Origin of the sequence: Salinimicrobium marinum, assembly GCF_014651535.1 — a bacterium.
GTDB lineage: Bacteria > Bacteroidota > Bacteroidia > Flavobacteriales > Flavobacteriaceae > Salinimicrobium > Salinimicrobium marinum.
The window spans coordinates 57,456-115,126 of the sequence record NZ_BMXB01000012.1 but is presented as its reverse complement, the minus strand read 5'-3'; the positions used below and the strand labels follow the sequence as shown (position 1 = coordinate 115,126).

Sequence of the window (57,671 nt, the reverse complement as noted above, 5' to 3'; positions counted from 1 at the left end):
TTATTTGTTTGCGATGGCAGCTCCGGATTAAAAATATATGATGCTACCAACACTCCCACCCTTGTTCTTGAAGATCATTTTCCAGACGTTAATGCTTATGATGTAATTCCAACGGAAAACGTCTTGGTACTTATAGGGGAAAATATCCTGCGGCAGTACAGCTATAAAAATAATGAGATCAATTTAATAAGCTCATATGATCTTAATTAAGCGGTACGCCTACCATTAAAAAAATTCCTGCCAGAATAAAACCGAATGATCAGCATGGATTTTATAAAGTGTAAGTTAGTTTCACCAGATTTATTGAAACGGTTCAATCCTATTTTACAATTCCATGTAATGAAAAATAACAAGAATAATTAAAATCAGGTATTTAAAGCGTCTTAGATGAATGTAATCAAAGACATAAAGTCCAACAATGCGCCGACAGTGATAAAACTTTGAGTCACCGAACAGGTCACTGCATATGAATGTTTTTAAATGATTCATATTAAATTTAAGGAATGCCTAAAAATAAAAACCTTGTCAATTATACGATTAACAAGGTTTTGATGCCATATAGTAATGGACTTGGTCGGGGTGGCAGGATTCGAACCTGCGGCCTCCTGCTCCCAAAGCAGGCGCGATAACCGGGCTACGCTACACCCCGCGATAACAGCTTGCGCTGTAAATTTCAATATGTTCAAATTCCAAACCCTTAACTCGTTTAGAACGGCTGCAAAGATAAACATTATGTTAAGTCTACAATGAAAACTTTGAGTTTTTTATATCTTAGTCCATTATTATATCACCTGGATTAATTTTAACCTTATTAATCCTGTCAAAATATATTTTATGAAACGTATTTTATTTGGTTTATCAATAGCATTCTGTTTCTTTGCCTGTGGCGAGAATGGAAAATCTTCTAATAAGGCTGGTAATGAAGAAAATCAGAATGATACTGTCTCTTCAGCGCAGCCCATTGCCTCTGAAACTCTGCCTGCAGATCCTTCAGAAACACAGTATGGCTACGAAGTAGTAGTACCCGACCTGGATATTGCGTGGGGTATGGATTTCCTTCCTGATGGAAGCATGTTGATCACAGAAAAAAGTGGAGAGCTCATACATTTTGAAGATGGTGAAAAACAGCAGGTGCAGGAAGCCCCTGAAGTTTACAATCGGGGCCAGGGAGGATTTCTGGATGTTACTGTACATCCCGAGTATGCTTCTAACGGCTGGATATATTTCACCTATTCCTCTTCAGAAGGGGAAGGAGAAGGCGGCAATACAGCTCTTATGAGAGCCAAGCTTGAGAACGGCCGACTGGTACAAAAAGAGGACTTATATAAAGCAACTCCAAACAGCACCCGTGGACAGCATTTCGGTTCAAGGATTACGTTTAATGATGGATATATGTATTTTTCTATTGGGGATCGTGGTAACCGTGATGAAAATCCACAAGACCTTAGCCGTGATGGTGGAAAAATCTACCGTCTCAATCCAGACGGCAGCATTCCCGAAGACAATCCTTTCGTTGGTGAAGAAAATGCCAAAGAAGCGGTCTATTCTTTTGGCCACAGAAATCCACAGGGAATGACGTTGAATACAGAAACCGGTGAAATCTGGGTACATGAACATGGACCACAGGGCGGGGATGAAATAAATATCATTAAAAAAGGTGAAAATTATGGTTGGCCAGTGGTATCCTACGGAATAAATTATGACAATTCCACTTTTACGGAGGAAACAGCAAGACCTGAATTTGAAGATCCTATTTTTCACTGGACCCCTTCAATTGCTCCAAGCGGACTTCTATATGTAACCTCTGACAAATATCCTGAACTAAAAGGCAACCTTCTAGCCGGATCCCTGAAGTTTCAGTATGTGGAACACCTTGAGCTGGATGGAAAAACCGTTACGAAAAGAGAAAAATTATTAGAAGGAATAGGAAGAGTCAGAGATATCGCACAAAGTCCCGACGGAGATATTTATGTATCTCTTGAAGGAACAGGTATAGTGAGATTAACAACGTCCGAAGAAGAGCAATAGAATGAAAAAATTGTTAAGCATTTTTATCGTTTTAATTCTGGCGGGGTGTAAATCCGACAAAAAAAACGATCAGGAGAATTCTGCTACTGAAAAAACTGCATTACACAACCCGGAAGTTCAAGAGAGTTTTTCAAGAGGGGCAAAAATTTACAATAATTTTTGCGCTACCTGTCATCTGTCCAACGGAGAAGGAATTGAAAATGCCTTCCCTCCTATCGCAGGATCAGACTGGCTTACAGACAAACGCACGGAAACTATTCGCGCTGTGAAACACGGTTTAAAAGGCCCTATAGAAGTCAATGGTATAGAGTATAACAGCTTGATGCCGGCCATGGGACTGTCCGATCAGGAAGTAACAGATGTTTTAAATTATATTTTTTATGCCTGGGATAATAATGTGGAAGATCCCGCTACTTTAGAGGAAGTTAAGTCGGTAAAAGAGTAATATCACATGTATTCAGCCTTTCCAATCTAAAAAAAGGAAAACCAGTTTTTAAAAGGAATACTTACCTTTGCCCGAAAAAATATCCTATGCTCATTATTGGAATTGCCGGGGGAACCGGAAGTGGAAAAACAACCGTAGTAAACCAGATCATTGAAGAGTTAAAAAATGAGGAGGTTGATGTAATTTCACAGGATTCCTACTATCAGGATACCAGCCATTTAAGTTTTGAAGATCGTAAAAAGATCAATTTCGACCACCCAAAATCTATTGATTTCGACCTGCTGGTGGAACATCTTAAAGAACTTAAGGCTGGAAATTCCATTGAAGAGCCCCTCTATTCTTTCAAAGAACACAACCGTACCGGAGAGACTAGGACGATTCACCCAAGAAAAGTTTTGATCGTGGAAGGGATTTTGATCCTCACCCATACCGATGTACGGGATATGTTCGACATCAAAATCTATGTACATGCAGATAGTGATGAGCGGCTCATTAGAAGGTTAAAAAGAGATATTAACGAACGTGGTCGTGATCTGGACGAAGTTTTATGGCGTTACCAAACCACACTTAAGCCTATGCATCAGCAATTTATAGAACCTACTAAAGAATTTGCTGATATTATCATTCCCACCAACCGGTACAATACCGTAGCTGTTGATATTGTTCAGACAATCATTCGACAACGTTTACTCTAATTTCGTATCTTTCGAATTATGAAGCTAAAACAGCTCCGAAATAAAAAATGGTTCAGGATTGCCAGTAACAAGTACTTGCTCGTTATGGTGGCTTTTATATTCTGGATGCTCTTTTTGGACAGTAACTCCTGGCTTGTGCACCGCGAATTAGATATGGAAGTAAACGACCTTAATAAAAATAAGGAGTATTACCTCGACCAGATTGCAAGTGATAAAGCCATTATCGACAAACTTGATGATTCCCTGGAGCTGGAAGAATTTGCACGCCGCGAATATTTCATGAAGCGGGAAAATGAAGAGATCTTTATTATCGAGCACGCAGAAGAGGATAATTAGAACCCGAAACATTTTTCTTTTCACGAGCTCCTACAAAACCAACGAAAACAATGAGTGATAATTTGTTCAGTGAATTTGATGAAGTTTCAGCAAAGCAATGGAAACAAAAGATCCAGTTCGACCTAAAAGGTGCCGATTATAATGAAACCCTGGTTTGGAAATCTAATGACTGCGTAGCTGTAAACCCTTTTTACCATCCCGATGAATCTCCACAGCCTGTTTCTGTAAATGCTCCTTCTGGCTGGGATATTTGCGAAAAAATATATGTGGTTTCTTCTGAAAAAGCCAATAAAAAGGCACTGAATGCACTTGAAAAAGGCGCAGAAAGCCTTTGGTTCATTATTCCTTCGGAAGAAATTGAGCCTGAACGAATATTTTCAGAAGTCAGAGAAAATATTACACTATATATCAGCTTTGAATTCTTTTCTGCGGAATATATTTCTCGCCTAAAAGATTTCTTTTTAGGAAGGGACTTTCAGGTGAATTTACAACTGGACATTATTGGAAATCTTGCCCGAAGCGGCAACTGGTACAAAAACATGAATGATGACTTTTCATCGTTGAATGAAGTTGTTTCAAAAGCGGAAGGTTTTAAATCTGTTGTAAGTGTAAATATGGGGCTTTACCAGAATGCAGGTGCTTCTATTCCGCAGCAACTGGCGTATGCCCTTGCTCACGCAACAGAATACTTAAATCATTTCGAAAATTATCCTTCAGCAGAAAAAAAACCGGCACCGGAAATACTTTTTTCAACTTCAATTGGAACAAATTATTTTTTTGAAATTGCAAAACTTCGGGCCCTTCGTCTCCTGTACGCCACAATAGCAAAGGAATTTGAAGTTTCAGAAAACTGCTACATCCTCACACAACCCTCCAAAAGGAATAAAACTATTTATGATTATAATGTGAACCTGCTTCGTACTACCACCGAATGTATGAGTGCAGCTTTGGGTGGCGCAAACAGCATTTGCAACATGCCATACGATGCCATTTTTCACAAAGACAATGACTTCGGAAGACGTATTGCCAGGAATCAGTTACTGATCCTTAAAAACGAAAGCTACTTTGAAAAGGCTGCCAATCCAGCGGAAGGCAGCTATTACATCGAAACCCTCACCCGGCAGTTTGCCGAAAAAGCACTGGAAATATTTAAGGATATCGAAAATGGTGGCGGATTCCTAAAGCAACTGAAAGAGGGAATTATTCAGAAGAAAATCTCAGAAAGCGCCCGTAAGGAAGAAGAACAGTTCGAAAACGGAAAATTGGTGCTCGTTGGATCAAATAAATATGCCAACAAAGAGGATAAAATGAAGAACGATCTGGAATTATTCCCATTCCTGAAAAAGCATCCCCGAAAAACACTTATCCCGCCGATCCTGGAGAGGAGACTCGCCGAAAAATCTGAACAGCAACGACTGGAGCAAGAAAAATAACCACTCATGCGCGAAATACTTCTCATATGCTCATTTGTTTTTTGCCTTCCGCTATTTGCTCAACAACAGGTTTTGGAGATGAGCAAAACCCGTACAGATAAAGTGCGGACTTTTAAAGAAAACAAAAGGATAAAAGTAAAAACCACAGAAGGAGTAAAATATATTGGCAGACTACATATAGTAGATAACAACACTATTAAAGTTGAGGGGTTCAATATAGAACTACATCGAATTACAAATATTAAAAGCAGGTCCATCGGTGCCGGGATAGCAGGAACAGGACTCATTATTTTTGGGTCATTTCTCACCCTTTCTGGAGGATTGCTGCACATGTGGCCCAATCAACAGCAGACAGGAAATGGTCTTTTGACGGCCGGAGCTATTATTGTTTCTTCCGGAATTTTCTTTAATGAGTTTGCCCGGAATCAGAGGAGCAATAAGTGGACCTATAAAATAATTGAGGAATGAATAGAAAAAACCTTCAGCATATAAGTTTAAATGATAGTGTTGATGCTCCAAAAGAAAACACAGAAAAAGAACCTTCTGAAAACAGGGAGCAAAAAACCTATTCTCAAAAAGATATTGAAGGCCTTAAGCACCTGAAATTTGGTGCAGGCACCCCTCCTTACCTGCGGGGTCCTTACAGCACAATGTATGTAACAAGGCCCTGGACCGTTAGGCAATATGCCGGCTTTTCAACTGCGGAAGAAAGTAATGCTTTTTACAGAAGAAACCTCGCTGCCGGCCAAAAAGGACTGTCGGTGGCGTTTGATCTTCCTACTCATCGGGGCTATGACAGTGACCATGAAAGAGTGGTTGGGGATGTTGGAAAAGCTGGAGTTGCCATAGATTCTGTAGAGGACATGAAAATCCTTTTCGACCAGATTCCGCTGGATAAAATGTCGGTTTCCATGACCATGAATGGAGCGGTATTGCCTATTATGGCCTTTTACATTGTTGCTGCCGAAGAACAGGGTGTGGAACCGGAATTACTTTCAGGAACCATACAAAATGATATTCTGAAGGAGTTCATGGTACGAAACACTTACATCTACCCTCCTACTCCGTCGATGAAGATCATCTCAGATATTTTTGAATATAGTTCTAAAAATATGCCACGGTTCAACAGCATTAGCATCTCAGGATACCACATGCAGGAAGCCGGTGCAACCAGTGAAATCGAGCTGGCATATACTCTCGCCGACGGACTCGAATACATTCGGAAAGGCCTGGATGCGGGAATGGATATTGACACTTTTGCTCCGCGATTGTCCTTTTTCTGGGGAATTGGGCTTGATCACTTCGCAGAAATTGCAAAGATGAGGGCAGCACGGGCTTTATGGGCAAAACTCGTAAAGCAATTCAATCCGAAGAACAAAAAATCCCTCGCCCTAAGAACCCATTGCCAAACCAGTGGATGGAGTTTAACCGAACAGGATCCTTTTAACAACGTGGCGAGAACAACCATAGAAGCCGCAGCCGCAGCTTTTGGCGGAACTCAGAGTTTACACACCAATGCGCTGGATGAAGCCATTGCCCTACCAACAGATTTTTCAGCCAGGATTGCCAGAAATACACAAATCCACCTTCAGAAGGAAACTCAGATTACCAGAACGGTAGATCCGTGGGCGGGTAGTTATTACGTAGAAAGCCTTACCAACGAGATTGCTGAAAAAGCCTGGAAACTGATTGAAGAAGTGGAAGAATTGGGCGGAATGACAAAAGCCATTGAAAAAGGTATTCCGAAGCTCCGCATTGAAGAAGCTGCAGCGGTTAAACAGGCACGCATAGACAGCGGTCAGGACATCATAGTTGGAGTGAACAAATACAGGCTGGAAAAAGAAGACCCCATTGTCACCCTAGAAGTCGATAACCAGACGGTGAGGAGACAACAGATGGAGCTTCTTGAGAAGATCAGACAAGAAAGAAATCAGGAAAAAGTAACCGCCGCACTTAAAAATATAACCGAAGCAGCCCGCACGAAAGAAGGAAATTTACTAGCTTTAGCAGTAGAAGCAGCTCGGGAAAGAGCCACTTTAGGAGAAATAAGCAATGCACTGGAAGAAGTGTACGGCCGATATAAAGCAACCATTCAATCCTTTAGCGGAGTGTATTCAAAACAAATAAAAGAAGATTCCTCTTTTAAAAAGGCTAGAGAACTGGCAGATCATTTTGCTGAAAAAGAAGGAAGAAGGCCCAGGATTATGATCGCAAAAATGGGTCAGGACGGGCATGACCGTGGCGCAAAGGTAGTGGCTACAGGCTATGCCGATGTAGGTTTCGATGTAGATATAGGGCCACTTTTCCAAACCCCAGCAGAAGCTGCCAAACAAGCGGCTGAAAACGACGTGCATATTTTGGGAGTGTCTTCTTTGGCCGCAGGCCATAAAACGCTGGTACCGCAGGTCATCGAAGAACTGAAGAAATATGGTCGGGAAGATATAATGGTCATTGTGGGAGGGGTAATTCCTTCCCAGGATTATCAGTTTCTTTTTGATGCAGGTGCAGTGGCTGTTTTCGGTCCCGGAACTACCATAAGCAAAGCAGCAATACAGTTACTGGAAATTCTCATAGACGAATAGTTTTTTGTCCTAGTTTTTTGTTCCTGTTTCTTGATTCTTTGTTCTTTAATTATTAATTATTCACTTCTGATATCTTTGATCTCAGATCTAAAATCTCATATCTACCATGGATTATACTAAAAAAATGCTTCGTGATGACGCTTTAAAAGGCAAAAACATTGTGGTTACCGGCGGTGGCAGCGGACTCGGAAAAGCAATGACAAAATATTTTCTGGAACTCGGCGCAAATGTTGCCATCACTTCCAGGAACCTTGAAAAATTGCAGAATACAGCGAAAGAGCTGGAAGAAGCAACCGGCGGAACTTGCTTTCCTGTGCAATGCGATGTGCGGCACTACGATCAGGTAGAGGAAATGCTTCAGCAAACGCTGGAAAAATTCGGATCTGTGGACATTCTTCTGAACAATGCTGCAGGCAACTTCATATCCCCCACCGAGAGATTAAGCGCCAACGCATTTGACACTATCATAGATATTGTGCTAAAGGGAAGTAAAAACTGCACCCTTGCCTTCGGAAAACACTGGATCGATAAAGGTGAAAAGAACAAAACCGTTCTGAATATTGTTACCACCTACGCCTGGACTGGTTCGGCTTATGTGGTACCGAGTGCTACTGCAAAAGCAGGAGTGCTGGCGATGACCAGGTCTTTAGCGGTAGAATGGGCAAAGTATGGAATCAGGTTTAACGCCATTGCGCCCGGACCTTTTCCGACCAAAGGAGCCTGGGACAGATTACTGCCGGGGGATTTAAAAGATAAATTCGATCTGGCCAAAAAAGTTCCGCTTAAGAGAGTTGGTGAACATCAGGAACTGGCAAATCTGGCGGCTTACCTGGTATCAGATTTCTCAGCGTATATGAACGGGGAAGTTATTACCATAGATGGTGGGGAGTGGCTAAAAGGTGCCGGCCAGTTCAACCTTCTGGAAGCCATTCCAGAAGAAATGTGGGATCAGCTGGAGGCCATGATCAAAGCGAAAAAAGGGTGACGAGTGATGCAGTGATATTATGAAGATGTGATATAGTTCAACAAACTTCGGAGAGAGCATCGGGATGAGATTTCCGATTTTCGCCTTCGGATTTTTTGTTCTGGTTTGATGCAGGTATTCAGTTTTATGGACAACCAAAGCGAATTTGCCTGTTAAGCAACGAAGGCCAAATCTTCGAAGCTACCTTCAGAAGTAATAATTCCGAGACTTTTTCCAGGTTTACAACTTTACATCGTCACTAGTGTACACCACATATTATCAACCAACTACAACCGTTCACCCCTATTAAAAACCTGTTAACAAAATACCTTTCGTAAACCTATAATAAATTGTATTTTTACCTCTTAAAATCCAAAATACTTAATGGGTAAAATCATTGCCATTGCAAATCAAAAAGGAGGAGTAGGAAAAACTACCACTTCTGTGAACCTGGCAGCATGTCTGGGAGTGCTGGAGAAAAAAGTTTTATTGATTGATGCAGATCCGCAGGCCAATGCCACCTCAGGATTAGGTATTGATGTGGAGACGGTCGAAATTGGAACGTACCAATTACTGGAACATTCCTCTAAAGCTGAAGAAGCCATTATAAAAACGGAGTCCCCAAACCTCGATATCATTCCGGCACATATTGATCTTGTTGCCATAGAAATAGAACTTGTAGACCAGGAAGAGCGGGAATATATGCTCAAAAAAGCGATTGAGCACCTAAAAGATCAATATGACTATGTCCTGATAGATTGTGCACCTTCTTTAGGGTTGCTTACATTGAATGCCTTGACGGCAGCCGACTCGGTCATCATCCCGATACAGTGTGAATATTTCGCCCTGGAAGGTCTTGGCAAACTGCTGAATACGATAAAAAGTGTACAAAAGATACACAATAAAAATTTAGATATTGAAGGCCTTTTATTGACCATGTACGATTCAAGACTGCGCCTGTCCAATCAGGTAGTGGAAGAAGTACAAAAGCATTTTGATGAAATGGTCTTTAAAACAATCATTCAGCGAAATGTGCGTTTAAGTGAAGCCCCCAGTTATGGAGAGAGCATCATAAATTATGATGCCGGTAGTAAGGGAGCCAGTAATTATTTGAGTCTGGCCCACGAAATTATTAAGAAAAACATTTAGGAGAAGATGGCGAAGGCTACCAAGAAACAAGCGTTGGGAAGAGGACTTTCAGCACTGCTGAAGGATCCTCAAAATGATATAAAATCTGCTGAAGATAAAAATGCCGATAAACTCGTTGGTCATATTGTGGAACTTGACCTGGATGCTATTGAAGTCAATCCTTTTCAGCCGAGAACGAGTTTCAATGAAGAATCATTACGGGAACTTGCTTCTTCGATCCGGGAATTAGGGGTGATACAGCCAATTACCGTACGAAAATTAGATTATAACAAATACCAGCTGGTTTCGGGAGAACGACGTTTTCGTGCCTCCAAATTGATTGGGCTGGAAACGATTCCGGCGTATATTCGTATTGCCAACGATCAGGAATCTCTGGAAATGGCTTTGGTAGAGAACATTCAGCGGCAGGACCTTGATCCTATCGAGATCTCCCTTTCCTATCAGCGTTTAATTGATGAGATCAACCTTACGCAAGAACAATTAAGTGAACGTGTTGGAAAAAATCGTTCTACTATTGCAAATTACCTCCGACTTCTAAAACTGGATCCAATAGTACAAACCGGTATGCGGGATGGATTCCTGTCCATGGGTCATGGTAGAGCCTTAATCAATATTGAAGATACCCAGGTGCAACTGGAAATCTATGAAAAGATCCTTGCAAACTCCCTTTCTGTGAGAGAAACAGAAAAACTGGTAAAAAATCTTCAGGAAGGACAGAGTGTGGAAAAAGCAGCACCAAAACCCGTTGCTTTACCTAAAAACCTTCGGAAAAGCGTCAAAGAATTTTCAGAATATTTAGGCGCAAAAGTGGATGTGAAGGTTGCAAAAAAGGGAAATGGAAGATTAATTATTCCTTTTTCTTCTGAAGAAGATTTCAATAGGCTTAAAAAAATCATACAGGGTGAAGATTAAAAATCTCCTTTTTCTACTAATCTCATTTTTTTTTGCCACTCCTTTCTTTGCGCAACAAGACTCCATTTCTGTAAGCACAGAAGAACTTATCGTACCTGAAAAGGAAGAACCCAGTTACAAACCATACGATGCCCTTGCTCCTGCCAGGGCAGCTTTTTACTCGGCTGTTTTGCCCGGCCTGGGCCAGGCCTACAATGATAAATACTGGAAAATCCCGATTGTCTATACAGCTCTTGGCGTAGGTGTTTATTTCTACCTCAACAATGACGATCAATATGACCGGTACAGAAGTGCTTACAAAAGCAGGCTTGCCGGCAGAACCGACGATGAATTTTCTAATGAAAACGGAGAACCCATTCTCTCTACTCCCAGGTTAATTGATGCGCAGGAATTTTATCAAAGAAATAAAGAAATTTCCATTCTGGTTATCGTGGGAATGTATGCTCTGAATATCATTGACGCCAATGTAGATGCTCACTTACAACAATTTAACGTGAGCGAAGATCTAAGCCTGAAGCCCGCTTTTAATTACGACCAGTTTAGCGGAAGGACGGGCTACGGACTCTCATTAAATTTCAATTTCTAAACAATGAAGATTGCACTTATAGGCTACGGAAAAATGGGTAAAACCATTGAAAAAATTGCACAGGAACGTGGCCACACCATCACTCACAGAATATCTGATGATATTGCCAACCACGATCTAAAAACTACCGATATAGCTATAGATTTTAGTATTCCAGATGCGGCTTTCAGAAATATTACCAGCTGCTTTCAACAGGGAGTACCGGTGATTTCGGGGACTACAGGCTGGCTTAAAAAATATGAAGAAGCAGTGAGAGTTTGTAATGAGAACAACTCGGGATTCATTTATGCATCTAATTTTAGCCTTGGAGTAAACCTCTTTTTTGAGCTGAATAAGAATCTGGCGAAAATGATGAGTGGTTTTAAAGATTATTCCGTCTCCATGGAAGAAGTACATCACACCCAAAAACTTGATGCTCCCAGTGGCACTGCTATTACACTGGCTGAACAGATCATCGCAAATAACAACAAAAAAGGCTGGAAATTGGACACTGCGGGTGAGGATGAAATTCCTATTACGGCAAAAAGAATAGAGAATGTGCCGGGAACACATACCATATCCTACGAATCTAAGGTAGACACCATAAAAATTGAACACATTGCGCATTCCCGCGAAGGATTTGCTTTAGGCGCAGTTATTGCTTCGGAATGGCTTAATGGAAAACAGGGTGTTTTTACCATGAAGGATGTTTTATTCCAAAACATGTAACACTTACCTCTTTTTCCACACCAATAAACACAAAGAACACACATGATATTTATAGAATGGATCCTGTTTTTTCTCGTTATCCAGTTGATACATTTCCTGGGAACCTGGAGATTATATCAAAAAGCAGGTAGAAAAGCCTGGGAAGCTGCAATTCCCGTTTACAATGCGGTAGTTTTAATGAAGATCATCCACAGGCCCTGGTGGTGGACCATCCTTCTATTCATTCCGGTAGTAAATTTGATCATGTTTCCGGTGGTATGGGTAGAAACCATAAGGAGCTTCGGAAAAACCTCTACTGCAGATACTATCCTGGTGATCGTTACTCTGGGGCTCTATATATTCTACGTGAATTATATTGCCGATGTGACTTACAAAGAAGAGCGTTCTTTACAACCCGGAAGCGTTGCGGGAGAATGGATAAGCTCCATTCTTTTTGCCATTATAGCAGCAACTATCGTACATACGTACGTGATGCAGCCTTTTACCATTCCTACTTCCTCTTTGGAAAAAACATTACTCGTAGGGGATTATCTTTTTGTGAGCAAATTCCATTACGGAGCACGAACTCCCCTTACTTCTGTTGCATTTCCAATGGTACATGATACTATCCCGGTACTGGGAGTCAAATCTTATTTAAATGCACCTCAAATTCCATATTTCAGACTTCCGGGGTTTCAGAATATTGAAAGAAATGACATTGTCGTTTTCAACTGGCCGGTGGATACGGTTAGACAATTTTTCGATGCTTCAGGCGCTCGTTATGACAAGCCTGTAGATAAGAAATCCAATTACGTAAAAAGAGCGGTAGGTTTACCCGGCGATTCCCTGAAAATCGTTGACGGGAAGATCTATATTAACAATGAGCCTCTTAGTTTACCGGAAAGAGCAAAACCTCAATATTCCTACTTCGGAACTACCACCGGGCAGGGTTTCCATCCTAACATCTTAAGGGAATATGATATCACTGACGGATTTGGTTATGATCCAAATACCAATCAGTTTGTTTTTCAAGCCTTAACAGAAGAGGCCTACCAGAGACTACGGAATAATCCAAACGTGGCTACCATAGAACGGGTACGTGCCCCTGAAACTGAAAAAGATGTCCGCATCTTCCCAAATAACCGGAAGGTAAACTGGAACCAGGATAATATGGGTTCTGTTTATATTCCCAAAAGGGGAGAAACCGTGGAAATGAACCTTACCTCCTTCTCGCTTTATCGTCGTATCATTGAAGACTATGAAGGTCACGAGATGGGAATAGACAACCAGCTTGCTGTGGATGGCACCCAGGTGCTTTTAAATGGCGATCCTATCACCTCTTACACCTTCAAACAGGATTATTACTGGATGATGGGTGACAATCGTCACAACAGTGAAGACAGCCGCTACTGGGGATATGTTCCCGAAAACCACGTGGTAGGTAAACCCGTATTTATCTGGCTGAGTATTGATCCAAACGGTTCCGGATTTGACAAAATCCGTTGGGAACGTATGTTCACTACAGTAGGTGGCCAGGGACAGCCGGTTTCTTACCTCCCATACTTCCTAATCCTTGTAGTAGGATGGTTTGGGTACAGTTACTTCAGAAAAAAGAAAAAATCTTAAGAGAATCCTATCTGAAATGCAGCAGTTGCTATTACACCCCTGTTATTTTGGCCCTATCTCTCAGTTTGTAGCTCTAGCGAAGGCTCCGGAAGTTATCTTTGAAAATGAAGATAACTATCAGAAACAAACCTACCGCAACCGGATGTATATTTATGGAGCCAATGGAAGATTGCTTCTCAACATCCCCATCAAACATACCGGAGAAAAAAAGCAGCATCAAAAATACAGGGATGTACGCGTTGAGAATGATTTTCACTGGCAGAAACAACACTGGAAATCAGTGCAATCTGCTTATCGCACCTCCCCTTTCTTTGAATTTTATGAGGATGATTTTGAACCTCTGTATGCTAAAAAATATGAATTCCTGCTAGACTTTAATTACGATTGTCTTGAAGTAGTGCTAGAAAGTCTTCAGCTGGAACTGGAGTATAAGAAAACAGAAACTTTTGACCCCGTAGCACCGGAAACCCTTTCCGATGGTAGGTATCTCGTCAATGCCAAATCTCAAACAAAACAGGACCTGGAACCTTACACCCAGGTCTTTGAAAGCAAAAAAGGATATCTTAATAACCTTAGTATTGTAGATCTCATCTTTAATGAAGGCCCTAATGCAATATCCTACCTGGAGCGGCAAGAGTTAAAGGGATTGGATCAATAGAGATTTCAAAAATAAACACACCAAAACTATCTATGATTCAGGATATCGTTCTTCGGATGACTTATAACTTCAGGCTAGCTTTGACTGGAAAATGATCGGAATAAGGCACATCATAGGTTTCAAAAGAAAGAGTTTCAATACTTTCCTCCGGAAATATATAATCTATTCGTAACGGAAAAAATTTAAAGTCGAACGTCCGGCCGAAACCGTTGCCTTCTTCTTTATAAGCATCATTAAATCCTTCAGATCTTACTTTTCTGTAGATATAGGAATATGCTGTATTATTGAAATCTCCAAGAATAACAGTACGGTAGGGACTTTCATGATAAAGACCCAGAACTTTTTCCAACTGCTCCTGTTGTTTGACAAAAGTTTGTCCCATGCCTAAAAATACCCTTTTTGACTCCTCTTTTTGGATCTTGTCCATATTAGGCTTGATGGTAAATGATTGCAGGTGCACGTTAATGATACGAATCGTATCTGTCTTCACCACAATATCGGCAAAAATGGCATTATTGTTACTGCTGGTATCAAAATCCAGGGAACCGGAATTGATAATGGGAAATTTAGAAAAAACAGCTAATCCGAATTCTGCACTGCTCTTTTTCTGCTTGATAAATTTATGTGGAAAACCCAGCGCCACATCGAGTTCTCCTACATAGTATTCCTGCATCCCCAGGATATCCGGATCCTCTTCAGCTATAAACGATGTTACTTTTTCGGGAATGGATTTATCCTCAGACCATTTAAATTGGTTAAACTGTCTTATGTTGTAAGAAAGAATTGATAATCCTCCATTCAGCACTTCCTCTTCCTCGGGTGCAGAGAATTCATAAATAGAGGTAACATGATTAAATCCCAGTAATAAAACTGCCAGAGGGAGTAACAGCTGTTTTTTAAGCCGTAAGATCCAGTAAATAAGGAAAATTGCATTAATAATTATTAATAATGGCACTGTAAGGCTCATTACAGCCAGTAGCGCAAAAGTATCAGGTGGAATATACGGTAAGAGATAGGTAAACAGTAAGGCTACCGCAAAAAGCGAATTTAAAAGAAATAAAAATTTATCGAACCAGCGTAAATTTTTCATTAATTATCCTTTCCTGCATTGAACAAGTAATCCTTTTCCTGCTTTGAGAGGCTATCATACCCACTTTTACTAATCTTATCAAGGATAGCATCTATTTTCTCCTGCTCCTCTTTCTTATTGCGCCTGGTTGAAGTATAAGAAGTACCTGCAGAAGTATTTTTCTTGCGATGCACCGTTTTTAAATTACTTCTCCTGCTACGGCCACTGGTAGTAGATGATGAAGAGGAGAAATTGAATAGAGAACCAAACCAGTTCAGGATCTTTTCAAAACCAGAAGCAAAATCATTGCCCTTACCTAATTGCCTGGCATATACATAGCCAAAGGCCGCACCTCCCAGGTGGGCCAGATGACCGCCGGGGTTGCTAATAGGAATCTGAATGATATCCAGTACCACTAAAAATGCTGCAATCCACCAGAATTTTATACTCCCTATTAACAGCAACCGTATTTTCATATGCGGAATATGCGTGGCAATACCAACCAAAACAGACATAACCGCTGCTGAAGCTCCCAGTAAATAAGATCTTCCAAGACCCGAAAAAGCCGGAAATAAATTATAGCTGAGCATATAAACCAGAGCACCAAAAATAGCACCCAGAAAGTAAAAATTAAGAAGTTTCTTACCCGAAAAATAATTCAGGAAATAGATTCCCGAGAAATACAGGATCAGCATATTTGATAAGATGTGCCATATCCCGCTATGCAGAAAAGCGTAGGTGATAATAGACCAGGGCTTCAGAAGAAACTCTCCTAATTCTTTCGGAAAAACAAACCATTCCAGCAAAAAATCACCCGGGAACTGAAAAAGAAAAGCAAGTGTCCTGAATAGGAAAAAAAGTAGAAACACCGCCACATTCACTGCAATCAATTTCTCGCTTACAGTAGCAGTATTCAGCTTATATCTTAAACTATTAGACATTCTCATTAATCCCACCTATTTTGATTAAACTGGTTTTTCTTCCAATACCACATCATTATAAATCCAAATAAAGCACCTCCCACGTGTGCAAAATGCGCAATACCACCTCCAAACAATGAATATCCTGTAAATCCTGAAAACAAATCGATCGCGATCAATGCAGGAATAAAGTATTTTGCTTTAATGGGCACCGGAACAAATAAAAGAAATAATTCCACATTGGGAAACATCATTCCAAACGCTACAAGAATACCATAAATTGCCCCCGAAGCTCCAACTGCAGGAGTAACATACGATTCTAGCATTGCCCGTAAAGTATCTGTATCCACTCCCGGAGGAATCCCAAACTGGCCTGACCTGCGGATAGATGAAAAAGATTCAGATAAATATGCCGAAATTTCTCCCGGATTCAATCCAGCCTCCAATAAGGCTTCATATCCCTGTTGATAATGAAAATAATTGACCAGACTATGTATGATTGCTGCCCCTATCCCTGCTGAAAAGTAAAAGAAAATAAACTTTTTTTGTCCCAGCACCTGTTCTATTGGGCTTCCAAAAGCCCATAGCGCATACATGTTGAAAAGAATATGCATAAAACTCCCATGCATGAACATATGGGTAAGTACCTGCCACACACCAAAATTCTCATTCTCAAAAAACCATAAGGCAAATAATCGAATAGCCTCATCTCCCATCGTATAAGAACCTACAAAAAAGATGATATTAATGATTAAAAGGACCTTTACAGTCTCGGTAATTCTTCCCATTACATAAATTTTTTATCCAACTCGTCTACAGTCAAGGTTATGAAAATTTGTCTGTTATACGGCGTCAGGTTTGTTTCCTTACACGCAAAAAGACTGTTAAGTATATTTTGTTGTTCAGTATTATTAAGTACAGTACCCGACTTTACAGCCATTCCTTTTGCAAGAGATTTTGCCAGAATATCTGCCTGGGAAAATCCGCTTTCCGGAACTTCATTCTCAAGGTCCGAAAGTAGTTGTTCCAGTAAAATAGCAACCTCACTTTCGGAGATTAGGGTGGGGATACCAATTATTTCTACTGAATCTTTACTAAATTCAGAAAAAACAAATCCCGTTTGCTCCAGGGATTCCTTGGCTTCCTTTAGAAGGGCAATTTCCTGCGAAGAAAATTGGAGCATCAACGGAAATAACAATTGCTGACTTACCGCTGCTGTTACCGTTATACTTTTCAGGAGTTCTTCATAGAGGATTCTTGTATGAGCCCTGTGTTGATCTATAACTAAAATCCCACTTTTGAGCGTGCTCACAATATATTTCTTATTCAGCTGAAAAGTCCGGTTCCCTGATTCCTTTTCTTCGGAAGAACCAAAAAGATTTCCGGTTACTTCATCGCTTTCAAATTCCATGGAATTCATTTCAGAATTCCGGGTGCCGAATTCTTTCTGCTGAAGCCCCGAATATAAACTCTCCCAGCTTCCGCCTGAAGATTCTTTTCTAAACCCTGAAGGCCTGTAAGAGCCCGACACTGAATTGCTCTCCTGAAAAGGATTGAAATTCCGGTCCACCTCTACTTTTGGCGGCGTCACTCCTTTCTGATTAAATTCATAAGGCGTATCCAGTGTCGCATCCCGCTCGAAATCCAATACCGGCGCAACGTTAAACTGACCTAAGCTATGCTTGATCGAACTCCGCAGAATGGAATATAACGCGTGCTCGTCATCGAACTTTATTTCTGTTTTGGTGGGATGGATATTAATATCAATGCTCTTTGGATCTACGTCCAGGTATAGAAAATAGCTGGGATAGGCTTTATCTTTCAAAAGACCTTCAAAAGCAGCCACCACAGCATGGTTTAAATAAGGGCTTTTTATGAACCTGTCATTCACAAAAAAGAACTGCTCTCCCCTGCTGCGCTTTGCAAATTCAGGCTTTCCTACAAAGCCGTGGATCTTAACAATTTCAGTATCTTCTTCTACGGGAACCAGTTTTTCATTGGTTTTTCCTCCAAAGATATTTACTATTCGTTGTCGGTAATTTGTTCCGGGTAGCTGGAAGATCTCGCTTCCATTGTGAAAAAGAGAAAATTGAATTGTCGGATGTGCTAGTGCTACCCGCTGAAATTCATCAATAATGTGTCGTGTTTCCACAGCGTCACTCTTGAGGAAATTTCTCCTCGCCGGAATATTGTAAAAAAGATTTTTAACACAAATGGAAGTGCCTACAGGAGTTACTACTGGTTCCTGAGAAACCACTTCACTGCCTTCAATTTTAATACAGGTACCTACTTCATCACCTTCCTGCCGGGTCTTTAATTCCACATGGGCAATTGCTGCAATTGAAGCCAAAGCCTCCCCACGAAAACCTTTAGTTTTCAAGCTGAAAAGATCCTCTGCTGCACTAATTTTAGAGGTAGCATGCCGCTCAAAGCACAGTCTGGCATCTGTAAGGCTCATTCCAGCCCCATCATCAATAACCTGAATAAGGATCTTTCCCGCTTCTTTGATAATAACTTTTATACTGTTTGCCCTGGCATCTATGGCATTTTCTAGAAGCTCCTTTATGACCGATGCCGGCCGCTGCACAACTTCTCCCGCAGCAATTTGATTCGCAACATGGTCGGGTAAAAGATGAATAACATCATTCATTTATTGCGGGGTCGAGAAGATTGACAAATCAAAATCAATGATCCAGAGAAATATAAGCACCAGGATAGCTATAATAACCAACACACGGGTATTGACTTCCCTGTTCCCCCTGTTACGGCTGCTTTCCCTTGCTTCGGCCCATTGCGAACCAAAATCTATGGCATTGGTTGTTTCCTTATATTTATGAAATCTGGAATTAAAATCATAAATATTACCTGTGTCTTTACCTTTATAATAACGGGGGGTATAATTATAACGAGCGTTTTTTCGGGTTTTATATATATTGATTTTCAAGATGCTCTTCTTTTATTAATGGAATACTCAAATTTACTTAAAATGCATAAGAAACCGAAGCTTCCATACACAAAAGTATCAATAACAAAAACGATGCCGTAAGAAAGAAAAGTTAAAGCCTGGCGTCCCAGCGAAGTTTCGCCATTTTAATGGCTGCCACCGCAGCTTCGGTACCTTTGTTGCCATGCTTACCACCAGACCTATCAATGGCCTGCTGCATATTTTGATCTGTAAGCACACAAAAAATGACAGGAATATCCTGCTGTACATTGAGATCTTTAATACCCTGGGAAACGCCCTGGCACACGAAATCAAAGTGTTTAGTTTCACCTTCAATGACGCTACCAATTGCGATTACCGCATCCAGCATATCATAGGTTTCTACCATTTTTTTACATCCGTAGATAAGTTCGAAGCTTCCCGGAACATTCCACCGCCAGATGCTTTGATCAAGCACTCCATTAGCCTTCAGCGCTTCGTAAGCTCCCTGGAAAAGGCCTTCGGTAATGTTCTCGTTCCATTCAGAAACAACAATCCCAAACCTGAATTCCTTCGCGTTTGGGACTTTGTTTTTATCGTATTCAGAAAGATTATTTCCTTCAGTAGCCATAAATAATATTATTTCATTGCCTGTGCCTGTCCCAGATATCCAGGGACCTGCGTTGCCTGTTCAGAATTTGGAAATTCATCTTCTATTCTGGTAAGGAATTTTTCAGCTTTTTCACCTTCACCAAGATTAATGGCTGTGATAGCAGCTTTTAATAGGAATTTTGGAGTAGTGAAACTGTTGTTTCTCATAGAAGCAGCCTCTTCATAATAACTTAAAGCTTCTTCCGGCTGATCAAGTTGCATGAAAGCATCTCCCATTCCTCCTTTTGCCAATGGCGCAAGTATTTCATCATCACTATTGAAATCATCAAGATGATCAATTGCTTCCTGGTATTTACTAGTATTCAAATATGCCATTCCCGCATAATAATGGGCTTGGTTTGCTGCATCTGTACTTCCGTAGTTATCGATGATATCAAGGAAACCGTATTTTCCTTCCCCACCTGTTAAAGACATATTATAAAGGGAATCACTTTCCGCTCCCGATGCATCCAGTGCTGCATCAAAATACTCCTGAGCCTGGTACATTTCATTTGCAGCATCGGCTTCTTTTGGCTCCTGTACAAACTCATTGTAAGCAAGGTATCCAAGAATGATCAATGCGGCAGCACCAATAATAATGAAGATGTATTTCTGATTTTTGGCAACCCAGGCTTCCGTTTTGCCTGCGCCTTCATCCAATGTATTAAACACTTCTGCAGTTGTTGATTCTTCTTCAACATGTTTTTGTTGTTCTTCCTTTGAAGTAGGTTTATGCCCTTTTTTCTTGTACGTTGCCATAAAATCGTTAATTGAACGGCAAAAATAGAATTTTTATTGAAAATTAAAAGGGAAAATATTTGTTTATTTATCCTAATTTGCACTCATTGTCCCGGCAGATACTTTCAGAAAACACAATTAATATTTCGCTGAATAACAGCTATTTATGCAATTAAAATCGCTATCACTTCTCAATTATAAGAATTTCGAATCGGCCAATTTCGATTTTGACCAAAAAATTAATTGTTTAGTAGGCAATAACGGGGTGGGCAAAACCAACGTTTTAGACAGTATTTACCATTTGGCCTTCGGAAAAAGCTATTTCAATCCTATTACCAGTCAGAATATTAAACACGATTCCGATTTTTTTGTGATTGAAGGAGAATTTGAAAAAAATGAACGGCAGGAAAACATTCTGGTAAGTGCAAAGCGTGGTCAGAAAAAGGTAATTAAACGCAACAATAAACCTTACGAAAAGTTTAGTGAACATATAGGTTTTATCCCCACGGTAATCATCTCCCCGGCAGACAGAGACCTCATTATTGAAGGCAGTGAAACCCGAAGAAAATTTATGGACGGTGTCATTTCCCAGGGCGACAGTTTATACCTCAACAGCCTGATTGATTACGGAAAGATCCTTTCTCAACGAAATTCCCTACTGAAATATTTTGCAGCAAACCATACCTTTGATCGGGATACACTTTCAGTTTATAACATGCAACTGCAGGAGCTGGGCGCCACACTTTTCAAAAAAAGGGAAGCCTTTTTAAAGGTATTTATCCCAATTTTCAGAAAACGCTATGCAACCATCAGCAATGAAAAAGAAGAGGTAGAGATCGTTTATAAAAGTCAGCTTCAGGAAAAATCACTGTCCGAATTACTGGAGGAGAATCTTCAGAAAGACATGGCGTTGCAGTATACCAGTGTGGGAACACATAAAGACGATCTGAATTTTGAAATTGAAGGTCACCCCGTAAAAAAATTCGGTTCCCAGGGGCAGCAAAAGTCTTTTCTTATTGCATTGAAACTCGCGCAGTTTGATTTCATTAAAGAATTAAACAACGTACCGCCCATTTTGCTGATGGATGACATTTTTGATAAGCTTGACGAAAATCGCGTTGCCCATATCGTAGACCTGGTTGCTACCAACCAGCTCGGGCAGCTTTTCATAAGCGACACCCACGGCGACCGTACCGAAAAAGTAGTGCGCGATACAAACCAGACTTACAAAATGTTTCAGCTATGAAAAGATTGATCCTCATTTTCCTTGTTTCCTGTCTTACGATTGGTTGCAACCGGACCACTCCCGAAGAAAAGATACAGAACCTTAACGGCTATTGGGAAATAAAATCTGTAGAACCAACAGAGGGAAACCCTACAGAATTCAGGTTCAATGAGATGATTGATTTTATAAGCGTTGAAGATACAACTGGCTACCGCACCAAAGTAAGGCCTCAATTAGACGGAAGTTTTATTACTACAGAAAATTCAGAAGTTTTAACGGTAAAAATCGAAAACGACAGCATAAATTTGTATTATGAAACTCCTTATGATTCCTGGAAAGAAACCCTGCTTTCTTCGGAAGAAGATAAAATAAAATTGTTGAACCGAAACGGAACTATCTACACCTACAAAAGATTTAGTCCTTATTTCATAGAAGATTATGGCACGGAGAACTAACGAAAATATGAGTATCAGCGAAGCTTTACAGGAGTTTGTTCAGGATAACAAGCTACAGAAAGGGCTGGATAAAGTTCACGTACGGGAAGTCTGGAACAGCCAGATGGGTCCTGCCATAGAAAAATATACCACCGCAATTAAACTTGAAAGAAACACGCTTTACGTGCAGTTAAGTTCATCTGTACTAAGAGAGGAACTCAGCTACGGAAAAGAAAAAATCATAAGGATGCTCAACACAGAACTTGGCAGGGAACTCATAAAAAAGCTGGTTTTAAGGTAAGTCTCTTACACTTAAAGTAAATTGTGCAGAATACAAAAGCCACGAATGCACTACAAATTTTGTCGCTATTTCATCATCTCATTTCACTTCAACTAATCCTATACTTTACAACAAGAATTGTCGATTTTGAAGAAAGCTTTCATCTGATGGATAAAAACCTGGTTGGCTGAAATATATACAAGACGACACTAAATCTTTCCTTTTCAAGCATCTGTGCAGTCGTGGCAGAAAAACCTTATCAAGAGAAAATAATTGGAGGGGAATTATAAAAACAGACTTAGAATTAAGTTTTTACAACCTTAGGAGCAATTTTTTTTATTTTAACCTTCAAACCTCAGGTAGAATTATTTATATTTTTATATTAAAGTAAATGACTGCCAATCAATTACAAAGAATATTGAAATGAGTACAAAAGAGGAAATGATAGAAGAACAAATAAAAAAGAAAGGTGTGTCTAACCCTAACGTTCTCAAAGCCATGCGGGAAATAGACCGGTCGCTTTTTGTTCCGGAGGATATGAAACCACATGCCTACGAAGACAGGCCGCTGCCCATTGGAAAAGAGCAAACTATAAGTCAACCATACATCGTAGCCTATATGGCGGAAGAATTGCACCTGGACCCCGAAGATGTGGTTCTGGAAGTAGGAACCGGCTGCGGATACAATGCTGCAGTGTTATCCCGACTCTCCAAGCATGTCTACAGCCTTGAAATCGTGGAGTGGCTGGCTAATCTTGCTAAAAAAAATCTCGCCAAATCCAGTTTTGAAAATATTACTACCCGTTATGGAGACGGATATTCCGGATGGCCTGAAAAAGCACCTTTTGATGCTATTATTCTAACTGCCGCCCCTCCCAAAATCCCACAGCCATTAAAGCAACAGTTAAAGATTGGCGGAAGATTGCTGGCTCCTGTAGGCCGCACCAGTCAAACATTAATACTTCTCACAAGAACCAGAGAAGAAAGTTTTGAGGAAAAAAAACTCTTGCCTGTAAAATTTGTTCCCATGACGGGAAAAGCTGAAAAACAGGATAAAGTTTAGACACACAAAATTTGAAAACAAAAAACCACCTAAAAAAGGTGGTTTTCTAATGCTTCTAAGAAATGGTAATTAGAACATTTCCCTTCCAGAGAAATGGAAAGCCCCTTCAATTTGTGCGTTTACATCGCTGTCACTACCATGAACGGCATTCTCACCTACAGAGGATGCAAATTTCTTTCTGATAGTTCCTTCCGCAGCATCTTCAGGATTTGTAGCACCAATAAGCGCCCTGAAATCTTCTACTGCATTTTCCTTTTCAAGGATGGCAGCTACAATTGGACCACGAGTCATAAACTCCACCAATTCCCCGAAAAACGGACGTTCTTTATGAATTTCATAAAATGTCTCAGCATCACGCTGGGTCATTTGCGTAAGTTTCATCGCTACGATTCTAAATCCAGAAGCAGTAATCTGCTCTAAAATAGCTCCAATGTGTCCTTTTTCAACTGCATCGGGCTTTAACATGGTGAAAGTTCTGTTTCCTGCCATTATATCAATTTTAATTTTGCTGCAAAAATAGGCATTTGAAGAGTTTCCGCAAACCTATTATCGTTATTCTATTAGTCTACCGTAATTTAATATGTTTCTACCAGCTCCTGTTGTAGTTCATTTCCTACACCTCTCATCTGCATCGTAATTCTCTTATTGCTGAAATCGAACAACAAGAGTCCAAAGCTCAGGTCACTCACCACTTCTCCTTTCCTGAATTTATTAGGCTCACCCGAAAAATCTGAATACGTATGGGTAAGTCCGCTTGAAGTGAAATCTACCAAAGGATACTCAAGATCAGGTAGATTTGTAGCAGAAAATTCAGATATGTGGCGATCTCCGCTTAACAGCACCACGTTTGCTGCTTTTGATGAGACGATAAGATCCTTTAAACGCTCTACTTCCGTCGGAAAATTTCCCCAGGTTTCGAATCCGTGTTCCGCTGAAAGTATCTGGATACTGCTAACTAAAATGTTAAAATCGGCATTACTAATTGTAAGTTCAGTTTCCAGCCAATCCCACTGCGCTTCTCCCAAAATAGTTCCTCCGGAAGCCGCTTCATATCTCTTTCCGGATTCTTTCCCCGTCTCTAACTCAGATCTAAAATACCTCGTATCCAGCAGAATTACCTTTACACTTCCTTCATCGGTAGTGAATGTTTCACTGTGGTACACTCCTTCCCTGCTCCTGCGCACATCACTTTCAGAAACATCAAAAAAATCAAGAAATTTTTGCTGACTTTCAGCTTTGTATTCCCAGCTGCTTCCGCCGTCATTTTGTCCGTAATCATGATCATCCCAGGTTGCAAGGACAGGAGTGGAAGCTAAAAGTTTTTGATACGCCTTATGTTGCTTCTGAAGCTGATACTCCTTTTCCAGTTCTTCCATATCCTCTGTATCGGCATAAATATTATCACCACCCCAGATAAAAACATCGGGCCTATTGGCTAATACAGGATCCCAGAGTGGCTGCGGAAGATCCTGCCGGTTGCAGCTCCCAAAGGCAATTGTAAAATCGGAATCTTCAGAAGAAATTTCAGAAACAAGCTTTTCCGCTTGCCCTGTCTTTTTTGAAGAAGTACAGGAATTCAGCAGTAAAAGCAGCAAAAATGATTTAAAGATAAGCTTCATAAAGTATAAAGATTGGAACTCCAAAATTAATCATCTTCCTGTTTCCGGAATGTTATTATTCCAAATTTCCCATTTGCCAACTTTAAAATATTAGTGCAAACAACCGAAATACATATTTTTGAATCTCCCAATTTCAAGATCTTCAAATAATAGGTATCTTCGCCGCTTATGAAAAATGAAGAAATTACAAAACTTAAAGATCTGCTTTCAACACCAAAAAAAGTAGTTATAGTTCCTCATAAAGGACCCGACGGAGATGCTATGGGTGCTACTCTTGCACTAAAGCTTTTACTGGAAGGCCGTGATCATCATGTACAATTAATCGCTCCCAACGATTATCCCGATTTCCTCAAGTGGATGCCATATCAGGATGAAGTGGTCATTTTTGAAAAGGAAAAAGAAATAGCCACTGATTATATTAAAGATGCAGAACTGATTTTTACGCTGGATTTCAACCATCTTTCCCGTGCCGGCGACATGCAGGAAAGCCTGGAAGTAGCCAACGGTTTTTTCGTGATGATTGATCATCACCAGCAACCCGATGATTATGCAGATATAACTTATAGTGACGCCACCATGTGCTCTACCTGCCAGATGGTATATCATTTTATTGAACAAATAGGCCTTCACGACCAGATCACTCCGCAGATCGCCACCTGTCTTTATACCGGAATTATGACCGATACAGGATCTTTCAGGTATCGATCTACCACCAGCTTAACCCACAGGGTCATTGCCGATCTAATTGATAAAGGTGCAGACAACACCAATATTCACGAGAATATCTACGATACCAACACCTTCAGCAAATTACAACTTCTGGGAGTGGCACTGAATAACCTTACTGTGGTAGAAGGTTTACGAACTGCTTATATTACGCTGTCACAGGAAGAACTGGACAGGCATAACTTCAAAAAAGGTGATACAGAAGGCTTTGTGAATTACGGTCTTTCTGTAGAGGGAATAGTTTTTGCTGCTATTTTTATCGAGAATGAAGCAGAGAAAATTGTGAAAATTTCTTTGAGATCAAAAGGTACTTTTTCGGTAAACGAGTTTTCGCGTAAACACTTTAGCGGCGGAGGACATACCAATGCTGCCGGTGGAAAAAGCGATCTGTCATTAAAAGAAACCATTGATAAATTTATTAGTATCTTACCCGACTACAAAACGAGCTTAACAAAATGAGAAAATTAACTCTTTTAGTTTTCGTGGCAACAGCTGTTTTCTCCTGTAAATCACCGGAAGCAAGACGTCCCGTGATGCAAAGAACAGGTTCTTATATCGACCAGTCTATAGAGCGAAACAAGCAGCTGGTAGCACAAGAAGAAGAAGTTATCTATCACATAATAGAAGAAGATAGTACCAACACCTATATATCTTCGCCCGATGGTTTTTGGTATTATTACCAAAATGAAGACACGACAGCCACAGAAACCCCCGAATTTGGGGATGTGGTTGAATTCGATTATAATATTGAAACCCTTGATGGCAGAATCATTTATTCTGAAGAAGAATTACCTACCAGGACCTATGCGATAGACCGGGAAGAACTTTTTACCGGCTTAAGACAGGGATTAAAACTTATGAATGAAGGTGAAACCGTGACTTTTTTGTTTCCTTCGCATAAAGCTTTCGGGTTTTATGGTGATAAAGACAGGATTGGCACCAACGTTCCAATAAAATCTACCGTTACATTAAATAAAATTAATCAGGAAAATTCCAACTCAATCAATAATTAAATTATGAAAAAAGCGTCTATCTTATTTTTATGCAGTATTTTATTTACGCTTACTGCCTGTAATGATGAATACCCCGACCTTCAGGACGGACTTTATGCTGAATTTGTTACCAATAAAGGAACCTTTGTAGCCGAATTGTACCACGAGGCAACTCCAATGACTGTTGCCAGTTTTGTTTCTCTTGCTGAAGGGAAAGGCGAAATGGCAGATTCAATTTACCGAGGAGAAAAATTTTATAACGGACTTAAATTCCACAGGGTTATTAAAGATTTCATGATCCAGGGTGGAGATCCTTCTGGAACAGGAAGCGGTGGCCCGGGATATAAATTTCCGAATGAAATAGTGGATACTCTGGAACATGACAGCAAAGGCTATTTATCAATGGCAAACTCAGGTCCCGACACTAACGGAAGTCAGTTTTTCATCACCTTGAAAGAAACTCCGTGGCTTAACGGACTTCATACCATCTTTGGAGAAGTAGTACAGGGAATGGATGTTGTTGACAGCATCGGAACCCTTGAAACAGCTGAGGGAGACCGCCCTGTGGACGATGTGATCATGGAACAGGTGAACATTATTCGCAAAGGAAGCTCTGCCAAGAATTTTGATGCTCCGGAAATTTTGAAAAGTGAATTACAAAGATTCGAGCAGGAACGGGAAGAACTGGAACAGCAAATGCAGGAAAAAGCACAGGCTAACCAGCAACGTTTTGAAGATCTTGAAGCTGAGGCTGAAGAACTTGAAAGTGGTCTGAAGATCCATTTCACCGAAAAAGCTGACGGTGAAAAGCCAAACGATGGAGATATGGTGCTATTGAACTACAGTGGTTATCTTGACAATGGTGAATTATTTGACACCAACATTGAAGAAACTGCCAGAGAGTATGACGTATTCAATCAAAAAAGAAAAGAAATGGATGGGTATAGTCCAATGCCGGCTCAATTTGGTCCAGGTGCGAGAATGATTCCCGGATTTACCGAAGGAGTTCAGCAAATGACCGTAGGAGATAAAGCGGTACTATTTATTCCTGCACATTTAGGATACGGAGAACGCGGTGCTGCACCCGTGATTCCACCAAATGCCGATCTTATTTTTGAAGTTGAAATGGTAGGTATCCAGGAATAAATTTTCAAAACCACGTATAAAAAATGCCCTGCAGTTTTTGCGGGGCATTTCTATTTATATTCATTTTCTCTAGTTCTTCTCTGGAATATTTTTCAGGATCTCCAGTACAAATTTCCAGTATTTCTTAGCTGATGAAATACTCGCTCTTTCATCTGGCGAATGTGCGCCACGAATAGTAGGACCAAAAGAGATCATATCCATTTCCGGATAATTCTTGCCTAAGATTCCACATTCGAGTCCCGCGTGGCAGGCAGCGATTTCCGCTTTTTCATTATTCATTTCCTGATAGATCTCATCCAGCACTTTCAAAATAGCAGAATCCCTGTTTGGAGCCCATCCGGGATATTCTCCCGAAAGAGTGACTTCAAAGCCCGCCAGTTCGAATCCGGCGCGAAGACTGTTCGCTAGATCATTTTTTGAAGATTCTACCGAGGAACGGGTTAAACACAGGATTTCTATTTGTCCATTCTTCACCTCTACCCTGGCCACATTATTAGAAGTTTCCACAAGACCCTCGATTTCAGGACTCATTCTGTAAACTCCGTTATGGGCTGCATATACAGCTTTTACTAAAAGTTCCTGAGCTCCTACTTCCAATACTTTTTCAGGAGCATTTACTTCAGAAATTTTAATTTTCAGGTTTGGTTCCAGAGATTTGTATTCTTCTTTAATGGAATCTGCCAGCTTATTTATTTCCGCCTGAAAATCCTCTTTTTGAGCAGTATCAACAGTAACCATTGCGACGCTTTCCCTCGGAATGGCATTTCTCAATCCGCCACCATTGATTTCTGAAATTCTTAATCCGAAGTTTTCGAATCCGTTGAACAGGATCCGGTTCATCAGCTTATTGGCATTCCCAAAGCCTTTGATGATATCCATTCCTGAATGTCCACCCTGTAAACCCTTTACAACAACTTTGTATGCTGTTGAAGCTTCCGGAACAGTTTCTTCCTTGTAAGATCTTGTTGCAGTAATGTCCACTCCCCCGGCACATCCTATCCCGATTTCGTCATCTTCTTCGGTATCGAGATTCAGGAGAATTTCCCCTTCCAGCATTCCGGGCTCCAGTCCCATTGCCCCGGTCATTCCTGTTTCTTCATCAATTGTAAAAAGGGCTTCAATGGTAGGATGCTGAATTTCATCACTTTCCAGAATCGCCATAATAGTCGCCACTCCAAGTCCGTTATCGGCCCCAAGAGTAGTCCCTTTGGCACGTACCCAGTCGCCGTCAATATACATTTGGATTCCTTCATTCTCAAAATCAAAACCGGAATCGTTGTTCTTTTGGTGAACCATATCCAGGTGTGATTGCAAAACCACCTTTTTCCGGTTTTCCATTCCGGCGGTTGCAGGTTTTCTGATGATCACATTTCCTACAGAATCCACCAAAGTTTCCAGGCCAAGATTATTTCCGAAGTTTTTCATGAATTTTATCACCCGCTCTTCTTTTTTAGAAGGTCGTGGCACCGCATTGAGATCGGCAAATTTATTCCAGAGTGGCTTTGGCTCCAAAGCCCTTATTTCATTGCTCATATTAAAAAAATTTTGTGTTAGCACAAAGATACAAGATTGTTTACACCTCAAAATTTGTGTCACTAAAAATATTCCTGCGACAGGTTTTTAGAACCTTTTTTTATTTTGTTGCCTCTTTTACAGCTCCCTGAAATTCGTACTTTTGAATTGTGAAGAAAAAATCAGCCCTTATACTGACACTTTTGCTACCGGTACAGATCATTTGTATCAGGCTACTTTCAAATTATCCCGACCTCGTTGAAAAGTGGTACAGCAACGGAATTTATCCCATCACATCTTCCCTGATGCGCGCCGGACTGGGTTTTTTGCCCTTTTCACTCGGGGATTTCCTGTACGCTATCCTCGTGATCCTGTTGCTGCGGTGGATCATAATCAGATTTAGGGAAAGGTTCAGGAAACCTGTGAAGTGGATACTGGAAGCTTTGGCTACACTTTCTGTTCTTTACGCCTGTTTCAATCTTTTTTGGGGGCTTAATTATTATCGCCCGCCACTGCACCAGGCCCTGGAGATAAACCATGAATATTCAACAGAAGAACTGCAACGCTTAACAGAAATTTTAATTAGCAGAACCAATGAGCTCCACCTTTCCATCACACAAAATGACACGGTGAAGGTGACCGTCCCACATTCAAAAAACGAGATTTTCGACCTCACCGTCGTCGGATTCGAACATCTGAAAAAGGATTTTCCTGAACTTAATTATAACAAAACCAGTCTCAAAAGATCTTTATACAGCGTTCCCCTCTCTTACATGGGCTTCAATGGTTACCTCAACCCATTGACGAATGAAGGTCAGGTGAATACAGTGATCGTGCCTTTTAAGATCCCAACTACAGCAAGCCACGAGGTGGGACATCAGTTAGGTTTTGCTGCAGAAAATGAGGCTAATTTTATAGCCTGCCTTGCCACGATGAATCATCCTGATGTTTATTTCAGGTATTCAGGCTACACATTTGCTTTGGGATATTGTATGAACGAACTTTTCAGAAGAGATCCGGAAGTTGCAGAAATACTGTTAGATAAAGTGAACCCGGGAGTTCGAAAAAATTATGCTGAAGTCCGGGAATTCTGGGAAGCGCATAAGAATCCTTTTGAACCTCTTTTCATGGCTTTTTACAACAGCTTTCTGGAAGCAAATTATCAGAAAGGCGGAATTAAAAGCTACAGCTATGTCGTTGCCCTCCTAGTCAATTATTTTCAGGATGAAAATCAGCTTTAAGCCAGGAGATAAAAATGAGTTATTCCCTATCGTAAAACCCAAACCTTTTACCTGATCTTCCTGAAAAAACTCCGGCCTCATTCTTCATAGCATTTCGATCTCGCAAAATCAGAATTGTTAGCCCTATACTTTCTGTTAGATTCAAAATATCCACTATTCTTTAAAAATAATTACCCTTGAGATTTACCGAAAAATTAGTTTTCAACTCCCTATTTATCATTCCGGAAATAAAATGAATTTAAAAATGTAAAATCTTTAAAAACATAAAAAATCATAATTTTTGTAAACTACACCTCTTGTTTCGGAACTTTTTAAACTGCCATTGTTTTTACAATTTTTTGTTAACTTCCCGACTTTATTATTTCATCTTATTATCCAATTCACATTTTATGAAATTAAAGACCTTGTTCTTTGCCCTGTTTTGCGCTTCCTTAAGCCTTCAGGCACAAGAGTATTTCCCAAAAAATGACGGCGTGAAAGCCGGAGTGAATACCAATTATACGGTATTCAAAAATGCGAGAATACATGTGGATCCTTCAAAAACCATCGACAACGGGATGTTTGCTGTGAGAGACGGAAAGATCACCGCCATTGGAAAATCTATTAATGTGCCGGCAAACAGCGTGGTGATCGATCTTAAAGGCAAGGACGTCTATCCTTCGTTCATCGATCTTAACACCAACTTCGGAATCGAAAAACCAAAGAGCAACGGCGGAAGTCCGTATAGTGGGAATCCGCAGTACGACGCTTCCCGCGCAGGTTATTACTGGAACGACCATATTCGTCCGGAAACCACTGCCCTTGAAAATTTCGAATACAGCACTTCTGAAGCGGAAGCCCTGAGAAAACTCGGCTTCGGAGTCGTAAACACCCACATGCCCGACGGAATCATTCGTGGAACCGGAATGCTCGTAGCGCTGAATTCTGAAGGAACAGAGGGAGACCGGATCCTGAACCAAAGATCGGCTCAATATCTTTCTTTCAGTAAAAGTGCAAAATCAAAGCAGGTATATCCTTCTTCCATAATGGGAGCGATGGCGCTGCTAAGACAAACCTACCTCGATGCCGACTGGTACTCGAAAGGAAACAGTGACACAAAAGATCTGGCCCTTGAAGCGCTGAACAACAATAAAAACCTGGTCCAGATCTTTGCGGCCGATGATCTGCTGAACGAGCTGAGAGCCGACAAAGTAGGAGATGAATTCAACATTCAGTATGTTATTGCCGGAACCGGGGAAGAATATAAGAGACTGGATGCGGTAAAGGCTACAAATGCTACTTATATCGTGCCGTTGAAATTTCCGGAAGCTTTTGATATGGAAGATCCTTATCAGGCAGGTTTTGCCAGTCTTGAAGACATGAAAGAATGGAATCAGGCGCCTGCCAATCTTAAGATGATGGCCGAAAAAGGAATTCCGTTTACCCTTACTGCTTTTGGAGAAGAAAAATCTTTTAAGGAAAATCTTCTAAAGGCGGTAGAATATGGGTTGGACAAAGAAACCGCTCTGGCGGCTTTAACCACTGTGCCTGCAAAACTTTTAGGAGAGGAAAATAAACTCGGAACATTAAAAGAAGGTGCATGGGCAAACTTCATCATCACCTCGGGAGATTATTTTGACAAGGAAACCACTCTTTACGAAAACTGGGTTCAGGGAAGACGAGCTGTGATTGAAGATATGAACACAGTGAACCTCAACGGTACTTATGATCTTGCGGTTTCAGGAAAATCTTATGAAATGAAAATTTCGGGAGAGCCTGCAAAACCTAAAGCCGAAATCACCCGGGGAGACGCGAAAATTGGTTCAAAGGTGAACTATCAGGATAACTGGATAAGCCTGCTGCTTTCTTCGCCCGATACTACTAAAACTGAATACATCCGGCTGACTGCAAAAGTTCCTGAAAACCCTGAAGCCTTCAGCGGAAAAGCGATCCTTGAAGATGGTTCACAAACTACTTTTACTGCAACAAAAACAGCTTCAGCAGAAGAAAAAGAAAAAGAAGATAAAGGTTCTGAACATCCTGAATTACTGCCAATCACTTATCCAAACATGGCGTATGGCTTTGAAACCCTTCCGAAGCAGGAAGATCTTTTATTTAGACATGCAACGGTATGGACAAGTGAAGATACAGGAATCCTGGAAAACACTGATGTACTAGTAAGGAACGGAAAAATTTCCCGAATAGGGAAAGACCTCAGCGCCGGCCGTGCCACAGTAATAGACGCTACAGGAAAACATTTAACGGCAGGAATTATTGATGAACACTCACATATTGCTGCCTCGGCGGTCAATGAAGCCGGACATAATTCTTCTGCGGAAGTTAATATGGAAGATGTAGTAGACCCGAACGATATCGGGATCTACCGCAATCTTGGCGGCGGAGTTACCACCATGCAATTGCTACACGGATCTGCCAACCCTATCGGCGGTCGTTCTGCCATCTTGAAAATGAAATGGGGAAGTTCTCCGGAAGAAATGATCATAGACAATTCTCCTAAATACATCAAGTTTGCTTTGGGTGAGAACGTGAAGCAGGCAAACTGGGACAGTGAATCACGATTCCCGCAAACGCGTATGGGGGTGGAACAGGTTTTTGCCGATAATTTTACCAGGGCAAGAGAATATGAAGCCAAAAAGAACAGCGGACAAGCTTACCGGAAGGATATCGAAATGGAGACCCTTCTGGAAGTTCTGAACGGCGAACGCTTTGTGACTGCACACTCCTATGTGCAAAGCGAGATCAATATGCTGATGAAAGTGGCAGAACGTTTTGGATTCAACATTAATACTTTCACCCACATTCTGGAAGGCTATAAGCTTGCCGATAAAATGAAGGAGCACGGCGTTGGCGGATCTACTTTTTCTGACTGGTGGGCGTACAAATACGAAGTAAATGATGCCATTCCTCAAAATGCTTCTATCATGCACAATGCCGGAGTGACGGTGGCTATTAACAGTGACGATTCTGAAATGAGCAGAAGACTGAATCAGGAAGCTGCAAAAAGCATGAAATACGGAGATGTTTCTGAAGAAGAAGCATGGAAATTCGTCACTTTGAATCCGGCAAAACTTCTGCATATCGATGATCGCGTAGGAAGTATTAAAGAAGGGAAAGACGCCGATCTTGTTCTGTGGACAGACCATCCACTTTCAGTGTATGCAAAGGCAGAAAAGACCATTATTGAAGGAACTGTTTATTTTGACCTTAAACGGGATGAGCAGTTACGAAAGGATATTGAAGCTCAAAAGAATTTGCTTACTACTCAAATGCTGAAGGCTAAAAACGACGGCGTAAAAACGCAGCCGGTAAAAGCGACGAAAAAGGAAGAGTTTCACTGTAATACACTTTAATTATAAAGAATACTGTCAAATGAAAAATATAAAATCCATATTTCTACTTGCTTTTCTGATGACCGCAGCCACCGGATTCGCACAGCAGACTCCGGCGCCGAAGCAAACAGAAGCTATTACCATTGTTGGTGCTACTGCACATATCGGGAACGGGGAAATCATTGAAAATAGCCTCATTATTCTGGAGGACGGAAAAATCAGAACCATCACCAATGCCAATTCCACTAAAATGCCCTACCGTGGTACAGTGATTCAGGCTGAAGGAAAACATGTATATCCCGGATTCATTGCTCCTAACAGTAGCCTGGGGCTGGTAGAGATCGATGCCATTCGCCAGACAGATGATGAAAGTGAACTGGGAGAATTGTTACCTCACGTGCGTAGTATCGTTGCCTATAATGCTGAAAGTAAAGTGGTGGAAAGCATGCGACCAAACGGAGTACTCATAGGGCAGATCACCCCTCGTGGCGGAAGAATTTCCGGAACTTCAAGCATCGTTCAGTTTGATGCGTGGAACTGGGAAGATGCCATCATGAAGGAAAATGACGGACTTCACATTAACTGGCCGAACAGCTTTAGACGTGGCCGCTGGTGGGCCGGGGAAGATCCCGGGGTTAAGCCAAATGATGAATATATGAAAGAGAGTAAGGAACTAACCGAATTCTTCAGCAATGCCAAAGCCTATTTAGCGGGATCAAGATCTCAAACTCACCTGCCTTTTGAAGCCATGGAACGAGTTTTTTCCGGAGAGAAAAAAGTATACATCCATGCAGATGGGGAGAAAGAGATCATGGACATCATTAATTTCAAAAAAGACAATGATCTGGAAAATGTGATTCTGGTTGGAGGATACAATGCATACAAAGTATCAGATGAACTTAAAAATAATAACATTTCTGTTCTTTTGGCTCGTGCACATCAAACCCCTAATCTAGATGATGAAGATTACGACCTGCCTTATAAAATGGCCAAGCTTTTAACCGATAAAGGGATAATAGTTGGACTCGAAACCAGCGGCGGAATGGAACGCATGAATACTCGAAACTTACCTTTTTATGCAGGTACAGCAGTTGCTCATGGGGTGAATAAAGAAGAAGCTTTAAAAATGATCACTTCCAACACCGCTAAAATTCTGGGGATCGATGATACTGTAGGAACCCTTGAAGAAGGAAAAGATGCCACCCTGTTTATCAGCGAAGGAGATGCATTGGACATGAGAACCAATAAATTATCCAAAGCCTTCATCCAGGGTCGTGATATTAGCCTGGAAAGTCACCAGACAGAGCTGGCTAAAAGATATTCAGAGAAATTTGAAAATCAGGAACAGGAAGCTTCACAAGGGCAGTAAGCGTTAAGATAAATCTGTCATACAACATAAATAAAGAGACTATCAGAAAAGCCTTTTTTACGCCAACCTGAACTTGTATCAGGTTCTGATGATTACCTGGAATCACTACAATAATGATTCTGAAATTAATTCAGAATGACGAATTAAGAGCTTTTCAGACAGTCTCTTCTTTTTAGCATAAACCAGTTTAGCTTAATCTACATCCACATCTCTTGATAAGACGACCTGTGTAGAAGGCCGCATAATATTCTGGCTGTCTTCTGCAGTAATAAAGATTTTTAAAGGTTTATAAGGGGTCATTGTCGTTAGTTCAGCTTTGTTTTTACTGCTAATCCTTAGATTCCCCAGGTTTACGGTGCCATGATTTTCGGTCTCCATCCACGCCACATAATGACTTCTGGCGGGAGTTAACCTTTTAGGGCTGGCCATATTATTTATTTCAAGTTCAATTTCATAATTGTTGCTCTTGTTTCTATCAATTTTCACCTCTGCCTCGGCTGCAGGCAATACTTGTGAAGTGGGAAATACATACTTATTTGAGCAGGAACTAATCATAATAGCTGCAAAAATGAACGTGAGGATTTTAAAGGCATCCTTTACCGGTAATGATTTTTTCTTTGTCTGTTTTGTTTTCATTTTTTCTGAATTTATCTACTTTTTACAAAATACTCTTTTTAGACCTTCCCCGAAAGTTTTTTGGCACTCTCAGGTTCTTAGCACCTCAATTTTAATAAAATTTAACCCTTCTTAACTTCAGGTTAGGCCTAATCTTCCATTACAGGAGCTACTTTCCTATCTTTGCCACATGCAGAAACAAATCACCAGCCCACACAATCAGGCAGTAAAAAAAATACTTCAGCTTCAGGAAAAATCCAGGACCAGAAGAAAGGAAAATCAGTTTGTCATTGAAGGCATCCGGGAGATTCGTCTTGCCTTCAAGGGAGGCTATCAGGTGAATGAGATATATTTTTCTCCGGAACTTTTTTCAGAAGATAAAATCTCAGATCTTCTGAAAAACAGTATTTCTGAAATTTCATTGATAGAAATTTCCACCGAAGTCTACCATAAGATAGCCTACCGCGGAAGCACCGAAGGGGTTATTGCGGTCGCCGCAGGAAAAGAACTCAGCCTGAAGGATCTTAACCTGAAAACCAAAAATCCACTGATCCTGATAGCCGAAGCTCCCGAAAAACCCGGAAATATTGGGGCTTTACTGCGGACGGCCGATGCTGCCAAAGCCGATGCAGTGTTAATTGCCAATCCAAAAACCGATATGTTCAATCCGAATATCATCAGGTCCAGTGTTGGTTGTGTTTTCACCAACCAGATCGCCACTGCAGGAACTTCAGAAATTATCGCCTTTTTAAAGGAACGGAAAATCAATATTTTTGGAGCTGCTTTACAAGCCTCGGTTCCTTACCACACCATAGATTTTACACAATCCAGCGCCCTGGTGGTAGGCACCGAAGCCACCGGACTTAGTAAGGAATGGCTTGAAAATACGACTCAGAATATCATAATTCCCATGCAGGGGGAAATAGATTCTATGAATGTGTCGGTTGCCGCAGGAATCCTTATTTTTGAGGCTAAACGTCAGCGGAATTTCCAGTAACCTTGTCGGTAAATTGTAAAAAATGTCCCCAAACACCCTTTTCTACATCATTGTAGCCTTTATCGTTATTGATTTTATTGTAGATCAAATTCTGGATACGCTTAATGCCCGGCATTTTGATGATCCTGTTCCTGCATCTCTCAAAGATGTTTTTAACAAAGATGAATACGAAAAGTCCCAACAGTACAAGAAAAACCGACATAAATTCGGAGTGATTTCCTCTTCTTTTTCAGTTGCGCTCCTGCTGGTCTTTCTGTTTTTAAACGGATTTGATTATGTGGATTCTATTGCCCGAAGCTGGTTTGACAATCCAATCCTTATTGGGTTGGTTTTCTTCGGAATGATCATGCTGGCAAGCGATATCCTCTCCCTCCCTTTTTCGTATTACAGCACCTTTGTGATTGAGGAGAAATTCGGATTCAATAAAACCACCAAAAAAACTTATTTTCTTGATAAGCTGAAAGGCTGGGGAATGATGATCTTTCTGGGCGGAGGTGTCCTTGCATTGATCATCTGGTTTTACCAGATTGCAGGTGACAGCTTCTGGTGGTATGCGTGGATACTCGTGGCAGTTTTCAGTATTTTCTTGAATATGTTCTACGCCCGACTGATCGTGCCGTTGTTTAACAAACAAACCCCTTTACCTGAAGGTTCCTTGCGAACAAAAATTGAAGAATACGCTCAAAAAGAAGGATTTAACCTAGAAAAGATCTTCGTGATAGATGGCTCCAAAAGAAGCACCAAAGCAAATGCTTATTTTTCGGGCTTCGGAAATGAAAAAAGGGTCACTCTGTATGACACGCTGATCAATGATCTTGAAGACGAGGAAATTGTAGGGGTTCTGGCCCATGAAGTTGGACACTACAGGAAAAACCATATCCTCATAAACTTGATCTCTAGCATAATCATTACCGGATTCACCCTTTGGCTGCTGTCGCTATTTGTAGGTTGTCCGGTGCTGTCGCAAGCCCTTGGCGTGGAGCAACCAAGCTTTCATATTGGATTGATAGCCTTCGGTATTTTGTACAGCCCAATTTCAGAAGTAACGGGATTACTAATGAATTACCTATCCAGAAAATTTGAATACCAGGCAGATAATTTTGCAAAGACCACCTACAAAGCAGCACCTTTGATAACAGGGTTAAAAAAACTGACAAAAAATAGTTTGAGTAATTTGACACCACACCCTGCTTATGTTTTTGTACATTACTCTCACCCGCCGCTGTATAAGCGAATAAGGAATTTACACCAGTAATATATGTTGTTTCTTTTGTATCTTAATTGTACATTTATTTTATGATGACGGAAGCCGCTATAGATAAGGAAAATAAGGAAATTGCCCAGCAATATAAGGAATTGTTGCGTATAAGTTACCAAACTCTTTCCGACGAAGATAAGAAGTTGATAAGAAAGGCGTTTGACACGGCTGTGGATGCCCACAGTGACCAGCGCCGTAAATCTGGGGAAGCATATATTTTCCATCCCATTGCCGTGGCAAAAATTGTAGCTTCAGAAATTGGACTGGATGCTACCTGTATTGCTGCTGCTTTATTGCACGATGTGGTGGAAGACACCAAATACACCCTGGAAGATATTGAGGAAATGTTTGGGAAAACCGTGGCGAAAATTGTCGATGGTCTCACCAAAATATCTCACCTTAAAAAGGATAAAGATGTATCCCTTCAAGCCGAGAACTTCAGGAAAATGCTTCTTACCCTCAATGATGACGTTAGGGTTATCATTATCAAGATTGCAGACAGGCTGCACAACATGCAGACGATGGATGCCATGCGTGCGGATAAACAGGAAAAAATAGCTTCTGAAACCCTGTACATTTACGCACCCCTCGCCCACCGGATTGGTCTTTACAACATTAAAAATGACCTGGAAGACCTGGGGCTGAAATATACCGAACCTGATGTGTATAATGACATACTCACCAAGATAAGGGAAAGCAAGGAAGAGCAGGACAGATACATTTCAGAATTCACTAAAGTGATTCAGAATTCACTGGATCAAGAAGGAATAGAATACGAGATCAAAGGCCGACCTAAGTCCATTTATTCGATCCGTCGGAAAATGAAAAATCAGAATGTGAGTTTTGATGAAGTCTACGATAAATTTGCTGTCAGGATCATATACAAAACCCATACTGCGAACGAAAAATTCCTTGCCTGGAAGATCTATTCTGTGGTTACAGATCATTTCCGGCCAAACCCCACCCGCTTAAGAGACTGGATCTCTTCTCCAAAATCCACCGGATACGAAGCCCTGCACATCACCGTGATGGGGCCAAAAGGCCGATGGGTGGAAGTGCAGATCCGAAGTGAACGAATGAATGAAATAGCAGAAAAGGGCTATGCCGCACATTACAAATACAAACAAGGCAATGAAGAAGATGGCCTTGAGGAGTGGGTGTCAAGGCTTCAGGAAGCACTTGAAAATCCGGAAGGAAACGCGGTAGACTTTGTTGAGCAGTTCAAACTGAACCTTTATTCCAAGGAAATTTTCGTGTTTACACCCCAGGGAGACCTGAAATCCTTACCAAAAGGGGCAACTCCGCTAGATTTTGCTTTCAGTATTCATACCGAAATTGGATATCATACCCGCGGGGCAAGAGTGAACGGTAAACTGGTTCCGTTAAGTCATGTACTTAACAGCGGGGATCAGGTGGAAGTAATAACTTCAGAAAAAGCCCGGCCTAATTCCAACTGGCTGGATTATGCCACCACAGCACGTGCCCGCGCAAAGATCAAAGCCTCCTTAAAAGAGGAAAAGAAAATGATCGCCGAAGAAGGAAAAGTAATCCTTACAAGGAAATTAAGAGCGCAAAAGATTCCGTTTAATGAAAAAACCGTGAATGAGCTGGTGGTTTTCTTTAAGCTCAAAACGAGTCAGGATCTCTTCTACAGGGTTGGAATGGGAATTATTGACAACATTAAGCTAAAGGAATACGCTGCCTCAAGGAGCAATGCGCTAGTAAGTTTCTTTAAAAGTAAGATCAAGAAATCCCCGAAAGTTGAAGATATTGACCGGGACGAGATCACGGTAAAATATGATCAGCTAGTTTTCGGGAAGGAAGAAGATGTGCTGGATTACAAGCTCGCCAACTGCTGTAACCCAATTCCGGGAGATAGTGTTTTTGGATTTGTAACGGTGAGCGAAGGGATAAAAGTCCATAAAAAAGACTGCCCCAATGCCATCCAGCTGCAAAGTAATTTTGCCTACAGGATCATCCAGGCAAAATGGAAAGATTCCTCGCAGGAAGAATTCAAAGCAGTGATAAAACTTCAGGGAATCGATAATCTGGGATTGGTAAATGATGTTACAAAGGAGATCTCCAACAACATGAATGTCAACATTAGAAATATTAATTTTGACAGTACAGACGGAGTTTTTACAGGAAAAATTACGGTGATTGTAAAGAACAATACCATTTTGAAGAAGTTAATGGAACACCTGAAAAAAATAAACGGTATAGATAAGGTGACACGTGAATAATCTTATACCTTTGCAACCAGAAATATGAGCAAAAAAGTAGCAAATAAGAACGATCAGGCAATAGTAAAGAATGTTTTCACTAAGTTCCTGGAAGAGAAGGGCCACCGGAAAACTCCCGAGCGCTTCGCCATTCTTCAGGAGATATATAACAGTGAAGATCATTTTGATATAGAATCCCTCTACATCAAAATGAAAAATAAAAAGTACCGTGTTAGCCGCGCGACTTTATACAATACCATTGAATTACTGCTGGAATGCGCTTTGGTACGCAAGCACCAGTTTGGCCAGAACCAGGCACAGTACGAAAAATCTTATTTCGACAAAAATCACGACCATATTATTCTCACCGATACCGGGGAAGTGATAGAGTTTTGTGATCCCAGAATCCACACAATTAAACAAACAATTGAAGAAGTTTTTGGTATAGAAATTACCAAACATTCTCTCTATTTTTACGGCAACAAAAAAGCAACCGAAACCAATACCGAAACAGAATAATTTAAATTTTTATGGCAGTAGATTTACTACTTGGTTTACAATGGGGTGATGAAGGAAAAGGCAAAATTGTAGATGTTCTTACCTCAAAGTATAATATCATTGCGCGCTTCCAGGGAGGCCCAAATGCAGGTCACACTTTGGAATTTGATGGCATCAAACACGTATTGCACACGATCCCATCGGGAATTTTTCACGATAATGCCCTTAACCTGGTAGGTAACGGAGTGGTGATTGACCCTGTGATCTTTAAAAAAGAACTGGATAATTTAGAAAAGTTTGATCTTGATTATAAATCCAAACTCCTAATTTCCAGAAAAGCCCATCTTATTTTACCTACACACCGGTTACTAGATGCTGCCAGTGAAGCTGCAAAAGGCAAAGCTAAAATCGGATCTACTCTAAAAGGAATTGGCCCAACTTATATGGACAAGACCGGCCGAAACGGAATTCGCGTGGGAGATCTTGAACTTAGTGACTGGAAAGAGAAATATCGTGCACTTGCAGATAAGCATGAAGCCATGATCACATTTTATAATGTGGATATCCAATATAATCTTTCTGAACTGGAAGCAGAATTTTTCAAAGCCGTAGATGTTTTAAAAAGTCTGCAGTTCATCGATAGCGAAGAATACCTGTATCAGGCGCAGAAAGAAGGAAAAACCATTCTAGCTGAAGGCGCTCAGGGTTCCTTACTGGATATAGACTTCGGAACTTATCCTTTCGTAACCTCTTCTAATACTACAGCTGCAGGAGCCTGCACCGGACTTGGAGTTGCGCCCGGACATATTGGGGAAGTCTACGGAGTATTTAAAGCTTACACAACAAGAGTTGGAAGCGGCCCCTTCCCTACCGAACTTTTTGATGAAGATGGAGAAACCATGGGACGCGTAGGAAATGAATTTGGTGCCACCACGGGAAGACCACGTCGTTGCGGCTGGCTAGACCTCGTTGCATTAAAATATGCTGTTCACGTAAGCGGAGTAACTCAGCTTATTATGATGAAAGCTGATGTTTTAAGCGGATTTGAAACCTTAAAAGTTTGTACTTCCTACAATTACCAGGGGAAAGAAATTCAGCACCTGCCGTACAATATCGAAGCTAACAATGTCACACCGGTTTACACTGATTTTAAAGGCTGGAAAGAAGATATTACGAAAATCAGCAAAGTTTCAGAATTTCCTAAGGAACTGGATGAGTACATTGCCTTTATCGAAAAAGAACTTGAAATTCCAATAAAAGTAGTTTCTGTTGGGCCCGATCGCCTGCAAACGATTAACAGATAACTTATCCTGTTATACAGATTTAAAAGGTGTTGATTTGATCAACACCTTTTTACTTTTCACCATTCGCGGCATGAGTTTGGATAATGAAATTATTCAGCAGTTGAAATTATCTTATCTTTAATAATTCGCTATTTTTGATACCAAAATTCAGTTACTTGAAACAGGTTCCATTTATTACTCTATTTTTCATTCTACTTGTCTCGGGATTTTCTTCCATGGCGCAGGAAGGAAGGGAAATACAATATGAAAGCGACCGGTTTTCACGGGATGACCAGAAGTATCCCGGCGCATTGATCTTGACAAAGGTCAATAATCAGGTGCATTTTACACACGAAGGAATAGAAGTCTGGTGTGACCAGGCCATACATTATGATGAGGAGAATTTCTTTAAAGCCTTCGGAAATGTAAGAATGAAGCAGGGAGATACCGTCACCATGACAAGCCGGTATGCCGAGTACAATGGAAACACCCAGTTTGCCTTTGCCAGCGGTAATGTCAACATGAGGAATCCTCAGACTTCCCTGACATCTGACACTTTGTTCTTCGACCGTGTAAAACAGCAGGCCTATTACCGCAGCGGTGGTACGGTTCGAGATACTGCCAGTGTACTTAAAAGTCAGGTGGGACGCTACTTTCTGGAAGATCAAAAATATTCTTTTTCTTCAGATGTAGTGTTGACCAATCCGGAATATGTGATCAACTCTGCTCAGCTGGATTTTTTCTCAGAAACCGGAAATGTATTTTTCTACGGCCCCACCACAATTACCAGCGAGACCAGCACGATCTACTGTGAACGCGGATTTTACGATACCCGTGGTGATACGGGATATTTTGTAAAAAACTCAAGAATCGACTACGAAAACAGGATTTTACAGGGAGACAGCCTTTATTTTAACCGGAATACAAATTTTGCTTCAGGAACTAATAATATAAAAGTTACCGATACTATCAATAATAGCATTATCCGGGGTCATTATGCAGAAGTTTACCGGGAACAAGATTCAGTTTTTATTACAAAAAAGGCAGTAGCCATTTCTTTACAGGAACAGGATTCAGTTTACATTCACAGTGACACCTTGATGGTCACCGGCAAACCTGAGAACAGGATTATTCGAGGGTTCTATGACGTACGGCTTTACAAAAGTGACATGAGTGGAAAAAGTGATTCCATTCACGTACAGCAAAGTACCGGCCTTACTCAGATGCTGGGAAATCCTGTAATCTGGTCAGGAAATAATCAGTTAACCGGAGACACCATTCACCTGCTTAACGACATAAAAACTGAAAAGCTGGATTCTTTAATTGTGTGGGATAATGCCTTTATGATTCAGAAAGACAGTGTAGAAGGCTTTAATCAGTTAAAAGGAAAAGAACTTTACGGACTTTTCCGGGATAATGAGCTTTATCAGGTGGACATTCTCAAGAATACAGAAACAATGTATTATATGCGGAATGAGGCCAAAGATCTTATTGGGATCAACAAAACCTTATCTAGTTCCATAAAAATTTTATTTGAGGAACAGGTTGTTACAGATATATATTATTTCAAGCAAATAGATGGTAATCTTTTTCCTGAAGAAGAGTTACCACCCAATGCCCGGGAGTTTAAAGGCTTCAACTGGCGGGGAGAAGAGCAGCTCCATTCGGTGGACGACCTCTTTGCAGGGGAACCTCCACTTGAATTACCCTTGATTCAGGGAATTCCATTACCTGAAGAGGAAGGAGAGTTTTTCGAGGAACGGGAGGAAGACGATCCTCTGCTTAACGAAAAATCACGATTACGCCCCACAGATCTTAGAAACAGGGAACAGGATAGTATTTCTCCGCAGCAGCAGGAACTGCTGCCTGAAGAAAACCTGCCTGAAGCACCCGAAATTATACAGGAGCAGTAAAAAATCTTGAAAAACGACTTTTTAAAATATCAGGCGCAAACCTCGCCATATCCTCTTGCCGTGGAAGTTTCATATGCAGAAGGATCTTATATTTTCTCTACGGAAGGTAAAAAATACCTGGATTTTGTGGCAGGCGTTTCGGCATGTAGTCTTGGACATCGCCATCCCCGGGTAGTACAGGCTATAAAAGATCAGCTGGATAAGTATCTGCACGTAATGGTGTATGGAGAATATGCACAGGCACCTGCCGTACAACTCAGCAAACTGTTGGCAGAACATCTTCCGGATCCCCTGGAGAAAACCTATTTGACCAATTCCGGAACCGAGGCCATTGAAGGCTCTTTAAAACTTGCACGTAGATATACGGGAAGAACTGAGATTATTGCTGCCAGAAATGCCTATCATGGAAACACCATGGGTTCTCTGAGCCTTATGACCTACGAGGAGCGTCAGAAACCCTTTCGTCCTTTGATTGGAGATGTTTCTTTTATTGAATTTAATTCGGAAGAAGATCTCGAAAAGATCACCGAAAGAACTGCCGCTGTCATCCTGGAAACCATACAGGGAGGTGCCGGATTCATTCTGCCAAAAAATAACTACCTTAAAAAGGTGAAGATTAGGTGCGAAGAAGTTGGTGCACTACTCATCCTAGATGAGATTCAGCCGGGCTTCGGGCGTACCGGAAAACTTTTCGGATTTCAGCATTTTGATGTAGTCCCAGATATTGTAGCCATGGGCAAAGGAATGGGAGGAGGGTTACCTATTGGTGCTTTTACTGCTTCCGAAAAATTGATGGACTCCTTAAGTGACCACCCAAAAATGGGACACATTACCACCTTTGGCGGGAATCCTGTCATTGCTTCGGCGGCACTGGCAACATTGCAGGAAATCACTGATACTGACTTAATTGCAGACAGTCTTCAGAAAGAAAAATTATTTAGAAAATTATTAGTCCATCCACTAATTTCGGAAATTCGCGGTAAAGGTTTAATGCTCGCACCCATCCTAAATTCTGAAGAAATCGCCAACCAACTGGTTTTACAGGCACAGGAAAAAGGCCTCATTCTGTTCTGGTTACTATTCGAAAAAAGAGCCGTACGCATCTCTCCTCCCCTTACTATTTCTGAAGAAGAAATTAAAGAAGGATGCGGCATAATTATTGAGCTATTGGATCAATTACAGTAGCAGGTCAGGCTGTTGATTACTTTGTTAACAACAAATAGATCTAATCCCACATCTGCTGCTTAACATTTTTAACTTTATTACTGTAGAAATCAGTAACCCCTTGCTTATGCAATTAAGTCATAACGAAGAAAACAATTTCTCTCTTACCCGATTTGAATCCATGCTCAAAACGAATGATGTTTTGTTCTTTGATTCGAACGAATTCGAAAATATTATTCATTACTATTTAGAAAACGGGAAGATAGCATTGGCAAAAAAAGCCGTAAAGCTGGGTCTTACTCAGCATCCCGGCTCCACAAATCTTAAACTTCTTAAGGTAGAAATTCTGGTTTTTGAAGATAAACTTGATCTTGCCGATGGTCTGCTCGATGAAATATACGATCTGGAAACTTCTAACGAAGAGATTTATATCCAAAAAGCAAACATTCTTTCAAAAAAAGATCTCCACGGCGAAGCCATAGAAATGCTGGAAAAAGCACTTGAAATCACGCTGGATGAAGCAGATGTTTATTCCCTTCTAGGAATGGAATATCTTTTCCTTGAAGATTTTGAGAATGCAAAGCAGAGTTTCATGAAATGTCTTGAGGCCGACGAGGAAGATTATTCGTCCCTGTACAATGTGATGTACTGTTTCGACTTTTTGGAACAAAAGGGGCAGGCAATCGAATACCTTAATGGGTTCCTCGACAATAATCCATATTCTGAAGTTGCCTGGCACCAGCTGGGAAAACAGTATTTTGACCTTAAAAAATATAAAAAGGCACTTGCAGCATTTGATTTTGCTATAATTAGTGACGATTATTTCATTGGTGCTTATCTTGAAAAAGGAAAAGTGCTAGAGAAAATGGGTCGCTACAATGAAGCCATTGAAAACTACAAGATCACCCTGGAGCTTGAAGACCCAACTTCCTTCGCTTACCTGAGGATAGGAAAATGCTATGAAAAACTTGGGGCAGATGAACTAGCCTTAAAGCATTACCGCCAAACGGTTCACGAAGATCCTTTACTTGACAAGGGCTGGATTGCCATTACCGACTTCTTCATTAAAAAACAGAATTTTTCCAAAGCTTTGTATTACATCAACAAAGCGATCAATATTGATGAGGAAAACGTGCTTTACTGGAAACGTTACGCTAAAATCAATCAAAGGCTAAGCTATTTTGAAGAGGCTGAAAGAGGATTGCGAAGAAGCCTTGAACTCGGCAATTACGAGCTGGAAACCTGGATTAGACGCTGTGATATTTTAACGGGGCTGGGTGAATATGAAGCTGCCGTCCAGAACTTGTTGCAGGCAACAGAATTTTATCCGGAAACTGCTGAAATAGATTATCGTCTTGCCGGATTGTTCTTTACACTTCAGGAGGCGGAAAAAGGTTTTTATCACCTTGAGAACGGCTTAAGTCTTGATTGTGAATATTATATCATTATCGAAGAGCTTTTCCCGAAGGTGTTTGCCCGAAAATCTATTAAAGATAAGATCAATTCCCATATAAAGGCATGCAGTTAATTATTAGATTTGTGCGCAAATCATAGTAACAGGATGCAACGAAGTATTAAAGACTATTTCACAATAGGTTTAAAAGGAATGGCTATGGGCGCTGCAGATGTGGTGCCCGGAGTCTCTGGAGGAACCATAGCTTTTATCTCCGGAATTTATCAGGAGTTGATCAATACCATTAGCGGCGTAAATATTTCGCTGCTGGTAGTTTGGCGAAAAGAAGGTTTTGCTTCCATGTGGAAAGCATTAAACGGAAATTTCATTCTTGCTCTTTTTGCTGGAATCCTTATCAGCTTTTTCTCCCTGATGCGCCTGGCAAATTATCTGCTGGAAAACCATCCTGTCCTTATCTGGTCCTTCTTCTTCGGATTAGTGCTCGCAAGCATTTTTTATGTCGCCAAACAAATCCCAAAATGGAATTTAAAAATCTTCCTTTGGCTTGTACTTGGTGCGGCAGTTGCTTTTTATATTATTTCGTTACCTCCAATGGCCGCTGCATCCAGTGATTTGTTCCTGTTTTTTGCAGGTGCGATCGCAATTTGCGCCATGATCCTGCCGGGAATTTCGGGATCATTTATCCTGGTACTTTTAGGAGCATATAAAACGGTGAGTGAAGCCACACATGATTTTGATCTCAAAACTTTAGGAATTATTGGCGTTGGTGCTGTTTTCGGGCTTCTGACATTTTCCCGACTTTTAAAATGGCTGTTCGCAAATTACAGTACCATCACCCTGGCTATTCTTACCGGCTTTATTGCCGGTTCCCTGAATAAAATATGGCCCTGGAAGAAGGTTCTGGAAACAGCCGAGTATGGAGAAAAATCGGTAGTAATAAGAGATGAATCTGTTTTACCGTGGAATTTTGAAGGAGAATCCCAAATGTGGTTTGCCTTTGCTTTAATGTTTGCCGGTTTTGCGCTTATTCTTATCTTAGAGCGCCTTGCCGAACAAAAACCTGAAAGCGATAATGCAGCAAACCCGAACGCTTAGCGACAAACTTTTCCTGGTCCTCAAAGGATTGGCCATGGGTGCCGCAAATAAAGTACCCGGAGTATCGGGCGGTGTCGTTGCTTTCGTAGCCGGTTTTTATGAAGAATTTATTTTCTCTTTAAGACGCATTAACTACAATTCCTTTAAACTGCTTATTAACGGGCGTTTTAGAAGCCTCTATTATTACATAAATGGTCGCTTTCTCGGCCTCTTGATCCTGGGGATGGTAATTAGCTATTTTAGCGTTTCCCTGCTGCTCGATTATCTCATTTTACATTTCGAACTCTATGTCTGGTCCTCTTTCTTCGGAATGATCATAGGCTCCATTTATTATATTAGCAAAGACTACGAAGCCTGGAACAGCAGGAATATCAGCTTTGCCCTCCTGGGAATTATTGCGGGGGTTGCGATAAGTTTGCTGGAACCTGCCAAAGAGAATGACAATTTATGGTTTGTTTTTCTCTGCGGAATCATTGGCGTTTCAGGAATGACATTGCCGGGATTATCGGGATCTTTTATTCTCATCTTGCTTGGAAATTATGTGCTGCTACTCGTGGATTCGGTAAACGCGCTTTACAATACTCTTTCTGAAATTATCCTTCTTGATTTTTCTTTCCTTTATAATGAAGCACGTTTAAGAATGCTGAAGGTCTTACTGGTATTTTCAATAGGATCTATCGCGGGGCTGGTGAGTTTATCACACGTATTGGGATATGTCCTGAAACATTACAAAAATGCCACTTTTGCCGTTATAATTGGATTCATTACAGGCTCCCTGGGAGTGGTATGGCCCTGGAAGGAAGAAGAATTCCGGAGATATCCTGATGGAAGCATGGTGCTCGACCAGAGCGGAAATCCCATTGTGGACAATTTTGACCGCTATCTCCCCCACATATCCGATCCCAACACATGGCTGGCAATCCTGTTCATTATCGTAGGGGCTTTTATTGTAATATGGCTTGCCTGGTATGAAAACCGAAACAAAAAGATCTATGGATAAATATGGTTTACTGGGAATGAACATCTCTTATTCATTTTCCAGAAGTTACTTCAGCAAAAAATTCGAACAATTGGGAATAAAAGCTTCCTATGAAAATTTCGATCTCCAGGAAATATATAAAATACGTGAGGTGATTGAAAACAACAAAGACCTAAAAGGCTTAAATGTGACCATTCCTTACAAAGAGCAGATCATTCCTTTTTTGAATGAACTGGATCGCACAGCTGCAGAAATTGGTGCTGTCAACACCATCAAAATTTCAGAAAACGGCGCTTTAAAAGGTTTTAATACAGATTCCTTCGGATTTGTAGAGTCCATAAAACCTTATTTAAAAAATCACCATAAAAAAGCACTGATTTTAGGGACAGGAGGCGCTTCGAAAGCAGTAGCCTATGGTTTAAAAAGCCTGGATATTGAATACCAGTATGTTTCCAGAAGAACATCAGAAATGAGTATTTCATACGAACAACTTTCCGAAGAGATCATGCAGGAACACCAGGTGATTGTTAATTGTACACCTTTGGGCACCTCTCCAAAAACAGCAGAATATCCGGCGGTTCCAGTAGAATTGATCAGTGAAAGACAGGTAGTCTTTGATCTTATTTACAATCCTTCGGAAACCAGGTTAATGCAATTGGCTTCAGAAAAAGGCGCGACAGTGGTTAACGGACTAAGGATGTTAGAGCTACAGGCAGAGCGGGCATGGGAAATCTGGAATTCGCCCCTTTTCTAACTTCATTCCGGCTCTTTACAAATAAGCACAAAACCTTGTTAGGTTTTACGGGAGTTATTATCTTTCACAACTATTACTGATTGAAGAAATTTAACATTGAAAGATATGTCTGATTACGAAAAAAAGCCAGAAAACAACCTCCCTCGAAATGAGCGCGAAAACTTTCCCAAAAAGGAAGAAAAGGAGAATACGGGAGCAACTCAACCGGCAGAAGATATTGTTGAAAAGCCTTCTGAAACTGAAGGAACAAAAGACGTGTCTTCAGAAGAAACAGAAGGATCTAAAGAAAGAAATATAGGTGATTCCCTGATAGATGAAGCTGATGCTACTTCCATAAGAGAATCCCAACGAGACCATTCCGCCGAAGCTGAGATGCACGAGAATGAAGAAAAATCCACTTCTCCTGAAAATGCTCCGAATAAACCTGAAACCTCTTCAGAAAAGAGCGAGGAAACCAGAAAATCATCGGAATCAAAACCTGCGGTAGATGAAGAAGATATGGGTCATGCCTATGTTGATGAGGCAAAAGCCGCAGAAAAAAGAGCGACAGAACGTGCTATTTCTCCCGAAGCAGAAATTGATGATGAGGATGATGAAGATACTCCGAAAGCAGATGCTACTTCAAAACCAAAAGATGCCCAAAGTGAGCTTGAGGATTCTGTAGCAGAAGAAAGTGAGGACGAAAGCGCCGGGGAACGTCATGGAATTGCCAGGAAAGATTATCATTCCATGAGCAAGGAACAGCTTGTAGACGAGCTGGAGAAGCTGGTGAAGAATGAGAAAGTGCAGGCAATTAAAGAGCACGTAGAAGAAATAAGAGCGGAATTTAACGCAAAATTTGACGAGGAAGTTGAGCAGAAGAAAGAAGATTTTCTTGCCGATGGTGGAAACATCATTGACTTCCACTACTCTACTCCTCTTAAAAAGCAGTTTAATTCGGTTTACTTCGATTATAAAGAGAAGCGAAATAAATACTATCAGCAACTCAAACAGGACCTCAACAAAAACCTGGAGAAACGGGTTGAGATTATTGAAGAACTAAAAGGTCTAATTGATGTTGAGGAAAACATCAACACAACCTACAATCACTTTAAAGAATTGCAGGAACGCTGGAGAACGGCAGGTGCGATCCCACGGGACAAATACAATACTGTTTGGAATACCTATCATCACCATGTAGAGAATTTCTATGACTTTTTGCACCTCAACAGGGAATTTCGTGATCTTGATTTCAAGCACAACCTGGAACAGAAATTAAAGATCATTTCCCGGGCCGAAGAACTTACCCAGGAAAAAGACACCAATCGTGCTTTCAGGGAATTACAGATGCTCCACAAAATGTGGAAAGAAGATCTGGGACCTGTAGAAAGGGAATACAGAGAAGATATTTGGCAGAAGTTTAGCGACGCGACCAAAAAGATCCACGACCAGCGACAGGAATATTTCGCCCAGCAGGAAAAAGAATACGAGAAGAACCTCGAAAAGAAAGAGGAGATCATTGAGAAAATAAGAGAGATTGCCGAAACGAAGTATTCCTCTCATAAACAATGGCAACAAAAAATTAAAGAAGTAGAAGCTCTTCGGGAAGAATTCTTCAACGCCGGAAAAGTGCCACGTGCTGTAAATGACAAAACCTGGAAGAAATTCAAGGAAGTAGTACGGAATTTTAACCGGAACAAGAATGGTTTTTACAAAGACCAGAAAAAAGAACAGTATGAAAACCTGGAGAAAAAACTGGAGTTAGTACAGATTGCTGAAGACAATAAGGACAGCGAAGACTTTAAAGCAACCACAGCGCTCATGAAGAAAATTCAGAGTGACTGGAAGAAGATTGGGCACGTTCCAAGAAAAGATTCAGATAAGATCTGGAAGAAGTTTAAAAACGCCTGTAACCATTATTTTGATCGTTTGCATGCCTCCAGAAATGAAGAAAACAAGGAAGAAACCGAAGCTTTTGATAAAAAGAAACAGCTCCTTGATTCTTTAAAGAGCATGGAATTTTCAGGAGATAGAAAAAAGGATCTTCCGGTGATCAAGAATTATATTGAAGAATGGAAAAATCATGGAAAGGTACCGCACAGTAAGCGGTATATTGAAGGAAAATTTAATAAAGCCCTTGATCAGGCTTTTGAAAAACTGGATATCGATAAAACCCAGACAGAGCTTCTTAAGTACGAGAATAAAGTACAGGCTTTAGAGGATGCAGATGATGACCGTAAAATCAACAACGAACATTACTTCCTGACGAAAAAAGTGGAAGAAACGAAAGCTGAAATTAGGCAGTTGGAAAATAACCTGCAGTTCTTTTCGAATGTGGATGATGACAATCCTTTAGTGAAGGAAGTGCATGAAAACATCCGGAAACATAAGGAGCAACTGGAGATCTGGAAAGAAAAACTTCAAAAGATAAAATCGCTGTATTAGACTTCAGATTCCATGTAATGTAAAACACGAAAGGTGCGGATTTTAATCTGCACCTTTTTTTATGCTTTATGGCAAGTGATTAATTTAGCCACAAATACACGAATGTTTTAAAATTTTCCTGGTCTTATTGAATAGCGTTTTCAAGTAGATCACGGAAGAAGCTGAACAAGTTAAGCTTGACGATATAAATTAACTTGCCTTGTATAATTACAACAACTTCGCCTCTTCCCAGAAAATGTCCATTTCGGCAAGGGTCATATCTTTCAGTTCTTTTTTCTGCTCTTTTGCTTTCTCCTCGAGATATTGAAATCGGGTAATAAATTTCTTATTGGTTCGCTCCAGGGCATTTTCAGGATTGATATTCAGGAAGCGGGCGTAATTGATCATGGAGAAGAGAACATCGCCAAATTCGGCTTCCATTTCGTCTGTATTTACCGCATCTACTTCCTGCTGAAATTCTTCGAGTTCTTCTTTCAGTTTTTCAATAACCTGCTGGGGCTTTTCCCAGTCAAACCCGACTCCGGCAACTTTCTCCTGGATCCTGCTCGCTTTCACCAAGGCAGGCAGAGAAGCAGGAACTCCTTCCAGAACGCTCTTTTTACCTTCCTTGAGTTTAAGGTTCTCCCAGTTTCTTTTTACATCTTCCTCATTCTCCACTTTAGTATCACTATATATATGGGGATGACGGCTAATCAATTTGTCACAGATACCGTTCGCAACATCGGCAATATCAAAATCGTTGGTTTCACTGCCTATTTTAGCGTAGAAAACAATGTGCAGCAAAAGATCCCCCAGTTCCTTTTTAACCTCATCAAGATCGTTCTCCAGGATAGCATCGCCAAGTTCATAAGTTTCCTCAATGGTAAGGTGTCGCAGAGACGTCATGGTTTGCTTACGATCCCACGGGCATTGTTCCCGCAGCTCATCCATTATAGTTAATAATCTGTCTATCGCCTTAAGTTGATCTTTTCTGGAATTCATGATATTTTTATCGATGTTTAAAACTGACTTTTCTGCAATTACAGCAACAAAAAAAAGCTGACTCTAAAGGTAATTAATTTCGTTTTGAAATCACGAAATCACCTTGAAAGTCAGCTTTTCTGAAAATATAAAAAATTCTATTCTTCTTCGTCTGATGGTTTTTCAGAACCCTTTGCAGTTCCGAAATCTGTTACACCTTTACTGACCAGCAAATTATACCACTGGATGATCTTTTTGATATCACTGATATAAACCCTGTCCACGTCGTAATCTGGCAGGATCTCGCTGAAATAATCTTCCAGCTTTTGCTTTGATTCTTTGTGGCTTATTGCCTCTCCTCCATCTTCTTTCTCCTTGATCTTTTGAAAGATCTCACGAAGCGGCACTTCTTCTGTATACGTATAAACAGCTATTTCACTCAGCAAACTCACATTATGGCGCATATTAACAGAAATCTTCTTTCCATCGAGCATTGATTCAGCAATGAATCCACCGCGGGTTTGAGCTTTTAATTCATACAGTCCGGGTTTTCCGGAAATTGACATTACTTTATCTAATTCCATAATATTTTTAAATTGTGGGTGGCAAATATCTCATCTATGCCCTAAAAAACAAAACTAATTAACGCCCTTTTTTTAATTCGGGGAAACGCATTCGGTAATCCACTGTAATCTTGCCTTTTGAAATACTGGAAAGTTTGCTTTTGATCAACCTTTTTTTAAGGCTGGAAAGTTTATCTGTAAATAAGATCCCTTCAATATGGTCATACTCATGCTGAATCACACGGGCAGCCAATCCTGAATATGTTTCGGTGTGTTTTTCGAAATCCTCATCATAATATTCAATAGTGATTTCAGGTTTTCTAAATACATCTTCCCTCACATCTGGTATACTAAGACAGCCTTCATTGAACGCCCACTCATCGCCTTCTTCTTTCAGGATCTTTGCGTTAATAAAAACCTTTTTCAGGTTTTTCAACTGTTCCTTTTCCTCCTCTTCCAGTTCCTCATCTTCGGCAAAAGGAGAGGTATCTATCATGAAAATCCTTATAGGAAGCCCCACTTGTGGAGCCGCGAGCCCTACACCATAAGCCTGGTACATGGTCTCCTTCATGTTTTCGATTAGTTCTTTAAGATTTGGATAATCTTTAGTGATCTCTTTTGCTTTTTTACGCAGTACGGGATCACCGTACGCTACTATTGGTAAAACCATTTCTATTGTATAATGTTTTTAATCAACCTTAAAAAATTTCAGCAACTTTTATCTTTTATTATATAAGTAAGATTGCAGAATTATGGTGGCACTAATTTCATCAACCAATGCCTTGTTCTGGCGCTTCTTCTTTTTAAGTCCGCTGTCAATCATGGTTTGGACTGCCATTTTAGAAGTAAAGCGTTCATCGACCCTCTTCAGTTCTTTCTCCGGAAATTTTTCTGAAAACTTATTCAGAAACTCCTGAATGCTGATTTCACTTTCTGATGCCGTATTATCCATTTGCTTTGGTTCTCCCACAAGAACCATTTCAACCTTCTCCTGAGAGAAATATTTTTCCAGAAAAGTCAAAAGATCGGCAGTAAGAACAGTGGTCAATCCTGAAGCAATAATCTGGAGTTCATCTGTCACCGCTATTCCGGTTCGTTTACTCCCAAAGTCTATTGCCAAAATCCTTGCCATTATTTATATTTTTTGCAAAGGTACGGCGATTGTCACAATATAAAAATTAATGAACTTAATCTGCTATTTGAAAATCTGCAAGTCCTATTTCTGCTATATTTATTTTAAATTTGCGGCAAAATCTACATCCATTTTTGATGAAGCACGATTTACCCCAAAAAGTTTTGGCCGGTATACTAATTGGTATTTTTATACTCCTCATATTACATCTTACTACCTTATTTCTGGCATATAATGGAGATATTCATTACAATGACTATATCTTTCAAAAAACAAATTTTGATGAAGAAAAGAATGCCCCTTCTGTTTTTTCCAGTCTTCTGCACTTAACGGCCTCTGTCTTACTTTTGAAAATAGGTTTTTCTCATCTTAAAGTTAAGAACCGACGCGGATTCTGGTGGTTTCTTAGTTTTCTTTTCTTGTTTTTGGCTTCCGATGAGTTACTCAGGATACATGAAATGGCAGGAAGAAGTTTATCATCTCATGTTGAAACTGCAGGAATCTTTCATTACAGCTGGGTCATTATATATGGGATTGGCATAATAATTATCGGACTCTTTTGTTTAAAGTTTCTACTGGAATTGCCGAAAAAGACATTAAAAAATTTCATAGTTTCCGGAGTCATTTTTATCTCAGGAGCATTGGTTATTGAAATGTTCACCGGCTGGTTAATTGTTCAAAAAGGAATGGAAGATGCACAAAAAATAATAATACCAGAGTTTTTCATTCTCTATACTATTGAAGAACTCCTGGAGATGTTGGGGATAACATATTTCATCTATTCCCTACTGGTCTTTTTACGCGATTATAAATCAAGGAAATCTTTGGAATAGAAGAAATAGATTCATTTATTTACTCTAATAAAATATTATATGGAACAAGTACAGCAAATCATTGAAAAAGCCTGGAACGACAGGGAATTACTAAAAGAAACAGAAACAACTGATGCCATAAGGAAAGTTATTACGCTTCTTGACGAGGGAAAATTAAGAGTTGCAGAACCCACTGCAGATGGCTGGCAGGTAAATGAATGGGTAAAGAAAGCAGTAGTACTTTATTTCCCTATTCAAAAAATGGAAACTCTGGAAGCAGGAATTTTTGAATATCACGATAAGATGCCTTTAAAAAGAGGCTATAAAGAAAAGGGAATCCGGGTGGTCCCAAACGCTGTTGCACGTCATGGCGCTTATATTTCCAGCGGAGTTATCCTTATGCCAAGTTATGTGAATATTGGTGCTTATGTTGACGAAGGAACCATGGTCGATACATGGGCCACAGTTGGAAGTTGTGCTCAAATTGGAAAAAACGTCCACCTTAGCGGCGGTGTTGGAATTGGCGGTGTATTAGAGCCTTTACAGGCAGCTCCTGTAATTATTGAAGATAATGCCTTTTTAGGATCAAGAAGTATTGTAGTAGAAGGTGTTAAAGTAGAGAAAGAAGCGGTACTGGGTGCAAATGTGGTATTAACTGCCTCTACCAAAATCATAGATGTCACTGGAGATGAACCTGTAGAGATGAAAGGGCTTGTACCTGCAAGATCTGTAGTAATTCCGGGAAGTTATACCAAGAAATTCCCCGCAGGAGAATACCAAGTGCCGTGTGCCTTAATTATTGGAAAACGAAAGGAAAGCACCAACAAAAAAACTTCTCTGAATGATGCGCTAAGGGAATATAATGTTGCAGTATAAAGAAGTTAGGTGTTATAATAAAAATCCCTCTTTTGGGAGGGGTACCATATAGATGAAGATACTTGTTATACAACAAAAGATGATTGGAGATGTACTTACCTCCTCCATTCTTTTTGAAGCCCTGCGAAAAAAGTATCCCGATGCCGAACTACATTATCTTATTTACACGCATACATTTCCTGTAGTGGAACACAATCCGTTTATTGATCGAATCCTATTGTTTGATCCCGTGGTGGATTTGAAACCAAATGGACTACTGCCGCTTTTAAAAAAAATCAAAAAAGAAAAATACGATCTGGTCATTGATGTGTATGCAAAAATAAACACCGCTATCATCTCCGCTTTTTCAGGAGCTACAAAACGGATTTCATACTATAAAAAATATACTTCAGGAGCTTATACCCACACCTTCGAATTATTAACATCCCCAAAAACCAGTGCAGGACTGGCGATAGAGAACAGAATGTTGCTCCTAACAGCTGTCGCAAAGGATTTCCCTGCAGAATTGAAACCTAAGCTATATCTTACCAAAGAGGAAATATCCTCAGCAAAGGCGCTGATGAAAAATGCAGGGATAGAGGTAGACAAACCGGTTTACATGATAGGTATCCTAGGAAGCTCTTCAGAAAAAACATATCCGTTAAAATACATGGCAGAAATCCTGAACAAAATAATTTCTTCAGTGCCTGCCGCTCAACTGCTTTTTAATTATATTCCATCTCAGGAAAAAGAAGCCAAAGAATTATACAATCTCTGCTCACCACAGACACAGCAGCATATTTTCTTTGAAACCTATGGCAGGAGCCTCAGGGAATTTATGGCAATAACAGCACAATGCGATGCTCTTATAGGAAATGAAGGTGGTGCCGTTAATATGGCAAAAGCATTAAATGTGCCTACCTTTTCTATTTTTTCACCCCAGATTAAAAAAGAAAACTGGAGTATCTATGAGAATGAAGCAGATCATGTTTCTGTACACCTTAAAGATTACCATCCTGAATTCCTAACAGCACTATCCAGGAAAACACTAACTAAAAAAGCAGCTCAATTTTATGAGCAGCTAAAACCAAATCTTATATTAGCAAAACTGAATACTTTTTTACAAACTAATTCCAGTGGCAAAATAGCTGAATTAAAACAAATACAATGAAAATAGTCATACTGGCAGCGGGAATAGGCTCCCGACTGGGCAATCCTTTTCCCAAACCTCTAACACCTTTAAAAGGAGGTAAAAGTATCATGGAAAAACAAATAGAAAACCTGTCCAAACATTTTAACGAGCAGGATATTTCTATAGTGGTAGGCTTTAAAAAAGACCTGATCATGGAACGTTTCCCAGACATGACATACATCTACAATCAATTTTTTGATGCTA

Annotated in this window: 56 protein-coding genes and 1 tRNA gene (2 of these 57 cut by a window edge); 41 read left to right on the top strand and 16 right to left on the bottom strand. The window is 40.5% G+C overall.

Going from position 1 to position 57,671, the window contains the following annotated elements; translation table 11 throughout:
• Positions 1 to 210 carry the end of an LVIVD repeat-containing protein gene (locus IE056_RS13770; RefSeq protein ID WP_189605295.1) on the top strand. The gene continues 1,026 nt to the left of window position 1, outside the view, so the window shows 210 of its 1,236 coding nt (coding positions 1,027–1,236); the start codon falls outside the window, past its left edge; the stop codon is at positions 208 to 210.
• 361 nt (positions 211 to 571) lie between these two features.
• Here IE056_RS13770 and IE056_RS13765 read toward each other — a convergent pair.
• Positions 572 to 649 (bottom strand) — tRNA-Pro (locus tag IE056_RS13765).
• A gap of 185 nt (positions 650 to 834) precedes the next feature.
• On the opposite strand from IE056_RS13765, the gene IE056_RS13760 reads away from it, so the two are divergent.
• The 14 genes from IE056_RS13760 (at position 835) to IE056_RS13695 (ending at position 14,101) form a co-directional block, all read left to right on the top strand.
• The gene (locus IE056_RS13760; RefSeq protein ID WP_189605294.1) at positions 835 to 2,028 is read left to right on the top strand and encodes a PQQ-dependent sugar dehydrogenase; all 1,194 of its coding nucleotides are present in this window, start codon (positions 835 to 837) and stop codon (positions 2,026 to 2,028) included.
• A gap of 1 nt (position 2,029) precedes the next feature.
• Positions 2,030 to 2,473 carry a c-type cytochrome gene (locus IE056_RS13755; protein ID WP_189605293.1) on the top strand — a complete coding sequence of 148 codons (444 nt, stop codon included), beginning with the start codon at positions 2,030 to 2,032 and terminating at the stop codon, positions 2,471 to 2,473.
• Positions 2,474 to 2,559: 86 nt separating this feature from the next.
• A complete protein-coding gene (gene udk, locus IE056_RS13750) occupies positions 2,560 to 3,168 on the top strand; it encodes a uridine kinase (protein WP_189605292.1) in 609 nt (202 codons plus the stop codon).
• 18 nt (positions 3,169 to 3,186) lie between these two features.
• The gene (locus IE056_RS13745) at positions 3,187 to 3,504 is read left to right on the top strand and encodes an FtsB family cell division protein (protein ID WP_189605291.1); all 318 of its coding nucleotides are present in this window, start codon (positions 3,187 to 3,189) and stop codon (positions 3,502 to 3,504) included.
• A 50-nt stretch (positions 3,505 to 3,554) separates the two neighbouring features.
• A complete protein-coding gene (locus tag IE056_RS13740; RefSeq protein WP_189605290.1) occupies positions 3,555 to 4,937 on the top strand; it encodes a methylmalonyl-CoA mutase subunit beta in 1,383 nt (460 codons plus the stop codon).
• Positions 4,938 to 4,943: 6 nt separating this feature from the next.
• Positions 4,944 to 5,405, top strand: a complete 462-nt coding sequence (locus IE056_RS13735; RefSeq protein ID WP_189605289.1) for a hypothetical protein — start codon at positions 4,944 to 4,946, stop codon at positions 5,403 to 5,405.
• Complete coding sequence (gene scpA / locus IE056_RS13730; RefSeq protein ID WP_189605288.1) at positions 5,402 to 7,519, top strand: methylmalonyl-CoA mutase; 2,118 nt, start codon at positions 5,402 to 5,404, stop codon at positions 7,517 to 7,519. The genes IE056_RS13735 and scpA overlap by 4 nt, the downstream gene beginning before the upstream one ends.
• A 106-nt stretch (positions 7,520 to 7,625) precedes the next feature.
• A complete protein-coding gene (locus IE056_RS13725) occupies positions 7,626 to 8,504 on the top strand; it encodes an SDR family oxidoreductase (protein WP_189605287.1) in 879 nt (292 codons plus the stop codon).
• Positions 8,505 to 8,867: 363 nt separating this feature from the next.
• A complete protein-coding gene (locus tag IE056_RS13720; protein ID WP_189605286.1) occupies positions 8,868 to 9,632 on the top strand; it encodes a ParA family protein in 765 nt (254 codons plus the stop codon).
• A 6-nt stretch (positions 9,633 to 9,638) separates the two neighbouring features.
• Complete coding sequence (locus tag IE056_RS13715; protein ID WP_189605285.1) at positions 9,639 to 10,544, top strand: ParB/RepB/Spo0J family partition protein; 906 nt, start codon at positions 9,639 to 9,641, stop codon at positions 10,542 to 10,544.
• A complete protein-coding gene (locus IE056_RS13710; protein ID WP_189605309.1) occupies positions 10,540 to 11,130 on the top strand; it encodes a DUF5683 domain-containing protein in 591 nt (196 codons plus the stop codon). The genes IE056_RS13715 and IE056_RS13710 overlap by 5 nt, the downstream gene beginning before the upstream one ends.
• A gap of 3 nt (positions 11,131 to 11,133) precedes the next feature.
• A complete protein-coding gene (gene dapB, locus IE056_RS13705; RefSeq protein ID WP_189605284.1) occupies positions 11,134 to 11,838 on the top strand; it encodes a 4-hydroxy-tetrahydrodipicolinate reductase in 705 nt (234 codons plus the stop codon).
• A 42-nt stretch (positions 11,839 to 11,880) separates the two neighbouring features.
• A complete protein-coding gene (lepB, locus tag IE056_RS13700; RefSeq protein ID WP_189605283.1) occupies positions 11,881 to 13,443 on the top strand; it encodes a signal peptidase I in 1,563 nt (520 codons plus the stop codon).
• A 16-nt stretch (positions 13,444 to 13,459) separates the two neighbouring features.
• Positions 13,460 to 14,101, top strand: coding sequence for a WbqC family protein (locus IE056_RS13695; RefSeq protein WP_189605282.1), 642 nt, complete (start codon positions 13,460 to 13,462; stop codon positions 14,099 to 14,101).
• Between the two features lie 61 nt (positions 14,102 to 14,162).
• On the opposite strand, the gene IE056_RS13690 is transcribed toward IE056_RS13695, so the two are convergent.
• From IE056_RS13690 to IE056_RS13660, 7 genes are all read right to left on the bottom strand, one after another.
• Entirely contained in the window at positions 14,163 to 15,191 is a 1,029-nt protein-coding gene (locus IE056_RS13690) for an endonuclease/exonuclease/phosphatase family protein (protein ID WP_189605281.1), read from the bottom strand.
• Positions 15,191 to 16,117 (bottom strand): rhomboid family intramembrane serine protease, encoded by a 927-nt coding sequence (locus IE056_RS13685; RefSeq protein WP_189605280.1) that lies wholly within the window; start codon positions 16,115 to 16,117, stop codon positions 15,191 to 15,193. Before IE056_RS13685 ends, IE056_RS13690 begins: the two co-directional genes overlap by 1 nt.
• Positions 16,117 to 16,878, bottom strand: a complete 762-nt coding sequence (locus IE056_RS13680; RefSeq protein WP_189605279.1) for a rhomboid family intramembrane serine protease — start codon at positions 16,876 to 16,878, stop codon at positions 16,117 to 16,119. Before IE056_RS13680 ends, IE056_RS13685 begins: the two co-directional genes overlap by 1 nt.
• Positions 16,878 to 18,740 carry a DNA mismatch repair endonuclease MutL gene (mutL, locus tag IE056_RS13675; RefSeq protein WP_189605278.1) on the bottom strand — a complete coding sequence of 621 codons (1,863 nt, stop codon included), beginning with the start codon at positions 18,738 to 18,740 and terminating at the stop codon, positions 16,878 to 16,880. Before mutL ends, IE056_RS13680 begins: the two co-directional genes overlap by 1 nt.
• Entirely contained in the window at positions 18,741 to 19,034 is a 294-nt protein-coding gene (locus IE056_RS13670) for a hypothetical protein (RefSeq protein WP_189605277.1), read from the bottom strand.
• A gap of 112 nt (positions 19,035 to 19,146) precedes the next feature.
• Positions 19,147 to 19,644: a 6,7-dimethyl-8-ribityllumazine synthase gene (gene ribH, locus IE056_RS13665; RefSeq protein WP_189605276.1), complete on the bottom strand. Its 498-nt coding sequence runs from the start codon at positions 19,642 to 19,644 to the stop codon at positions 19,147 to 19,149.
• A gap of 8 nt (positions 19,645 to 19,652) precedes the next feature.
• Entirely contained in the window at positions 19,653 to 20,423 is a 771-nt protein-coding gene (locus IE056_RS13660; protein WP_189605275.1) for a tetratricopeptide repeat protein, read from the bottom strand.
• A 145-nt stretch (positions 20,424 to 20,568) separates the two neighbouring features.
• Here IE056_RS13660 and recF point away from each other — a divergent pair, with 145 nt between their 5' ends.
• The 4 genes from recF (at position 20,569) to IE056_RS13640 (ending at position 23,403) form a co-directional block, all read left to right on the top strand.
• A complete protein-coding gene (recF, locus tag IE056_RS13655) occupies positions 20,569 to 21,648 on the top strand; it encodes a DNA replication/repair protein RecF (protein WP_189605274.1) in 1,080 nt (359 codons plus the stop codon).
• Complete coding sequence (locus IE056_RS13650) at positions 21,645 to 22,082, top strand: lipocalin family protein (RefSeq protein ID WP_189605273.1); 438 nt, start codon at positions 21,645 to 21,647, stop codon at positions 22,080 to 22,082. The genes recF and IE056_RS13650 overlap by 4 nt, the downstream gene beginning before the upstream one ends.
• Entirely contained in the window at positions 22,066 to 22,362 is a 297-nt protein-coding gene (locus IE056_RS13645; RefSeq protein WP_189605272.1) for a DciA family protein, read from the top strand. Before IE056_RS13650 ends, IE056_RS13645 begins: the two co-directional genes overlap by 17 nt.
• 402 nt (positions 22,363 to 22,764) lie before the next feature.
• Positions 22,765 to 23,403: a protein-L-isoaspartate(D-aspartate) O-methyltransferase gene (locus IE056_RS13640; protein WP_189605271.1), complete on the top strand. Its 639-nt coding sequence runs from the start codon at positions 22,765 to 22,767 to the stop codon at positions 23,401 to 23,403.
• 69 nt (positions 23,404 to 23,472) lie between these two features.
• Here the strand turns inward: IE056_RS13640 and IE056_RS13635 are convergent, their stop codons facing one another.
• Together IE056_RS13635 and IE056_RS13630 are read right to left on the bottom strand one after the other, a co-directional pair.
• Positions 23,473 to 23,892 carry a nucleoside-diphosphate kinase gene (locus tag IE056_RS13635; RefSeq protein WP_189605270.1) on the bottom strand — a complete coding sequence of 140 codons (420 nt, stop codon included), beginning with the start codon at positions 23,890 to 23,892 and terminating at the stop codon, positions 23,473 to 23,475.
• 86 nt (positions 23,893 to 23,978) lie between these two features.
• Complete coding sequence (locus IE056_RS13630; RefSeq protein WP_189605269.1) at positions 23,979 to 25,022, bottom strand: alkaline phosphatase D family protein; 1,044 nt, start codon at positions 25,020 to 25,022, stop codon at positions 23,979 to 23,981.
• A 168-nt stretch (positions 25,023 to 25,190) separates the two neighbouring features.
• Between IE056_RS13630 and IE056_RS13625 the strand changes: the two genes are divergently transcribed.
• Genes IE056_RS13625 through IE056_RS13615 form a run of 3 tightly spaced genes read left to right on the top strand, consistent with a single transcriptional unit; the run spans position 25,191 to position 27,886 of the window.
• Positions 25,191 to 26,207 carry a DHH family phosphoesterase gene (locus IE056_RS13625; RefSeq protein WP_189605268.1) on the top strand — a complete coding sequence of 339 codons (1,017 nt, stop codon included), beginning with the start codon at positions 25,191 to 25,193 and terminating at the stop codon, positions 26,205 to 26,207.
• Complete coding sequence (gene gldI, locus IE056_RS13620; protein WP_189605267.1) at positions 26,204 to 26,761, top strand: gliding motility-associated peptidyl-prolyl isomerase GldI; 558 nt, start codon at positions 26,204 to 26,206, stop codon at positions 26,759 to 26,761. The genes IE056_RS13625 and gldI overlap by 4 nt, the downstream gene beginning before the upstream one ends.
• A 3-nt stretch (positions 26,762 to 26,764) precedes the next feature.
• On the top strand, positions 26,765 to 27,886 hold the full coding sequence (locus IE056_RS13615; RefSeq protein WP_189605266.1) for a peptidylprolyl isomerase: 1,122 nt from the start codon (positions 26,765 to 26,767) through the stop codon (positions 27,884 to 27,886).
• Between the two features lie 69 nt (positions 27,887 to 27,955).
• Here IE056_RS13615 and IE056_RS13610 read toward each other — a convergent pair whose 3' ends face one another.
• Positions 27,956 to 29,419: an aminoacyl-histidine dipeptidase gene (locus tag IE056_RS13610; RefSeq protein WP_189605265.1), complete on the bottom strand. Its 1,464-nt coding sequence runs from the start codon at positions 29,417 to 29,419 to the stop codon at positions 27,956 to 27,958.
• Between the two features lie 149 nt (positions 29,420 to 29,568).
• On the opposite strand from IE056_RS13610, the gene IE056_RS13605 reads away from it, so the two are divergent.
• From IE056_RS13605 to IE056_RS13595, 3 genes are all read left to right on the top strand, one after another.
• The gene (locus IE056_RS13605; RefSeq protein WP_189605264.1) at positions 29,569 to 30,639 is read left to right on the top strand and encodes a DUF3810 domain-containing protein; all 1,071 of its coding nucleotides are present in this window, start codon (positions 29,569 to 29,571) and stop codon (positions 30,637 to 30,639) included.
• A gap of 389 nt (positions 30,640 to 31,028) precedes the next feature.
• The gene (locus tag IE056_RS13600) at positions 31,029 to 33,989 is read left to right on the top strand and encodes an amidohydrolase family protein (protein WP_189605263.1); all 2,961 of its coding nucleotides are present in this window, start codon (positions 31,029 to 31,031) and stop codon (positions 33,987 to 33,989) included.
• A 19-nt stretch (positions 33,990 to 34,008) separates the two neighbouring features.
• Entirely contained in the window at positions 34,009 to 35,337 is a 1,329-nt protein-coding gene (locus IE056_RS13595) for an amidohydrolase family protein (protein ID WP_189605262.1), read from the top strand.
• Positions 35,338 to 35,529: 192 nt separating this feature from the next.
• On the opposite strand, the gene IE056_RS13590 is transcribed toward IE056_RS13595, so the two are convergent.
• Positions 35,530 to 35,973 (bottom strand): hypothetical protein, encoded by a 444-nt coding sequence (locus tag IE056_RS13590; protein WP_229793768.1) that lies wholly within the window; start codon positions 35,971 to 35,973, stop codon positions 35,530 to 35,532.
• Between the two features lie 169 nt (positions 35,974 to 36,142).
• On the opposite strand from IE056_RS13590, the gene IE056_RS13585 reads away from it, so the two are divergent.
• The 12 genes from IE056_RS13585 to IE056_RS13530 all read left to right on the top strand — a co-directional run bounded on the left by IE056_RS13585 (position 36,143) and on the right by IE056_RS13530 (position 51,953).
• A complete protein-coding gene (locus IE056_RS13585) occupies positions 36,143 to 36,949 on the top strand; it encodes a TrmH family RNA methyltransferase (RefSeq protein ID WP_189605261.1) in 807 nt (268 codons plus the stop codon).
• A 22-nt stretch (positions 36,950 to 36,971) separates the two neighbouring features.
• Positions 36,972 to 38,204, top strand: coding sequence for a M48 family metallopeptidase (locus tag IE056_RS13580; protein WP_189605260.1), 1,233 nt, complete (start codon positions 36,972 to 36,974; stop codon positions 38,202 to 38,204).
• A 44-nt stretch (positions 38,205 to 38,248) separates the two neighbouring features.
• On the top strand, positions 38,249 to 40,450 hold the full coding sequence (locus IE056_RS13575; protein WP_189605307.1) for a RelA/SpoT family protein: 2,202 nt from the start codon (positions 38,249 to 38,251) through the stop codon (positions 40,448 to 40,450).
• A 24-nt stretch (positions 40,451 to 40,474) separates the two neighbouring features.
• Positions 40,475 to 40,948, top strand: a complete 474-nt coding sequence (locus IE056_RS13570) for a Fur family transcriptional regulator (RefSeq protein ID WP_189605259.1) — start codon at positions 40,475 to 40,477, stop codon at positions 40,946 to 40,948.
• Positions 40,949 to 40,959: 11 nt separating this feature from the next.
• Complete coding sequence (locus tag IE056_RS13565) at positions 40,960 to 42,231, top strand: adenylosuccinate synthase (RefSeq protein WP_189605258.1); 1,272 nt, start codon at positions 40,960 to 40,962, stop codon at positions 42,229 to 42,231.
• A gap of 215 nt (positions 42,232 to 42,446) precedes the next feature.
• Positions 42,447 to 44,123: an OstA-like protein gene (locus IE056_RS13560; RefSeq protein WP_189605306.1), complete on the top strand. Its 1,677-nt coding sequence runs from the start codon at positions 42,447 to 42,449 to the stop codon at positions 44,121 to 44,123.
• Positions 44,124 to 44,129: 6 nt separating this feature from the next.
• Positions 44,130 to 45,308: an aspartate aminotransferase family protein gene (locus IE056_RS13555; protein ID WP_189605257.1), complete on the top strand. Its 1,179-nt coding sequence runs from the start codon at positions 44,130 to 44,132 to the stop codon at positions 45,306 to 45,308.
• 106 nt (positions 45,309 to 45,414) lie between these two features.
• On the top strand, positions 45,415 to 46,815 hold the full coding sequence (locus IE056_RS13550; RefSeq protein ID WP_189605256.1) for a tetratricopeptide repeat protein: 1,401 nt from the start codon (positions 45,415 to 45,417) through the stop codon (positions 46,813 to 46,815).
• 33 nt (positions 46,816 to 46,848) lie between these two features.
• Positions 46,849 to 47,796: a DUF368 domain-containing protein gene (locus IE056_RS13545; protein WP_189605255.1), complete on the top strand. Its 948-nt coding sequence runs from the start codon at positions 46,849 to 46,851 to the stop codon at positions 47,794 to 47,796.
• Positions 47,774 to 48,796, top strand: coding sequence for a DUF368 domain-containing protein (locus IE056_RS13540; RefSeq protein WP_189605254.1), 1,023 nt, complete (start codon positions 47,774 to 47,776; stop codon positions 48,794 to 48,796). Before IE056_RS13545 ends, IE056_RS13540 begins: the two co-directional genes overlap by 23 nt.
• Positions 48,789 to 49,529, top strand: a complete 741-nt coding sequence (locus IE056_RS13535; protein WP_189605253.1) for a shikimate dehydrogenase family protein — start codon at positions 48,789 to 48,791, stop codon at positions 49,527 to 49,529. Before IE056_RS13540 ends, IE056_RS13535 begins: the two co-directional genes overlap by 8 nt.
• 105 nt (positions 49,530 to 49,634) lie before the next feature.
• Positions 49,635 to 51,953 (top strand): DUF349 domain-containing protein, encoded by a 2,319-nt coding sequence (locus IE056_RS13530; RefSeq protein ID WP_189605252.1) that lies wholly within the window; start codon positions 49,635 to 49,637, stop codon positions 51,951 to 51,953.
• Between the two features lie 207 nt (positions 51,954 to 52,160).
• On the opposite strand, the gene mazG is transcribed toward IE056_RS13530, so the two are convergent.
• From mazG to ruvX, 4 genes are all read right to left on the bottom strand, one after another.
• On the bottom strand, positions 52,161 to 52,934 hold the full coding sequence (gene mazG, locus IE056_RS13525; protein ID WP_189605251.1) for a nucleoside triphosphate pyrophosphohydrolase: 774 nt from the start codon (positions 52,932 to 52,934) through the stop codon (positions 52,161 to 52,163).
• Positions 52,935 to 53,071: 137 nt separating this feature from the next.
• Entirely contained in the window at positions 53,072 to 53,497 is a 426-nt protein-coding gene (locus IE056_RS13520; RefSeq protein ID WP_189605250.1) for a DUF5606 family protein, read from the bottom strand.
• 58 nt (positions 53,498 to 53,555) lie between these two features.
• The gene (gene def, locus IE056_RS13515) at positions 53,556 to 54,146 is read right to left on the bottom strand and encodes a peptide deformylase (protein WP_189605249.1); all 591 of its coding nucleotides are present in this window, start codon (positions 54,144 to 54,146) and stop codon (positions 53,556 to 53,558) included.
• Between the two features lie 48 nt (positions 54,147 to 54,194).
• Complete coding sequence (gene ruvX / locus IE056_RS13510) at positions 54,195 to 54,608, bottom strand: Holliday junction resolvase RuvX (protein WP_189605248.1); 414 nt, start codon at positions 54,606 to 54,608, stop codon at positions 54,195 to 54,197.
• A 137-nt stretch (positions 54,609 to 54,745) separates the two neighbouring features.
• Here ruvX and IE056_RS13505 point away from each other — a divergent pair, with 137 nt between their 5' ends.
• The 4 genes in view from IE056_RS13505 to IE056_RS13490 are tightly spaced (at most 52 nt apart) and all read left to right on the top strand, a layout consistent with a single transcriptional unit that may run on beyond the window.
• Positions 54,746 to 55,441, top strand: a complete 696-nt coding sequence (locus IE056_RS13505; RefSeq protein WP_189605247.1) for a DUF8692 domain-containing protein — start codon at positions 54,746 to 54,748, stop codon at positions 55,439 to 55,441.
• Between the two features lie 39 nt (positions 55,442 to 55,480).
• Complete coding sequence (locus tag IE056_RS13500; protein ID WP_189605246.1) at positions 55,481 to 56,296, top strand: 2,3,4,5-tetrahydropyridine-2,6-dicarboxylate N-succinyltransferase; 816 nt, start codon at positions 55,481 to 55,483, stop codon at positions 56,294 to 56,296.
• A 52-nt stretch (positions 56,297 to 56,348) separates the two neighbouring features.
• Positions 56,349 to 57,446 carry a glycosyltransferase family 9 protein gene (locus IE056_RS13495; protein WP_189605245.1) on the top strand — a complete coding sequence of 366 codons (1,098 nt, stop codon included), beginning with the start codon at positions 56,349 to 56,351 and terminating at the stop codon, positions 57,444 to 57,446.
• Positions 57,443 to 57,671, top strand: the 5' end (the start) of a protein-coding gene (locus tag IE056_RS13490; protein WP_189605244.1) for a phosphocholine cytidylyltransferase family protein. It continues 452 nt past the right edge of the window; only the first 229 of its 681 coding nucleotides appear in the window; it begins with the start codon at positions 57,443 to 57,445; its stop codon lies off the right edge, out of view. Before IE056_RS13495 ends, IE056_RS13490 begins: the two co-directional genes overlap by 4 nt.

Coding starts and splice junctions, on each gene's coding strand:
- IE056_RS13760 (WP_189605294.1), top strand. CDS start 835: ATGAAACGTATTTTATTTGGTTTATCAATAGCATTCTGTTTCTTTGCC.
- IE056_RS13755 (WP_189605293.1), top strand. CDS start 2,030: ATGAAAAAATTGTTAAGCATTTTTATCGTTTTAATTCTGGCGGGGTGT.
- udk (WP_189605292.1), top strand. CDS start 2,560: ATGCTCATTATTGGAATTGCCGGGGGAACCGGAAGTGGAAAAACAACC.
- IE056_RS13745 (WP_189605291.1), top strand. CDS start 3,187: ATGAAGCTAAAACAGCTCCGAAATAAAAAATGGTTCAGGATTGCCAGT.
- IE056_RS13740 (WP_189605290.1), top strand. CDS start 3,555: ATGAGTGATAATTTGTTCAGTGAATTTGATGAAGTTTCAGCAAAGCAA.
- IE056_RS13735 (WP_189605289.1), top strand. CDS start 4,944: ATGCGCGAAATACTTCTCATATGCTCATTTGTTTTTTGCCTTCCGCTA.
- scpA (WP_189605288.1), top strand. CDS start 5,402: ATGAATAGAAAAAACCTTCAGCATATAAGTTTAAATGATAGTGTTGAT.
- IE056_RS13725 (WP_189605287.1), top strand. CDS start 7,626: ATGGATTATACTAAAAAAATGCTTCGTGATGACGCTTTAAAAGGCAAA.
- IE056_RS13720 (WP_189605286.1), top strand. CDS start 8,868: ATGGGTAAAATCATTGCCATTGCAAATCAAAAAGGAGGAGTAGGAAAA.
- IE056_RS13715 (WP_189605285.1), top strand. CDS start 9,639: ATGGCGAAGGCTACCAAGAAACAAGCGTTGGGAAGAGGACTTTCAGCA.
- dapB (WP_189605284.1), top strand. CDS start 11,134: ATGAAGATTGCACTTATAGGCTACGGAAAAATGGGTAAAACCATTGAA.
- lepB (WP_189605283.1), top strand. CDS start 11,881: ATGATATTTATAGAATGGATCCTGTTTTTTCTCGTTATCCAGTTGATA.
- IE056_RS13695 (WP_189605282.1), top strand. CDS start 13,460: ATGCAGCAGTTGCTATTACACCCCTGTTATTTTGGCCCTATCTCTCAG.
- IE056_RS13690 (WP_189605281.1), bottom strand. CDS start 15,191: ATGAAAAATTTACGCTGGTTCGATAAATTTTTATTTCTTTTAAATTCG.
- IE056_RS13685 (WP_189605280.1), bottom strand. CDS start 16,117: ATGAGAATGTCTAATAGTTTAAGATATAAGCTGAATACTGCTACTGTA.
- IE056_RS13680 (WP_189605279.1), bottom strand. CDS start 16,878: ATGGGAAGAATTACCGAGACTGTAAAGGTCCTTTTAATCATTAATATC.
- mutL (WP_189605278.1), bottom strand. CDS start 18,740: ATGAATGATGTTATTCATCTTTTACCCGACCATGTTGCGAATCAAATT.
- ribH (WP_189605276.1), bottom strand. CDS start 19,644: ATGGCTACTGAAGGAAATAATCTTTCTGAATACGATAAAAACAAAGTC.
- IE056_RS13660 (WP_189605275.1), bottom strand. CDS start 20,423: ATGGCAACGTACAAGAAAAAAGGGCATAAACCTACTTCAAAGGAAGAA.
- recF (WP_189605274.1), top strand. CDS start 20,569: ATGCAATTAAAATCGCTATCACTTCTCAATTATAAGAATTTCGAATCG.
- IE056_RS13650 (WP_189605273.1), top strand. CDS start 21,645: ATGAAAAGATTGATCCTCATTTTCCTTGTTTCCTGTCTTACGATTGGT.
- IE056_RS13645 (WP_189605272.1), top strand. CDS start 22,066: ATGGCACGGAGAACTAACGAAAATATGAGTATCAGCGAAGCTTTACAG.
- IE056_RS13640 (WP_189605271.1), top strand. CDS start 22,765: ATGAGTACAAAAGAGGAAATGATAGAAGAACAAATAAAAAAGAAAGGT.
- IE056_RS13635 (WP_189605270.1), bottom strand. CDS start 23,892: ATGGCAGGAAACAGAACTTTCACCATGTTAAAGCCCGATGCAGTTGAA.
- IE056_RS13630 (WP_189605269.1), bottom strand. CDS start 25,022: ATGAAGCTTATCTTTAAATCATTTTTGCTGCTTTTACTGCTGAATTCC.
- IE056_RS13625 (WP_189605268.1), top strand. CDS start 25,191: ATGAAAAATGAAGAAATTACAAAACTTAAAGATCTGCTTTCAACACCA.
- gldI (WP_189605267.1), top strand. CDS start 26,204: ATGAGAAAATTAACTCTTTTAGTTTTCGTGGCAACAGCTGTTTTCTCC.
- IE056_RS13615 (WP_189605266.1), top strand. CDS start 26,765: ATGAAAAAAGCGTCTATCTTATTTTTATGCAGTATTTTATTTACGCTT.
- IE056_RS13610 (WP_189605265.1), bottom strand. CDS start 29,419: ATGAGCAATGAAATAAGGGCTTTGGAGCCAAAGCCACTCTGGAATAAA.
- IE056_RS13600 (WP_189605263.1), top strand. CDS start 31,029: ATGAAATTAAAGACCTTGTTCTTTGCCCTGTTTTGCGCTTCCTTAAGC.
- IE056_RS13595 (WP_189605262.1), top strand. CDS start 34,009: ATGAAAAATATAAAATCCATATTTCTACTTGCTTTTCTGATGACCGCA.
- IE056_RS13590 (WP_229793768.1), bottom strand. CDS start 35,973: ATGAAAACAAAACAGACAAAGAAAAAATCATTACCGGTAAAGGATGCC.
- IE056_RS13585 (WP_189605261.1), top strand. CDS start 36,143: ATGCAGAAACAAATCACCAGCCCACACAATCAGGCAGTAAAAAAAATA.
- IE056_RS13580 (WP_189605260.1), top strand. CDS start 36,972: ATGTCCCCAAACACCCTTTTCTACATCATTGTAGCCTTTATCGTTATT.
- IE056_RS13575 (WP_189605307.1), top strand. CDS start 38,249: ATGACGGAAGCCGCTATAGATAAGGAAAATAAGGAAATTGCCCAGCAA.
- IE056_RS13570 (WP_189605259.1), top strand. CDS start 40,475: ATGAGCAAAAAAGTAGCAAATAAGAACGATCAGGCAATAGTAAAGAAT.
- IE056_RS13565 (WP_189605258.1), top strand. CDS start 40,960: ATGGCAGTAGATTTACTACTTGGTTTACAATGGGGTGATGAAGGAAAA.
- IE056_RS13560 (WP_189605306.1), top strand. CDS start 42,447: ATGGCGCAGGAAGGAAGGGAAATACAATATGAAAGCGACCGGTTTTCA.
- IE056_RS13550 (WP_189605256.1), top strand. CDS start 45,415: ATGCAATTAAGTCATAACGAAGAAAACAATTTCTCTCTTACCCGATTT.
- IE056_RS13545 (WP_189605255.1), top strand. CDS start 46,849: ATGCAACGAAGTATTAAAGACTATTTCACAATAGGTTTAAAAGGAATG.
- IE056_RS13540 (WP_189605254.1), top strand. CDS start 47,774: ATGCAGCAAACCCGAACGCTTAGCGACAAACTTTTCCTGGTCCTCAAA.
- IE056_RS13535 (WP_189605253.1), top strand. CDS start 48,789: ATGGATAAATATGGTTTACTGGGAATGAACATCTCTTATTCATTTTCC.
- IE056_RS13530 (WP_189605252.1), top strand. CDS start 49,635: ATGTCTGATTACGAAAAAAAGCCAGAAAACAACCTCCCTCGAAATGAG.
- mazG (WP_189605251.1), bottom strand. CDS start 52,934: ATGAATTCCAGAAAAGATCAACTTAAGGCGATAGACAGATTATTAACT.
- IE056_RS13520 (WP_189605250.1), bottom strand. CDS start 53,497: ATGGAATTAGATAAAGTAATGTCAATTTCCGGAAAACCCGGACTGTAT.
- def (WP_189605249.1), bottom strand. CDS start 54,146: ATGGTTTTACCAATAGTAGCGTACGGTGATCCCGTACTGCGTAAAAAA.
- ruvX (WP_189605248.1), bottom strand. CDS start 54,608: ATGGCAAGGATTTTGGCAATAGACTTTGGGAGTAAACGAACCGGAATA.
- IE056_RS13505 (WP_189605247.1), top strand. CDS start 54,746: ATGAAGCACGATTTACCCCAAAAAGTTTTGGCCGGTATACTAATTGGT.
- IE056_RS13500 (WP_189605246.1), top strand. CDS start 55,481: ATGGAACAAGTACAGCAAATCATTGAAAAAGCCTGGAACGACAGGGAA.
- IE056_RS13495 (WP_189605245.1), top strand. CDS start 56,349: ATGAAGATACTTGTTATACAACAAAAGATGATTGGAGATGTACTTACC.